This is a genomic window from Flavobacterium galactosi (assembly GCF_048158585.1).
GTDB lineage: Bacteria > Bacteroidota > Bacteroidia > Flavobacteriales > Flavobacteriaceae > Flavobacterium > Flavobacterium galactosi.
The window spans coordinates 1-57671 of the sequence record NZ_JBLNKV010000010.1 but is presented as its reverse complement, the minus strand read 5'-3'; the positions used below and the strand labels follow the sequence as shown (position 1 = coordinate 57671).

The 57671-nt window shown below is 32.6% G+C and carries 57 protein-coding genes, 1 tRNA gene and 1 pseudogene (1 of these 59 running past the window's edge); 13 read left to right on the top strand and 46 right to left on the bottom strand.

Going from position 1 to position 57671, the window contains the following annotated elements; genetic code table 11:
- The 32 genes from ACM55M_RS16980 to ACM55M_RS16825 all read right to left on the bottom strand — a co-directional run.
- On the bottom strand, window positions 1-1647 hold the 5' portion of the coding sequence (locus ACM55M_RS16980) for a chemotaxis protein CheB (RefSeq protein WP_416858864.1). It extends 1536 nt beyond the left edge of the window; only the first 1647 of its 3183 coding nucleotides appear in the window; it begins with the start codon at window positions 1645-1647; the stop codon falls past the left edge of the window.
- Between the two features lie 29 nt (window positions 1648-1676).
- Complete coding sequence (gene galE, locus ACM55M_RS16975) at window positions 1677-2690, bottom strand: UDP-glucose 4-epimerase GalE (RefSeq protein ID WP_416858863.1); 1014 nt, start codon at window positions 2688-2690, stop codon at window positions 1677-1679.
- A gap of 161 nt (window positions 2691-2851) precedes the next feature.
- A complete protein-coding gene (locus ACM55M_RS16970) occupies window positions 2852-3055 on the bottom strand; it encodes a hypothetical protein (RefSeq protein WP_416858862.1) in 204 nt (67 codons plus the stop codon).
- 19 nt (window positions 3056-3074) lie between these two features.
- The gene (locus ACM55M_RS16965) at window positions 3075-4478 is read right to left on the bottom strand and encodes an exopolysaccharide biosynthesis polyprenyl glycosylphosphotransferase (protein WP_416858861.1); all 1404 of its coding nucleotides are present in this window, start codon (window positions 4476-4478) and stop codon (window positions 3075-3077) included.
- Window positions 4468-4896 (bottom strand): hypothetical protein, encoded by a 429-nt coding sequence (locus ACM55M_RS16960; protein ID WP_416858860.1) that lies wholly within the window; start codon window positions 4894-4896, stop codon window positions 4468-4470. The genes ACM55M_RS16965 and ACM55M_RS16960 overlap by 11 nt, the downstream gene beginning before the upstream one ends.
- 69 nt (window positions 4897-4965) lie before the next feature.
- On the bottom strand, window positions 4966-7287 hold the full coding sequence (locus ACM55M_RS16955; RefSeq protein ID WP_416858859.1) for a GumC family protein: 2322 nt from the start codon (window positions 7285-7287) through the stop codon (window positions 4966-4968).
- Window positions 7288-7298: 11 nt separating this feature from the next.
- Window positions 7299-8060, bottom strand: coding sequence for a polysaccharide biosynthesis/export family protein (locus ACM55M_RS16950; protein WP_416858858.1), 762 nt, complete (start codon window positions 8058-8060; stop codon window positions 7299-7301).
- Between the two features lie 54 nt (window positions 8061-8114).
- Window positions 8115-8861, bottom strand: a complete 747-nt coding sequence (locus tag ACM55M_RS16945) for a glycosyltransferase family 2 protein (RefSeq protein WP_416858857.1) — start codon at window positions 8859-8861, stop codon at window positions 8115-8117.
- Window positions 8862-8987: 126 nt separating this feature from the next.
- Window positions 8988-9932 (bottom strand): UDP-glucuronic acid decarboxylase family protein, encoded by a 945-nt coding sequence (locus ACM55M_RS16940; RefSeq protein ID WP_416858856.1) that lies wholly within the window; start codon window positions 9930-9932, stop codon window positions 8988-8990.
- A 134-nt stretch (window positions 9933-10066) separates the two neighbouring features.
- Window positions 10067-10945: a glycosyltransferase family 8 protein gene (locus tag ACM55M_RS16935; RefSeq protein WP_416858855.1), complete on the bottom strand. Its 879-nt coding sequence runs from the start codon at window positions 10943-10945 to the stop codon at window positions 10067-10069.
- 199 nt (window positions 10946-11144) lie between these two features.
- Window positions 11145-11963, bottom strand: coding sequence for a glycosyltransferase family 2 protein (locus tag ACM55M_RS16930; RefSeq protein ID WP_416858854.1), 819 nt, complete (start codon window positions 11961-11963; stop codon window positions 11145-11147).
- Window positions 11956-12495 carry an LbetaH domain-containing protein gene (locus ACM55M_RS16925; protein ID WP_416858853.1) on the bottom strand — a complete coding sequence of 180 codons (540 nt, stop codon included), beginning with the start codon at window positions 12493-12495 and terminating at the stop codon, window positions 11956-11958. Before ACM55M_RS16925 ends, ACM55M_RS16930 begins: the two co-directional genes overlap by 8 nt.
- A gap of 11 nt (window positions 12496-12506) precedes the next feature.
- Window positions 12507-13586 (bottom strand): glycosyltransferase, encoded by a 1080-nt coding sequence (locus ACM55M_RS16920; RefSeq protein WP_416858852.1) that lies wholly within the window; start codon window positions 13584-13586, stop codon window positions 12507-12509.
- A gap of 91 nt (window positions 13587-13677) precedes the next feature.
- Window positions 13678-14844: a glycosyltransferase gene (locus ACM55M_RS16915; RefSeq protein WP_416858851.1), complete on the bottom strand. Its 1167-nt coding sequence runs from the start codon at window positions 14842-14844 to the stop codon at window positions 13678-13680.
- An 11-nt stretch (window positions 14845-14855) separates the two neighbouring features.
- Window positions 14856-16040, bottom strand: a complete 1185-nt coding sequence (locus tag ACM55M_RS16910; RefSeq protein ID WP_416858850.1) for a glycosyltransferase family 4 protein — start codon at window positions 16038-16040, stop codon at window positions 14856-14858.
- Window positions 16037-17359, bottom strand: coding sequence for a hypothetical protein (locus ACM55M_RS16905; RefSeq protein WP_416858849.1), 1323 nt, complete (start codon window positions 17357-17359; stop codon window positions 16037-16039). The genes ACM55M_RS16910 and ACM55M_RS16905 overlap by 4 nt, the downstream gene beginning before the upstream one ends.
- Window positions 17356-18522, bottom strand: coding sequence for a glycosyltransferase family 4 protein (locus ACM55M_RS16900; protein WP_416858848.1), 1167 nt, complete (start codon window positions 18520-18522; stop codon window positions 17356-17358). Before ACM55M_RS16900 ends, ACM55M_RS16905 begins: the two co-directional genes overlap by 4 nt.
- A complete protein-coding gene (locus tag ACM55M_RS16895) occupies window positions 18522-19538 on the bottom strand; it encodes a glycosyltransferase family 4 protein (protein WP_416858847.1) in 1017 nt (338 codons plus the stop codon). The genes ACM55M_RS16900 and ACM55M_RS16895 overlap by 1 nt, the downstream gene beginning before the upstream one ends.
- Window positions 19539-19544: 6 nt before the next feature.
- On the bottom strand, window positions 19545-20615 hold the full coding sequence (locus ACM55M_RS16890) for an acyltransferase family protein (protein WP_416858846.1): 1071 nt from the start codon (window positions 20613-20615) through the stop codon (window positions 19545-19547).
- Window positions 20616-20621: 6 nt separating this feature from the next.
- On the bottom strand, window positions 20622-21707 hold the full coding sequence (locus ACM55M_RS16885) for a glycosyltransferase family protein (protein ID WP_416858845.1): 1086 nt from the start codon (window positions 21705-21707) through the stop codon (window positions 20622-20624).
- Window positions 21704-22279, bottom strand: a complete 576-nt coding sequence (locus tag ACM55M_RS16880) for an acyltransferase (RefSeq protein WP_416858844.1) — start codon at window positions 22277-22279, stop codon at window positions 21704-21706. Before ACM55M_RS16880 ends, ACM55M_RS16885 begins: the two co-directional genes overlap by 4 nt.
- Window positions 22280-22285: 6 nt before the next feature.
- Window positions 22286-23257, bottom strand: a complete 972-nt coding sequence (locus tag ACM55M_RS16875) for a hypothetical protein (protein ID WP_416858843.1) — start codon at window positions 23255-23257, stop codon at window positions 22286-22288.
- Between the two features lie 5 nt (window positions 23258-23262).
- Window positions 23263-24210, bottom strand: coding sequence for an alpha-mannosyltransferase (locus ACM55M_RS16870; protein WP_416858842.1), 948 nt, complete (start codon window positions 24208-24210; stop codon window positions 23263-23265).
- Between the two features lie 61 nt (window positions 24211-24271).
- The gene (locus ACM55M_RS16865; RefSeq protein WP_416858841.1) at window positions 24272-24838 is read right to left on the bottom strand and encodes an acyltransferase; all 567 of its coding nucleotides are present in this window, start codon (window positions 24836-24838) and stop codon (window positions 24272-24274) included.
- Between the two features lie 55 nt (window positions 24839-24893).
- Window positions 24894-25955 (bottom strand): glycosyltransferase family 4 protein, encoded by a 1062-nt coding sequence (locus ACM55M_RS16860; RefSeq protein ID WP_416858840.1) that lies wholly within the window; start codon window positions 25953-25955, stop codon window positions 24894-24896.
- Window positions 25956-26005: 50 nt separating this feature from the next.
- Window positions 26006-27304, bottom strand: coding sequence for a lipopolysaccharide biosynthesis protein (locus ACM55M_RS16855; RefSeq protein ID WP_416858839.1), 1299 nt, complete (start codon window positions 27302-27304; stop codon window positions 26006-26008).
- Between the two features lie 50 nt (window positions 27305-27354).
- Window positions 27355-28767 (bottom strand): UDP-glucose 6-dehydrogenase, encoded by a 1413-nt coding sequence (locus ACM55M_RS16850; RefSeq protein ID WP_416858838.1) that lies wholly within the window; start codon window positions 28765-28767, stop codon window positions 27355-27357.
- Between the two features lie 69 nt (window positions 28768-28836).
- The gene (gene gmd / locus ACM55M_RS16845) at window positions 28837-29961 is read right to left on the bottom strand and encodes a GDP-mannose 4,6-dehydratase (protein WP_416858837.1); all 1125 of its coding nucleotides are present in this window, start codon (window positions 29959-29961) and stop codon (window positions 28837-28839) included.
- A 98-nt stretch (window positions 29962-30059) separates the two neighbouring features.
- Entirely contained in the window at window positions 30060-31010 is a 951-nt protein-coding gene (locus ACM55M_RS16840; RefSeq protein WP_416858884.1) for a GDP-L-fucose synthase family protein, read from the bottom strand.
- Window positions 31011-31036: 26 nt separating this feature from the next.
- Window positions 31037-31378 carry a phosphomannose isomerase type II C-terminal cupin domain gene (locus ACM55M_RS16835; RefSeq protein ID WP_416850894.1) on the bottom strand — a complete coding sequence of 114 codons (342 nt, stop codon included), beginning with the start codon at window positions 31376-31378 and terminating at the stop codon, window positions 31037-31039.
- Window positions 31379-31476: 98 nt separating this feature from the next.
- Window positions 31477-32481, bottom strand: a complete 1005-nt coding sequence (locus ACM55M_RS16830; protein WP_416858836.1) for a mannose-1-phosphate guanylyltransferase — start codon at window positions 32479-32481, stop codon at window positions 31477-31479.
- A complete protein-coding gene (locus tag ACM55M_RS16825) occupies window positions 32481-32906 on the bottom strand; it encodes an adenylyltransferase/cytidyltransferase family protein (RefSeq protein WP_416858835.1) in 426 nt (141 codons plus the stop codon). Before ACM55M_RS16825 ends, ACM55M_RS16830 begins: the two co-directional genes overlap by 1 nt.
- Before the next feature lie 589 nt (window positions 32907-33495).
- On the opposite strand from ACM55M_RS16825, the gene ACM55M_RS16820 reads away from it, so the two are divergent.
- Complete coding sequence (locus tag ACM55M_RS16820; protein ID WP_416858834.1) at window positions 33496-33960, top strand: UpxY family transcription antiterminator; 465 nt, start codon at window positions 33496-33498, stop codon at window positions 33958-33960.
- 109 nt (window positions 33961-34069) lie between these two features.
- On the opposite strand, the gene ACM55M_RS16815 is transcribed toward ACM55M_RS16820, so the two are convergent.
- Entirely contained in the window at window positions 34070-34279 is a 210-nt protein-coding gene (locus ACM55M_RS16815) for a helix-turn-helix transcriptional regulator (RefSeq protein ID WP_416858833.1), read from the bottom strand.
- A gap of 160 nt (window positions 34280-34439) precedes the next feature.
- Window positions 34440-34679, bottom strand: a complete 240-nt coding sequence (locus ACM55M_RS16810; RefSeq protein ID WP_416850846.1) for a helix-turn-helix domain-containing protein — start codon at window positions 34677-34679, stop codon at window positions 34440-34442.
- Between the two features lie 1550 nt (window positions 34680-36229).
- On the opposite strand from ACM55M_RS16810, the gene ACM55M_RS16805 reads away from it, so the two are divergent.
- Window positions 36230-36511 (top strand): AraC family transcriptional regulator, encoded by a 282-nt coding sequence (locus ACM55M_RS16805; protein WP_416858832.1) that lies wholly within the window; start codon window positions 36230-36232, stop codon window positions 36509-36511.
- Window positions 36512-36634: 123 nt separating this feature from the next.
- Here ACM55M_RS16805 and ACM55M_RS16800 read toward each other — a convergent pair whose 3' ends face one another.
- Window positions 36635-38644 carry a tetratricopeptide repeat-containing sensor histidine kinase gene (locus ACM55M_RS16800; protein WP_416858831.1) on the bottom strand — a complete coding sequence of 670 codons (2010 nt, stop codon included), beginning with the start codon at window positions 38642-38644 and terminating at the stop codon, window positions 36635-36637.
- A 137-nt stretch (window positions 38645-38781) separates the two neighbouring features.
- Window positions 38782-39024, bottom strand: coding sequence for a hypothetical protein (locus ACM55M_RS16795; protein ID WP_416858830.1), 243 nt, complete (start codon window positions 39022-39024; stop codon window positions 38782-38784).
- A 102-nt stretch (window positions 39025-39126) separates the two neighbouring features.
- Between ACM55M_RS16795 and ACM55M_RS16790 the strand changes: the two genes are divergently transcribed.
- A complete protein-coding gene (locus ACM55M_RS16790) occupies window positions 39127-39801 on the top strand; it encodes a response regulator (protein WP_416858829.1) in 675 nt (224 codons plus the stop codon).
- 1017 nt (window positions 39802-40818) lie between these two features.
- Entirely contained in the window at window positions 40819-41961 is a 1143-nt protein-coding gene (locus ACM55M_RS16780) for a saccharopine dehydrogenase family protein (RefSeq protein WP_416858828.1), read from the top strand.
- Window positions 41962-42033: 72 nt separating this feature from the next.
- Here the strand turns inward: ACM55M_RS16780 and ACM55M_RS16775 are convergent, their stop codons facing one another.
- The gene (locus ACM55M_RS16775; protein ID WP_416858827.1) at window positions 42034-42888 is read right to left on the bottom strand and encodes an EamA family transporter; all 855 of its coding nucleotides are present in this window, start codon (window positions 42886-42888) and stop codon (window positions 42034-42036) included.
- A 206-nt stretch (window positions 42889-43094) separates the two neighbouring features.
- Here ACM55M_RS16775 and ACM55M_RS16770 point away from each other — a divergent pair, with 206 nt between their 5' ends.
- Window positions 43095-43655, top strand: a complete 561-nt coding sequence (locus ACM55M_RS16770; RefSeq protein ID WP_416858826.1) for a 2'-5' RNA ligase family protein — start codon at window positions 43095-43097, stop codon at window positions 43653-43655.
- A gap of 3 nt (window positions 43656-43658) precedes the next feature.
- Here ACM55M_RS16770 and ACM55M_RS16765 read toward each other — a convergent pair whose 3' ends face one another.
- The 6 genes from ACM55M_RS16765 to ACM55M_RS16740 form a co-directional block, all read right to left on the bottom strand.
- On the bottom strand, window positions 43659-44252 hold the full coding sequence (locus ACM55M_RS16765) for a 2OG-Fe(II) oxygenase (RefSeq protein WP_416858825.1): 594 nt from the start codon (window positions 44250-44252) through the stop codon (window positions 43659-43661).
- A gap of 291 nt (window positions 44253-44543) precedes the next feature.
- On the bottom strand, window positions 44544-46007 hold the full coding sequence (locus tag ACM55M_RS16760) for a MoxR family ATPase (protein WP_416858824.1): 1464 nt from the start codon (window positions 46005-46007) through the stop codon (window positions 44544-44546).
- 43 nt (window positions 46008-46050) lie between these two features.
- Window positions 46051-47169: a vWA domain-containing protein gene (locus ACM55M_RS16755; RefSeq protein ID WP_416858823.1), complete on the bottom strand. Its 1119-nt coding sequence runs from the start codon at window positions 47167-47169 to the stop codon at window positions 46051-46053.
- Between the two features lie 106 nt (window positions 47170-47275).
- Window positions 47276-47659, bottom strand: a complete 384-nt coding sequence (locus ACM55M_RS16750) for a YchJ family protein (protein ID WP_416858822.1) — start codon at window positions 47657-47659, stop codon at window positions 47276-47278.
- A 4-nt stretch (window positions 47660-47663) separates the two neighbouring features.
- Entirely contained in the window at window positions 47664-47906 is a 243-nt protein-coding gene (locus ACM55M_RS16745; protein WP_416858821.1) for a hypothetical protein, read from the bottom strand.
- A 6-nt stretch (window positions 47907-47912) separates the two neighbouring features.
- Complete coding sequence (locus ACM55M_RS16740; protein ID WP_416843416.1) at window positions 47913-48062, bottom strand: hypothetical protein; 150 nt, start codon at window positions 48060-48062, stop codon at window positions 47913-47915.
- Between the two features lie 352 nt (window positions 48063-48414).
- Here ACM55M_RS16740 and ACM55M_RS16735 point away from each other — a divergent pair, with 352 nt between their 5' ends.
- Both ACM55M_RS16735 and ACM55M_RS16730 read left to right on the top strand, forming a co-directional pair.
- Window positions 48415-51252 (top strand): PAS domain S-box protein, encoded by a 2838-nt coding sequence (locus ACM55M_RS16735; protein ID WP_416858820.1) that lies wholly within the window; start codon window positions 48415-48417, stop codon window positions 51250-51252.
- Entirely contained in the window at window positions 51249-51644 is a 396-nt protein-coding gene (locus ACM55M_RS16730; protein ID WP_416858819.1) for a response regulator transcription factor, read from the top strand. The genes ACM55M_RS16735 and ACM55M_RS16730 overlap by 4 nt, the downstream gene beginning before the upstream one ends.
- On the opposite strand, the gene ACM55M_RS16725 is transcribed toward ACM55M_RS16730, so the two are convergent.
- Window positions 51641-52186, bottom strand: a complete 546-nt coding sequence (locus ACM55M_RS16725; protein WP_416858818.1) for a hypothetical protein — start codon at window positions 52184-52186, stop codon at window positions 51641-51643. The two genes, ACM55M_RS16730 and ACM55M_RS16725, sit on opposite strands and share 4 nt — an antisense overlap.
- Before the next feature lie 91 nt (window positions 52187-52277).
- Here ACM55M_RS16725 and ACM55M_RS16720 point away from each other — a divergent pair, with 91 nt between their 5' ends.
- From ACM55M_RS16720 to ACM55M_RS16695, 6 genes and pseudogenes are all read left to right on the top strand, one after another.
- Window positions 52278-52523, top strand: a complete 246-nt coding sequence (locus ACM55M_RS16720) for a hypothetical protein (protein WP_416850863.1) — start codon at window positions 52278-52280, stop codon at window positions 52521-52523.
- Window positions 52524-52696: 173 nt separating this feature from the next.
- Complete coding sequence (locus ACM55M_RS16715; protein WP_416858817.1) at window positions 52697-53137, top strand: KTSC domain-containing protein; 441 nt, start codon at window positions 52697-52699, stop codon at window positions 53135-53137.
- Window positions 53138-53521: 384 nt separating this feature from the next.
- Window positions 53522-54283 carry a DUF4369 domain-containing protein gene (locus ACM55M_RS16710; protein ID WP_416858816.1) on the top strand — a complete coding sequence of 254 codons (762 nt, stop codon included), beginning with the start codon at window positions 53522-53524 and terminating at the stop codon, window positions 54281-54283.
- An 18-nt stretch (window positions 54284-54301) separates the two neighbouring features.
- Window positions 54302-54688, top strand: a pseudogene (locus tag ACM55M_RS16705) (TlpA family protein disulfide reductase); the annotation flags it as partial.
- 173 nt (window positions 54689-54861) lie between these two features.
- A tRNA-Tyr gene (locus ACM55M_RS16700) sits at window positions 54862-54942 on the top strand.
- Between the two features lie 292 nt (window positions 54943-55234).
- Window positions 55235-56545 carry a site-specific integrase gene (locus ACM55M_RS16695; protein ID WP_416858815.1) on the top strand — a complete coding sequence of 437 codons (1311 nt, stop codon included), beginning with the start codon at window positions 55235-55237 and terminating at the stop codon, window positions 56543-56545.
- Window positions 56546-56896: 351 nt separating this feature from the next.
- Here the strand turns inward: ACM55M_RS16695 and ACM55M_RS16690 are convergent, their stop codons facing one another.
- Together ACM55M_RS16690 and ACM55M_RS16685 are read right to left on the bottom strand one after the other, a co-directional pair.
- Window positions 56897-57175, bottom strand: coding sequence for a DNA-binding protein (locus ACM55M_RS16690; protein WP_416858814.1), 279 nt, complete (start codon window positions 57173-57175; stop codon window positions 56897-56899).
- Window positions 57176-57479: 304 nt separating this feature from the next.
- A partial coding sequence (locus tag ACM55M_RS16685; RefSeq protein WP_416858813.1) for a hypothetical protein occupies window positions 57480-57671 on the bottom strand: 192 nt, incomplete at its 5' end.

Sequence of the window (57671 nt, the reverse complement as noted above, 5' to 3'; positions counted from 1 at the left end):
TTCAGGGAGATTTGTATTAAAATTTTTCGCCAGTAGATATTTTGAGGTGTTTCCATACGATTTGATTACCGTGTTTTCCTGATCCACGCAAATAGCAAGATATCCTATCTGATTTGCAAGAGTTGTGTTTATTGTTTCCGTTAAAGAATTATTCATGTTTTTAGAAATCTCATTCTTGATTGTTGTAATTTGTCGTAAATTAATGAGTTCAGGCAATACAAACATATCAGTTTTAGGAGAGCGGTTATCTTTAAGGCTTTTATAAATACGCCACTTTTTATTGATTATTTGCAAATTGTCAATAATTATTAATGGATTCTCACTTGAGCCCAAAAATAGGAAGCCATTTGTTTTAAGTCCGAATAAAAGCATAGTATATACTTTTTTTTGAAGAACGGGTGTCATATATATCAACAAATTACGACAACTAATGAAATGCATGTTGGAATATGGTGGGTTTTTTACCAGGTCATGTTGTGCAAATATCAGCATCTCGCGAATTTCAGCCTTAATTACATAATTGTTTCCGTCAAAATTAAAATGCTGTTTAAGTCGTTTCTGACTAATGCCTTTTACCCTATCAGAAGCATACATCCCTTTACCCGCATAGAGTAATGCAGCCGAATCAATGTCGGTTGCGAAAATTTTGACAATAGTGTCCTTAAATTTCCCTGTTAAGAGTTCTTTTAGCAAAATGGCCATAGAATATGCTTCTTCACCTGTGGCACAACCAGCTATCCACAACTTAATTTCGTCATTAGGCGAGAGATTTTCCAGTATTCGTGGCAAAACAGTATTTTGTACGAATTCAAAAGCTTCAGTATCCCGAAAGAATGAAGTGACACTGATTAGAAAATCTTTAGACAGAACCTTGACTTCTTCGGGAGTATCCTTCAAAAAGAGCAAATAATCTTTGAGATTATAAATATTAACCGATGCAGCCCTTCTTTTAGTCCGTCGGAGTATGGTTGTCATTTTATAATCTGAAAAATCAAAAGGCAATTTTTGGTGTATATAGTCAATAATTGCACTGATGTTTTTTTCATCCGATTTATTGCTTTCAGATATTTCATCATTTTGTTTCACATATGACTCTATAGCAGTTGGCATAAATTGAGGCTCCAAAATAAAATCAATCATATCGGTAGCTATAGCATGGCTAGGCATACTGCTAAATTTGGTTGATTCCGGATTTCGTGCAATAGTCATTCCGCCAGCTTCTTTTATAGATTTGATGCCTTCACTGCCATCCGAACCCAATCCTGAAAGTATGATACCAATCGCTTTTTTGCCACTGTCGGCCGCAAGAGAATTAAAGAATGTGTTTATTGTGAGATGTGGACCACGTATTTTGTCTTTATCCGTCAAATAGAGTCTATCGTCTTTTATAGTCATAAACTTATCATTTGGAATAAGATAGACTATGTTGGTGCAAACAATCATTCCTTGCATAGCCTCCTTAACTAACAGACGGCTATGCTTTGACAATAATTCGACCATACGACTTTTAAAATCTGATGATAAATGCTGTACAATGACATAAGCCACCCCATCAAGAGGTGTATACTCGAAAAAAGTATTTATCTCTTCCAAGCCTCCAGCTGAAGCACCGATAGCGATAATATAGTTGGGTTCTTTGTCATTCATAAAACATTGTATTACAGTGATTTGAATTACTATTTTCGAATTTTTTTTTCCCAATTCCAGGCACTTGCAATAGCATCTTCTAGAGTTAATTTTGTTTTCCATCCTAAAATGGCATTGGCCTTTTCTGTATTGGCATAGGCCATGACTACATCTCCTTTCCTTCGATTTACAATATTGTAGGGTAATTTTTGTTCACTAATTTTTTCGAAAGTTTGAATTACTTCTAATATAGAACTTCCCCTACCTGTCCCTAGATTAAATATTTCAACCTGTTCTAAATTCTTTCCATTTATCAATCGTTGTATGGCAACAACATGTGCTTTTGCTACATCGACAACATGAATATAATCGCGAACACAAGTACCATCAATAGTAGGATAATCATCTCCATAAACGGATAATTCCTTACGCAAGCCCATACCTGTTTGCATAATATAAGGCACTAGATTCTGAGGGATTCCAATAGGTAATTCTCCTATTTCTAAGGAAGAATGTGAACCTATTGGATTAAAGTAACGCAACAAAACAGCATTTAAGCTACTTACTTTTGCAACGTCTTTGATGATTTCTTCTCCAATTTGTTTGGTATTCCCGTAAGGCGAAACCGCTGGTTGAATGGAAGCCATTTCAGTTATTGGCATGGACTCTGCCTGACCATAAACGGTACAAGAGGAACTAAAAATAAAATTAGCCACAAGTTTTTCTTGTAATTCTTGTAAAATATAAATTAAGGGAGCTAGATTGTTTTCGTAATACAACAACGGTTTTTGGACGCTTTCTCCAACCGCTTTTGAAGCAGCAAAGTGAATGAATCCTGCCACATCATAGTGCTTTTTAAAGAATTGCTGCACTTTGTTTTTCTCTCTTAAATCAAAATTTTCGAATATTGGAATCTTTTTTGTGATCCGTATAATTCCGTCTAAAACTTCAACGGATGAATTAGAAAGATCATCAATAATGACAACTACGAAACCTTCATTCAGTAATTCGACAACAGTATGAGAACCAATATATCCTAAACCTCCTGACACTACTATTTTCATAATTCATTTTATTAATTACATTCAAATAAATATTATCAAGAGTATTCCCTAAACAATAGATTGATTTATATAAACAATCTATCTATTGCTGACTTAATGTGCATTCTGGATTCTTTTCAATCCACGAGGATCCGTGGAAAAATACACACAAGAAAACAAAACTACATGCTAGCATTAAAATTTGGCGTTTTAACTGACTTCAAATTTTTGAATTTTTGAATTTTATCATTCAATTTCAAAATTCTATTCAACTGTTTTTGTTGAATCGTGTATTTTGTATAATATTTATACAATTCTTTACCTATAAAGAAGGCAGTTATGGAAACTCCTGTGAGTAATCCAATAAAATAATTAGTAAAGTCCATAAGTTCTATTTTTTAAAATTTAAAAAGCATTTTTATCCCCTTTCAAGGTTACTATAACTGTTAGAAAACATATTTTAACGTCAGTGATGAGACTCCAACGCTGTACATATTCGATGTCTGTAGTCACGCGGCGTTTCATGTCAGAAACTTTTTTAGTTTCTCCCCTAAGACCCGAAACCTGGGCCAGACCAGTAATTCCAGGTTTGACAAAATGACGCACCATAAAATTATTAATATGGCCATTGTAGTCTGTAGTGTGTTTAATCATGTGAGGTCGTGGTCCAACAACACTCATATTCCCTATCAAAACATTGAAAAATTGAGGCATCTCATCCAAACTGGTACGACGAATGAATTTACCAATTGGAGTGATTCGGGCATCGACTTTTTTAGCTTGTTGACTTTCATCACCCACATTGATGAACATGCTTCGGAATTTATAACAGTAGAAGGGTTCATTTTTTTTACCGGTTCGCATTTGTTTGAATAATACAGGACCCTTGCTTTGTTTTTTAATAAGAAATGCTAATAAAGGATACAGCCATGACAAGACGAAACAAATGACCAGTATACTAAAAACAATATCGAACGCTCTTTTGGTTAACCGATTGTAAGCATTTTGTAGTGGTTCATTACGGGGTAATATAACATGGAAATTATTAAAATTGCTTACACTAAAATGATGTTTTGAAATGGATGAAAAATCAGGAACGAATTTTAAACGCATACAAAGCTTATCTCCAAGTTCAAAGAAATAATTCAAATCTGAAATAAAATCAGGCTTTGCCACAATGTATAACTCACTGATATTCTCTTCAGATGCGTAATTAATAGCATTAGAAAGTGCAGTGGTAAAATCATCTTGCGTCTCATGGTCCAATGACGAACTTTCGTTGAGAATACCCACAAAGTGGATAAAATAGGAATTGGTTTCCAAATGAGACGCTAATTCAATACTCGTTTTATTAAATCCCCATATTGCAACTGTATAACGTTTAGCAACCCATCTTTTAATTTTTACTATTACTAGGGTAAACAGAATTCTGGATAACAAAAAATAGAACAGCAAAAAGCTCAATTGCAATAAATTGGCATTACCTTCAAAGACGTATAGTTTATAATCATAAAAAAAATAAATGTAACTATACCAAAGGATTCTTTGTATCAAAAACGCACGCCAACTATTGCGGAAAAAATCTTCTAAACTAAAATAAAGGGTATCCATTCGATACAATCGGAAATAGGAAACTGAAAATAACCAGCTCAATATCGTAATTGGAATCATTTTATTAACAAACAAAGCATTCCAAGTAACATCCGCTTCAGTGGCAAACTTCAAAAATATCATAGTACCCAATACCATAGCAGCCATGTCTGCAACAGCACAGCTAATTATGAAGGTGAATTTATGTCTATTTCGCATTTCTTAATCTTTTAAAGTTCATTACCGTATTAACCAAATAATATCCTAGTCCTCCTATGAAACTTCCTAGTATTCCAAAAAAAACATCCATTAAATCTGGATTTCTTTTTTGAACTAAAAATTGTCCTCCTTCGGCTATGCAAACGATAATTGTTGCAATACCTATGTTTTGCATGAAATTTGAATTTTTATTATGATTTATTCGATTTGAACTCATGTGTTCCGTATAGGCTTCTAATAGGAAGCCTACAAATACAAAAGGAATAGCAGTACGTAAATTATAATAATCATTACTCCAGTTCAAAAGCCATTTAGGTAAATAGGTTTCACTCTCCAAACTAGGATTTGACAACCAGGAAAAATAAAAAACGGTAGCAATTACAAAAAATAATAGGAATAGGACTATTTTTTTAGACATTTTGTAATGTTTAATTTTAGTAAATAAGTGCTTTTATTGCTTAAGATAAATTTGCAGAAAGAAAAATTATTAACTTAAACTTTTTTTAAACCAAGGCTTCTTTATCTCTTTTTCTTGATACTGATAACTGTAGTTTGCGCCATAATTATATTCATTTTTCATAATTACTCCGTTAATAACAATACCAACATTTTTCAATTGCTCTTTTTTAATAAAATTGTTTAGCTGAAATAAAGCACTCTTATCCGTAAAATCGTATCTCATAACAAACACCGTCACATCAGCCAAATAACTAAAATTGAGTGTGTCAGACACCATTTGAACAGGAGCAGAATCTATAATTATAAAATCATAAAGATCTTTTGCCTCCTCAATCAATAATTCAAAATTGGTATTGGTTAATAATTGAGTCGGATTAGGAGGGATTTCTCCCGAGAAGAGCGTATCTAGATTTTCAGAAAAATTAGTGTTTTTCACCAAGAATTCTTTCCAGTCATCACTTTTATTGGACAGGAAATTAGAGAGGCCAAAATTGCTTTTTTCAATATTAAAATAATCATGCAATTGGGGATTTCTTAAATCCGCACCAATAAGTAATACTTTTTTATTAAGATTACTAATGGTTACAGCGCTATGAAAGGCAGAAAAAGATTTTCCTTCTCCCTGAATAGAAGAGCAAAACAATAATACATTTCCTTTCTGCTCCTTTTTTTTGGGTAGTAAATAGGATATGTTAGAAAATAAAGTACGTGTTGCCTCTGCTATCATAGAACGTGAAGTAGCCGTATTATCTAACTTTTCAGAATCATCTACTTTAGGAATAATTCCTAGAAAAGGAATATGAGAAAATAGTTTCTGGATATCTTCCTCGTTGTGTATTTTGGTATCCAACTGTAAATTAAGATATTTGATTCCAAGAGGAAGAAGTAAACCAAACATAAAAGCACCTATCATAAAGGATTTGGGCTGCGGGAAAATAGCCGAATAATTGGTTTGAGATGGATTTATGGTTTTTAAATTAGATTCTAAAACGGCACCATTCAAGATGGCTTCTTCTCTTTTTTGTAATAAAGCCAAATAAGTTACCTCTTTCAAGTCAATATTGTTATTAATATTACCTAATACCCTATCTTTTGTAGGAATGCTTTTAGCTTCTGAATTGGCGATATTTTGTTCCGATCTGTTTGCAGCATTGTTTTGATTTAGAAAGTTTAAATATCCATCCAAAGTATTCAAAATAGCTTGTTTTTGCATCTTTAATTGCACTACTAAATTAAGATAGGTCGGATTATTCTTTTGCGCTCGCTGTAAGATAAGCTCACTTTCCAATATGCTAGCGTTATAATTTAAAAGTAATTGATTGACAGTAGGTGCTTCTAAGTTGTAACCCGTACCCAAAGCAGAAGTACTACTTGTCCTTCTTATATCATTAATTGCAAATTTTGTTAATGCAATTTGTCTTTCATTGAGCATGGAACTCTCTTTTTTAAGATTCTTAACATTAGTTTTATCTACAATATATTTATCCAAAACCAATATGTCATTATTTTGCAAATAATTCTCTTTCACACTTTCAATAGAGTCTTTTTCTTTTGAAAAAACTGCTATCCGTTGGTTTAAGTATAAAACTGTATTGTTAAACAACTTTTGTTTGTTGTAAACAATATTTTTATCCAGCAATACAATAAGTTCATCTAAAATTTTTCGGGAACGTTCAGGATTTGTTCCTTCATGAGTCAAAAGTAAGTTTGTGTTTTGACTTTCAGATGTATTAACACTAAGTCCAGATTTTAAATTTTTTATTGCTGATGCAGTAGGTTCAATATTGACAACATACTCTTTACTTAGATAATAAGAAAGATTCTGCTTAGCCTTAGAAGTCAATTGAATCGTGAAAGGCAAACCTTCAAAGGCTTGACTAGTACTATGACCGCGAATTAAATAACTCTTTTCAGCAACAGGATTACTTATAAGGAATCCTTCTTTTACTATTTTAACATCATATCCTATTTCAGGTAACAAATCATTTGATACAGTCGTATTAATAACAAAAGGAACGTCATTTATACTTTTATTTTGGATATATCCCTTTTCAAAATAGTTAATATTCAGTTGCAAACTGTTAACCACTTTTGATAAGAAATCATTAGAAGTGACAAGTATTATTTCGTCATTCAAGTCAACCTCTTTTTTCTCAACACTCTCCTTGCTAAAAGTGTTTATTTTTGCATTTTCCTCCTGCTTTTTATCAATATTGATTAGTGCTGATGTTTGATAAGTAGGTGATGCTGTTTTGATATAATAAAAGGCAGCACCCACACACAAAATTAAACTAACCATTATCCAAGGCCAAAACTGGAAATACTTGAAAAATTCTTTTTTAAAATCCATATAATTTTTATTTAATTTGTAATTAGTAAAACAACTGCTAAAAGAGAGGCTACTAAACCCATCACTTGTATCGGATCTTTGATTAAACCTCCACTATTTGCTTTTAGCTTATTAGGTTTTACCATAATAACATCATTTTGTCTAATTCGATAATCTGGATCAGACATCCATGAAGCTGTCGTTAAATCAACATGATAAACCAAACGTTTACCGTCAATCTCTCTAATTAACATAACATCTTTTCGAATTCCCGAATAAGTAAGATCCCCTGCCAATCCTATTGCATCGAGTATACTAATGGATTCTTCGGTAAAAGGTATTACACCCGGAGATTTAACCTCTCCCAAAATGGTAAATTTATTATTGAGGACTCGAACCAATACTGTAGGACTAACTAAATATCCCTCTTTTATTAGACGATCTTTTATTTTAGTCTCCACTTTAGAAGGTGTTAAACCACCAACATTAATTTCATTTAAAATAGGCATGGTAATATTCCCTGAAGGATTAACTAAGTAACCTGTTAACTTCATCATTTCTACAGATGATTGTGCACTAGATCCCACATTAATGTTAAATGGTGCAGCCACTACAGGATTGAGATCACTCACATCAATTTTTAAGATATCATTAGGTTGTATTTTAGCGGTTGCATAAGTCAGAGTCGAATTAGAATACTGATCTAAATCTTGTAAATACAACATCTGCTTCTTTGTGGTGCAAGACTGCAGAAATAAAAGCAATAGAATTATCGTTAGGAGGATTTTTTTCATGGTAATTATTGTTTATGTGAGTAATTTAAATTAATGTTAATTTTACCGAAATGATTAATGAACTAAGTACTGCCTTAAAGCAATAGATTTTTTAAGAAAGACAACCAGAAATGCAGTTAAGCCGTGGTATCTATATATTTTGTAATCTTCATATAAAACTTCAAAAGCGCGTTTTGTATTGGTGCTCATGCCACCCATTCGCATTTTAACGATATAAGCATTGATATAGTCCATCTTAATTTTGTATTTATACAAATAGCGCAGTAAAAATTCGGTATCGGAGGCTATTTTAAAATCAAGGTTATATAAACCATATTTATCGATTATAGTTTTCTTCAAATAGACGGTAGGATGCAAAGGCAGCCAACCCGACTTGACTTTTTGTAGGCTGAAAGCGCCTCCAATACGGTTCCGAATCAAGCGCTCTTCAGTATCATTCGATACATAAACACCATCGCCATAAACGCCTTCTGTACTTGGGTCATAATTAAAACGAGCTACAATTTTAGTAATGGCATTTTTATCATAAAACTCATCATCAGAATGCATCAAACCAATAACATCACCTGTTGCCAATTTGAGTCCTTTGTTTATGGCATCATACATACCTTCATCAGGTTCTGAGATATATTGGCTTATTTTATCCCGATAAGACTCAATAATTTCTTTTGTCCCGTCTGTAGAATTGCCATCAATAATAATGTATTCTATATTGTGATAATTTTGTTCCAACACACTTTTGATGGCTTTTTCAATAGTAGCTTTTCGATTGTAACATACCGTTATTACAGTAATTCGCATAAAATTTATTTTTAGGATTAAAATACTGTCTTGAACTTTTTAGAGCATAAAAGGCTGATTCCTCAATAAGAAATTGAGAAAAAAACAGTAGAAATAAATCGTGATATTTTGTAAAAAAGAAGTCTTTTATTGATTTAACAATAGCTTGTCAAAATAGCTGATAGTAGTAATCAAGCCTTCACGCAATTGTATTTTGGGTTCCCAGCCCTCTAGTTTTTCATTAGCCAGAGAAATATCGGGTTGTCTTTGTTTGGGATCATCTTGTGGCAAATCCAGATGGATGATTTTTGATTTGGAAACCGTCAATTCAATAATTGCCTGAGCCAATTCGAGCATCGTAAATTCATTTGGATTTCCTAAATTTACCGGCCCCAAAAAGGCTGGATCTGACCCCATCATTCGAATCATGCCTTCTACCAAATCATCTACATATTGAAACGAACGCGTTTGTAAACCATCCCCAAAAATAGTAATATCTTTTCCCTGTAAAGCTTGTACAATAAAATTAGAAACTACTCTCCCATCTACAGGATTCATATTGGGTCCATAGGTATTAAAAATTCGAATGATTTTAATGGCTACCTTATTTTGATTGTGATAATCCATAAATAAAGTCTCGGCACAGCGCTTGCCTTCATCATAGCAGGAACGAATACCTATTGGGTTCACATGCCCCCAATAGCTTTCGGTTTGGGGATGTACAAGAGGATCTCCATACACTTCACTCGTACTGGCTTGCAACACTTTGGCCTTGACGCGTTTTGCTAATCCCAACACGTTAATAGCTCCCATCACAGATGTTTTAATCGTTTTAATTGGATTATATTGGTAATGCACTGGAGATGCTGGACAAGCCAGATTGTAAATCTCATCAACTTCAGCATAATAAGGCTCTGTAATGTCGTGTCTCACCATTTCAAAATAAGGATGATCTAGTAGATCAATAATATTGGATTTGGCTCCTGTAAAGTAATTGTCTAAACAAATCACTTCATTACCTTCATTCAATAATCTTTTGCATAAATGGGAACCAACAAATCCAGCTCCTCCAGTTATTAATATCTTTTTCATTTTAATCTATTTAAGGTTTTTATATTCTGGGATAAAAGAAAAATTCTCCTCCCGAAATCAAACTGTAACTTTTAAATAAGTCCCGATTTAAACAGGAAATAATTCTAATTTATTTATGAAATCTCCTGAAAATTTTATTTTATTTTGTTTTTTAAAATGAATGATCTAGCATATGATTTCCTTATATGCCATACTCTTAAAAAATCATTATAATTGTAGTTATAATATGCTTTTTCCCAATCTGCATCCAAGTAACTTTTCCAAACTGAAAATCCCCTGTGAAAATATCTTCCAAATAAATCCCAAGGTTTTGGAGAGCCTACAAAATGTAAAGTTGCTTTTTTACTCAGTGGTCTATTAATATGAGCATACCAAGCGAGATTGAATTCATCAGGTAAATAAGCAAAATTTCCAGCGAACAAACCATTAAGTATCGTTTGATCAGCAGATTTTAATTTATTTGGATAACTTCTTCCGAAAGTTAAACACTGATTTTTAATATCATTTTCGCGCCAAACTTTTAAATTCATTAAAAGTATTCCTGAATTAAATGAGGCCAATTCTGGATTTATTCCAATCTCATCGCAAAAAAACAGATTTTCTAATGAATATCGAATAGGTCCTCCATTCACGGCAGCAATTGCTTTACCCTGAAAATCAAACCCCTCTAGTGATAAGACATCTAATTCAACAACAAGATCAGCGTCTAAATACAATACCGTATCTTCCAGAATATAATCCTGTAATAATAATCTACCATAAGGTGTCCAATCTCCTTGTAAAGATTTAAAATTCCCAAAATGTTTTTTAGCATTAAAATCGATTAATTCTACATTGGTTAAACCGTATTTAAATAATAACTTATAAATATTTTCTTTATCATCTTGATTTAGATCAGCACATAAAATATAAATATTTATTTTTTTGGGATTAGAACAGTTTTCTAATAGAGAATTTAAGGTCACTCCAAGACCTATCATTGCTAACCTATTAATGTTAAATGCTATGTTCATGTTTTTTTTATTAATTTAATTACCCACTAAATTATTTTTATGTTCAGTTCCAAATATTTAGTATTAAACCTCTAAATGCAATTGTATATTCCTAATTTGGTTTTTTGTTTGCTATAAATATTGGCACAATTCATAGCCTCTTTTAAATTCAACCACAGTGTTTTTAACACCTAAAAACACTATAACCAACTGATTAACATCATTTCACTTTCAATGATTCAACCTTCGTCTGTATTTGAAAAAAGTAATGTGCTTTAAAACGAGCTAAATAAAAACCTTCCTTACCATCTAAAAAGCCGAATTTTAAAAAGTAGGCTCCTATAAAATAGACAGCAGGAAGTAATCCTGTATTGAGAAGACTGTATTTAATTTTTTGATTTAAGGATAAATCACTGTTTTTAGATTGCTGAAGTTGCAGATATCTTTGGGCTTCCCAAGTGGAATAAGCATTGTGTTTGGCAATATAATGATCCAAGTTTTTAAAATCTTTATGAACAACCTTGGCATTAATCACTCCAACCTTGCCTTCTATAATAGGATGTTCGTGTACTTCCATATCCAAATGGCTCCACAAATCTTCTTCAATTTTTTCATAGGCTCCTTTGGATTTTTTAAAAAGAGCCGACTTTTGAAACCCATAGCCATACCTCAGTTTCTTTCCCATAAAATAGTTTTCAAACTGTATGGTGTAGCCATTGTAAAGAGGATCTTGGATTTTAATTGCTACTTCATTGACAAATTCATCTGTAACAAATTCATCGGCATCAAGAAACAAAATCCATTCGTAGAGAAGGTTTGCATTTTGCAGCGCCCAATTGCGTTTTTTAGGAAATTTACCATCCCATTGAAATTGTACTACTTCGGCTCCCATAGCGGTTGCAATGTTCATTGTATCATCAGTACTACCTGAATCCACCACAACTATTTGAGCAAATCGCATTAATTTTTCCAAACAAGATGGTAAATTTAATTCTTCGTTTTTGACTGAAACGATTACGGTAATAGGAATTTTATTCAAAACTTCTCGATTTTATAATTTTGGCAGGATTCCCTCCTACTATGGCATTTTCCTCCACATCTTTGATAACTACAGCACGCGCAGCAATTACAGCATTATTTCCTATGATTACTCCAGGCCCTACAAAGACATCTGCCGCGACCCAAACCCCATTTCTTATTACAATTGGCTTTAATATTAAAGGGAAACCTTTTTTAGTATAGTCGTGAGAAGAAGCGCATAGATATGTTTTTTGTGAAACTATCGTATTGGTACCAATGCTTATTTTTCCTTGATTATAGCAATCTACATTAGGTCCAAGAGTAGAATTAGTACCCATTTCTAAATTCCAGGGAGCCCATATTTTTACCGAGGCATAGATATGCGAGGACCATTCTATCTTTGCACCAAAACATTTCAGTACTAAAACTCTCCATTTTTTAAATAATCTGGAGGCAAATGGGCGAAATAAAATTAAACGAACAACATTCCAAACCAATCTCGAAATTTTGTTTTTTAAACTAAAGGAGTGACTATATGTAGATAAATCCAATATGTTGCTTTTTAATTAAGTACTTTTTGATATAAATCAATTATTTTATTTGCTACCGCTTTTATCTCGTATTTTTCTGAAACAAGACTACGTCCATGATTTCCCATTGTTTTCAAAACTTCTGGAGAGGTATGTGTTACTTTTACTATGGTTTTTTCTAAATTTGAAACCGATAAATTAATCCACCAACCACATTGGTGTATTTCTAAATCTTCCCAAGGTGTGCCTTGAGTTGTTATTACCGGAACCCCTACTGCTAGAGCCTCGGCCACTACAATGCCAAAATTCTCGCTATGAGTGGGCAGCACCATAACATCTGCAGATCGTAAAAAATTCCATTTGGCTTCACCGTATTTTGCACCTACAAAATGAACATTTTGTAAATCCTGGGCACTTTGATTTAAGTGTACGATATAATTTTCATCACCATTACCCGCAATTTCCAGTATCCAACCATTTGTATTACTATTGCGCCAAGCTTCTAATAATAATTCTATCCCTTTCTTAGGATGAATTCTAGATAAAAACACCATTTTTCTGGTTCCATAATCTTTTTTAATCTCTTTTACATCAGTTAAATCAATACCGTTGGGAATAATACAAATAGGTTTTGTAAAACCTAAAGCTTGGATATTTTTGGCTTCCATTTGTGCAGTTGCATGTAGGTATACAGACCGTTGTATGGCTTTTTTTTGGTATAAAAACAAGGCGATTTTTTTTTTCAATGGATTATGTGCCATGATCCAAGGTTCCAGCATACCATGAGGAGAAACAATCACTTTAATTCCTAGTTTTTGAGCCGCTTTTTGAAAGCCCCAGTTTTGGGGACTCCAAATCCCATTAATATGAACAAGGTTGGGTTTTTCTTTTTCTAAAAAAACAGAAAATTCTTTTATCATGGAAAACCATCGTAAAACACTTGTTTTAAAAAATTTGATATTTACCCCGTAAATAACTATCGGATGTGCTGAAATTCCAGTAACAACAATAAGTTCCACATGATTTTTTAACGTAGAACTTAATAATCGCATGTACTCTGTAGTTCCTCCTTCTGTTTTATCAATTCCGGCAATAAAGTGAATTACTTTCATATATGTAAAATTTATTTGTCAGTGTTCAAACATGGTATCGCCTTTTTATTTATCGGTGTTTGCATGCGCAAACTTGTTGTTAATGGCGATTTCATACAATTAGCTTGATTTCTTTATACATGGCTTCAATGGCATTTAAGGAATACTCCGTAGTAAATTTTTGAGATTGGTTTAAAGATCTTTCAATCACCTCGTTTCGTTGAAATGTGTTTAATGATAATACCTTTTCTAACATATTCGCTCCATCCTCTTTCCATTGTTGCCAATGAGCAGTATTTGTTGGTTTTTTGTCAATATAATAAGCTGCCATTCCGCCTACTTCGTTCATGGGAGCTTTATTCGTAGTTATGACAGGACATCCTGAAGCCATTGCTTCAATAATGGGCCAGCCAAAACCTTCATCTAAGGATGGAAACAACAAACAATTCGCTCCCGAATAAGCACTGTTGATATAGTCATCGGATAAGTCCGTAATAAAATGAATGTCTTCTTTGAAAAGTGATTTCTGACTAAACGTTATCAATTCATCCGAGGGTTTTTCACCGATCAAGACTAAAGGTATTTTTCCATTATAATTGCTACGCCAAGTGTCATAGATTTCTATTACTCCTATTCTGTTTTTATAGTACTGATTCCCTCCGATGTGCATGATATATCCACTAGATAATACTATATTTAACTTAGCTTCCAATAAATCCCGAGAAGCTACTGACGATAAAGAATGGAAAGGACGATTCAAACCGTTGTAACAGACTACAGAACTTACAATCTTACCTAGATGCAATTCATGCAAATCTTGTTGTGTTTTTTTAGAAATGGAAATAAAACACTTCCCTATTGAAAAACCGTTCCTGATATAATTTTGATATTGCCTACCTGTAAACGATGTTGGATTTTCCGGGATTGTTCCCAAGGCCGATTTCAAAGCCAAAAAATCATGACAATGTACAATATGGTTTCTATTCTTCACTAGAGGCACCCAGGGACCCAAGGCTTGATCGACAAATACAAAAAGAGTACCATTGGAACAATTGCGCAGTTTTAATTTTACCTCTATTGGAAATACAAAATATTGATCGATATAACCAAGCCATTTTTTCAAGGATTTCATCAAAGGCAGTTTGTAAAATCGAGCTTTAGGAGTCCAAACAACTACCTCGTGTCCTCTTTCTTGCATTCCCTTCAACAACATACTCGCATAACGTGGCATACTTTGGGAACCTAAAAAATCAGGATGGGTAAATAGAACTATATGCATTGCTATTTATTTTATTTAATTCTTTCAATCAAATCTGCAAGACAATCCTCATGCGCTCTTTTTTGAAAAGTTCTGGAAATTTTCACGGAATAATCACTAAATGTTTTATGCAACACTTTGTCTTCCATCAACTTTATGACCTTGTTGGACATTTTTTCAATATTACCAAATTCATATACATACCCATTTTTTCCTTCTTGCACATCATCATTTTCTCCATAACTCCCGCATCTGTCACTTAAAACAGCAGGCAATCCCATAAAAATGGCTTCGCTAATGGCCAAGGAATGGGGTTCTATTCTCGCTGGATGCAAATACAAATCACTTGCCGCATAATATTTGGGTAAATCTATTGGATCCACAAAACCAGCAAAATGCACCACATTTGATTTTAGTTTAGCCGCTTTGGTTTTTAATTCTTCTAATGTAGTACCTGTACCTAAAATAATTACATGCGCTTTTTTACCCTTACTTTCCAAGTTTTCTAATAAATCAATCAAATGCGATTGGTTTTTCCATTCTACCAATTTACCAACGACATTGATTACAAAAGTGTCCTGAGAAATACCAAATTTTTCCCGAATGGTTTTTCTGTGAAATTCTTTTTCATCAAATATCTTACTGTACACCTCGATATCAATTGGATAATGCATCCTGATGAATGATTTTGGATTTACTCCATACAGTTTATAATAATCCTCATTGGCATTACCAACCGTAAAAAAGTAATCGATCTTTTTGAAATACCATCTTAAAGCAAAAAGCTTAACGAAATTCTTGTACCATTTGCGATGTTGTCTGTTTTCAGCATCTGTTATATAAACAAGCGGAATATCATTACTATTGGCCCATTTGTGACATGCTCTTTGAAACTTTTGAAAGTAGCCATAACTTATAATCGCATCAGGTTGAAAAGCTTCTAATTCATATTCAAGAGTTGGGGCTTCCAGGTTTTTATCAGAGGGTAAAACTTGATCCTTATTCATGAATATATGCTTAAACTCATCCATTCGTAAATTATTCCATACAATCTCATTTCCGAAATTCTCGTCAAAATAGCGTTTGTAACCCAACATAGAGGCAAAAAACACCTTGACATTGGCATTTGGAAACTTACTCAAACTTATGTATTGCGGGCAAAAGTGTTGTATAGGATGTGACACTACAATAGCAATATTTAAATTATTGTTTTTCATTCTTTAGATATTTTATTATTATAGTTCGAATCATACTCATCAAATTTTTGAATACAAATTAATGCTCCAAAACAAAACCAAAAATAAATCGCTATTGGAGGCTGGATGGTCAATGTTCCTATTAATCCTTGGACCAGTATATAAGCAAATAGAAAAGCCCCAGCACTGTAAAAATCTTTGTTTTTTATGGAAAGTAAAATTCTAAATGCGGTAAAAATCACGAACAATCGAAATCCATACCAAACAACAGTTAAATACAGTCCACCTTCCCAAACAATGGTGCTAAAATCCGTTTCTGTCCAAAAACCGGAATTCCGAATTGATGCTGCATAAGAACTAATTTTATCCGAACCGTTAGTCATTACCCCCATACCATGTCCAAGAAATGAACTGCTCGAAAGCTGGACAAATGGCTCTAAGATTCTATCCAAGATTGCATCATTATTATCCCCACTGCTTCTTTCTGCATACGCTGCAAAATATTCTGGTTTCCAAATTTTAATAACAGGAAAAACAAACAAAAAAAGTAGAACGGGTACAATTAATTTTTTTAAAGCAAAAAAGGGATTATTCAATCCAATACAAACAAACCCAATTACTATTATTGTAACTATTCCCAATACTGCAGATCTTCCTCCAGTACTAAACCCCCCAATTATTAACATCAAAAGCGTTCCTGCTTGAATCAAAAAGAACAACACGGAATTTTTTTTGTTTTTAATGTTTATAAAGAAAAAAGCAAGAAAAACAGCAGCAGCAAAAACCAAAAAAAAGGAATATTGAGCTGTAAATGAAAATGTTGAACTTATCCTTAATTGACCCGCTGCACTAAAGTTTTCTAATGAATCCCCTCCCACAGATCTATTTAACCAATGAGTTGAAGGCAAATTTAATTGCAAAATTCCCGTGAGGACAGTAGTTACAATTAATATTGCAAAAAGATTTGAAAAAAAAACAAATCTATTTTTATAATCTGCTGGAAATGCTATTGTCATTAAAATGGCAATTACAAAATAAAGTAGATATAATTTCCCCCCCCATACAATCAAAATAGGATCTATAAATAAATTATAAAGCAGCAATGGGTAAATCAAAATAATCACTGCTTTGAAAAACTTAGCTGTCTTTTTTGAAGTCTCTGAAAGTTTTGTTTGTACAAAAAAATACAATCCAACTACACACAATAAATCCTTTAAAAAAAAGATTCCAACACCGATTGCAGGGAGGGCTTTTCTCAAAACCCCTTCAAAAACGAGTACTACCAATAAGGCATATATCAATTTTCTAGCCTTTGCTTCCTGATTTGTTATACTATTCAATTCTTTCTATTTTTTAAAAAGACCGTTTCTAATTTTTCACAGAGAATAGATCCACTTGCCTCCCATCCGTTCATGCCGGCAGCTTTCCCTAGAGCCGCCAATTTCATTTTATCCAACAATTCACTATCGGATGAAAGCAGTTTCAATTTTTCATAGATTGCCAATGAATCTCTTATGGGCACAATGAAACCTTCTATTCCTTCAGTAATCAAATCCAGACCTCCAGAATTTGTGGTAGTAATTAGAGGCAATCCATAGGACAATGCCTCTCCTAAAACTAAACCATAACCATCTTCAATTGTAGGCAAACAAAAAACATCAGCCGATTGGTAAGCCTTTTCTAAATCAGCTCCTTTTAATACTCCAACAAATTCGATATCATCCGTTATCTCTAAGCCTTCGATACCGGAAATTTGCTCCACAGGTCCTACTATAGTCAATTTTTTATTAAGTATTTCTAGCCTTTTAAACGCTTCTATCAAATAACGAATTCCTTTTCGTACTGATATTGAACCGACATAAAGCACATTAAAAGTAGCATGCGCTTTTACATCGTTATTGGCTTTTTGAACCGGGATTGTAAAGCCATAAGGAACTTTTAACAACTTTTCTTCTGGAAAACCTTTGGCCAAAAAGCTTTGTTTAACAAATTCCGAAGGGAGAAGAATATAATCCGCAGCATCATATTCCTTTAATCGTCGCTCCTTATCCTTTTTATGAAAAGGCTCCCAAGGAAGATTTAGACTTTTATGTTCTTCTCTTAATAAATCTTCTTGATATTCAACATGGGAATTAACAACTTCCACGACCGTTATTTTTCCCATTTTATTGGCATAATTACAACTTGACAATCCATTTCCGTTGTAGAAAACAAAAACATCTGCCTCTTTTAGAAACTTTTTACAGGCAAAATCTTGTTCGATTTTGGCCAAATAAGCCAAATAATTGCTCATTTTTTTTGACGCACGCATTTTTAGGCTTAGTAAATAAATAGTTTGAAGAATGTCGGCACGATATAATTTTTGTTTTAGTTCAACTATTTTAGCTCTTGGACTCAACCTTGGAAAACCGCTAACAAATACCGATAATAAGTTGGCTTTATTCAAACTAGAAGCATATCGATAATGGTGGGCTCTATTAGGCGCTGTATAAATAACCTTCATTATTTTAAGGTGTTTAAAATAACATCAAAGTAGCGCTCACTGACTATTTTTTCTGTGTGTAAACTTAAATGGGCAGCTGCTAATTGTCTCAAATTTTCTTGTTTTTCCTTGTTCCCTAAAAGCTGAATCGTTGACTGAACTAAGGAAGATACAGAATTGCGTTCAAATACTACTCCTGCTTTTCCTACCGCATCAGGCAAGCCTCCACCGTCTGATACAATGGGAATGCAACCACAAGCCATGCCTTCTAACGCAACAATTCCAAAGGGTTCTTCCCAACGAGAAGGCACTAATAAATAACGATGCTTATTTAATTCCTTGGCAATAGCCTCTGCTGGCAAAAATCCAAGGAAACGAATCTCATTCGTTAGATTGTATGTTGTGGCTAATTCCCTAAGCTTTTTCATTTCAAGACCATCACCAATAATTGTCAAGGAATACTTTTTTTCGTTAAGGTTATTCAACTCATTCAATAATTCAACACACATATCAGCACCTTTGTCGGATACCAATCGTCCCACAAATACAAAATCATGCTTTTTAATTACAGCATGTTGTTGAAAATTATTGGAATCGTAGGGATTTCCAATTACTAGGGCATTGTTAAAAGTGAAGTTTTTAATTTTATTGCTGCAAGCCGTAACTACATTGTAATCATTTAATATTCTTTTTTTCAATCGTTGCTGAAACGTTACCTTTTCGTTTGGAGCAACTATCCATGTTTGCAAACCTACTATTTTAGGCTTTCGGATTAAAAGATTAGGCCAAGACATCCCAAAACAAGGATTATTTTCGAATACCGCATCACACCAATTTAACAAACTAGTGATTTCATTTAACGACGGATCTCTAACAACCTGAAACGGAAATAACTTACTCCCTTTTTCTTTGGTCCGCGTAACTACAATTACAGAAACATCTTGTCGCTTGTCAAAATTATTGGCCAACATCAATGAGATGCTTTCGATACCACCAATATTAGGGTAAAACGAATGACTGAATAAGAGTATCTTCATATTGAATTAGAGTTGTATTTTTTTTGTAAAAGCAAGTGAAGTTGGTCTAACCTCTTTTGGTCTTTTATTGGTTAAAGGAGTTTCGAAATAAACAAACAACCATTTCGAAACGAGAATGGTGAGTATAAAACCCAAAACTTTAACTGATAATTTCATGAACAAACTACTTGTCAACCCATCTGTCAAGTAATACAAAGTAAATAATATGGGAATGTGACTTAGATAAATGGAATAAGACCACAAACTTAAATTAGCAACGGCATTTCTTATAAAAGCAAACTTGTTTTCCGGGAATTTTAGCCGCTCTATTTTTGGAAGCACGAATGAAAAGGACAATGGAATCAGGAAAAGGAGTAAAATACTTTCACTGGAATCCTTTTTGGAAAACATCATTAAACCTAAACTTGACACGAACAATAATGCACCCAATAAGGCTAAAGCATTTGTTTTTTTTTCGTTGAAATTTAATTTGATAACTGCCACCAATACTCCAGATGTTATTGAATCTAGTCTTCCCAATGCTACCATTCTTAAATTATGTATTCCAGTTGCTAAAAGATAATTTTTAACTATAAAACACGACACATAAAATAATAGAATGGTAAAGCAAAATGAATTTATATTTTTGAAACCTAATTTTCTGAATAAAAAGATTGGAATTGGAAACAACAAATAAAACCACTCCTCCACACACAAACTCCAGGATATACCATAAAAACCGCTTGATACTTTTAATAAATTTTGACCAAAATAGAAATACTCACTAATTACGGACCAATCTATAGTATCCTTTTTTATATAAATATGAAAAGGTATCATTAACAATAAAAACAAAAAATAATTGGGTATTGTTCGAAACCATCTTCTTTGCCAAAAATTAAACACGATCTCAGGAGAATTACCTTTATCAAAAATTCTCCACATTATTTGACCTAGAAGATACCCACTTAGAGCAAAAAACAATTCTACTCCAAAAAAGCCTAAAGCATCAAAAAATTTAAAAAAATGAGATACTAAAACGAGAATTATAGCCAATGCTCTGGCAAAATCTAAACCAAAAACTCTTTTCTGTATCATTTAAAATTAATTGCGAATAGATTTCAAGAAAACATCACACACACTACTTAAACTATTCATCCCCGTTTCGGACGGTTTAATCAAACTCAGGTTTTCCTTTTGATACTGAATAATATCATCGAATGAAACCGGAATATCCTCTTGGTCAATCCAAGGTTTAGCCACACTTATGATGGCCAATTGATGTTCGCGCATTGCAGCCAAAACGCCACTCTTGTCTGAAATCTTGTAAGGGGTGGAAGAAATCCCGTAATCACTATTTGTCAATACTTCTGATATTTTTTCTTCACTGGACGCCCCTAATAATTCATATTCAATTGCATACAGTTCCAAGATATTGGTCCAAGTACCCAACATGGCACCATGACGGCCAATAAAAACAAATTTTGATTCTTTGTGCAGATGCTCCAGCTCTTTTTTTAAGTCTATTATGAAATCTTCAAAAGGAGCCTTGTCGTGAATTGTTGCAAAAACTACTATTCTGACTAATTCTGGACCCTCGCTCTTGGAAGCAGTCACGGAAACATTTCCAAAAAGCGGTAAATAATGAGAAATTATCGCTACTTTAGATAAATAATGCTGATAAATTTTAGATTGGGTATGCACCACTTTGGGGGCAATACTTTTTTCAAGTTTTTGAATTATTTTTTTTTGCAAAAAACCGACACATTTTTTTTTGAATGTCGCTTCTCGCTCAATTCCTATCCATAACTCATGAAACATAAAATGCCATTGGTGTTTTCCTTTGAGTTTATTTAAAAATCCAGACAACCAAAACGGCAATCCTTTGGAATCAAAACTATAAGGTACAAATTGCAGGCTAATCCAATCGACATTTGCTGCATTCAAAATTTCTTGAGACCAAGCCATCTGTTGGTTATAAGAACTGCCCATAGGAATGCGACTCACAATAACGGAACTCCCTTCGACAAATTGAGTTTCTGTAAAAAAAAGGTCGGCGTGTTTATCGCACAGGGAAAGAATCTGGGCTTGATGGCCTATTCTTGACAATTCTCCACACAAACGTCGGATATAATCGCCCACACCATCTTTACCAGGTTCTGCTGAGCCGCAAATGAAGAGTATATTCATGTTGTCTTTCGTTTTCCTATTTTTTTGGCAGGTACACCGCCCCAAATTTCATATGATGGAATGTTTTTGTTTACTATCGAGCCAGCAGCTATAACCGCACCTTTGCCGATTTTTACACCAATCAAAACAACTACATTACATCCTAACCAAACGTCCTCTTCTAAAACAATTTCATTTTTAGGTGCTAGTTGGTTTCTGATTAGCATACTTTTTTCGAGCCCATGGTTGTGGTCTACAAAACGACAGCCTGCCGCTATCAAACAATTGCTCCCAATTGTAATTCTATCGGTTATATTAAACTCTGTATTGTTGCCAATAAATACATCATTACCAATACAAATGGAGGGGCCTTGTGAATAGATGCCATCATAATGAAAATAGATACCATGCTCTAATCTGCAATTATTCCCTAGTTCAACTTGATGAGGCCAAGTAACTTTTGTGTTTTTACCAATGTAAGTGTCTTGACCTATTTTTAGTCCCAAGAATTTCCAAAAACTCGTGTTGATTCTTTTAGAAACTCCTATTTTATGAAAAACATGGAAGATGATTCTTGCCCTTAAACTTTTCATTTTTTATTAAACTTTATAAAACCGTCCAAGAAACTTGCTTATCTTAATAGCATTCAATTTATTGCTTTTTTCTCCTTTAGAATGGGATAAAATGGGATAAACTGCATATTGCCAATACCATTCATCAACAGGTCTAGGAGATCTTCCTTGCAATGCTCTTTGCAAAAAATTTACGTTCCACGGTTTGTTGTTTCCCAATGCATGAAACATCGTTGCTTTACCGGGGCCAAATCCCATCCCTTCTTTACCAATGTAACTAATGGTGCCGTTGTATGCTTCAATGGTTACATTTAAGGCATCTTGATCTGATTTGTCAAAAATCTGGAAACCTTCCACTTTCAATATAGTTGAATTGTAAGTTTGTTTTGAAAAAATGGATTTATCAAGACCTCCTATTGCATCCCCCATATGCTCTTGCAGCTTAATCCACAAACTCAAAAAAGAAATGTCTTTTTTAAGAAGTCCGACGAAACCGCCATTCACATAAATTTGGTTTTTAAACTGCAAATCAATATTGTACTTTTTATAATAGGTCTTCCAACCTTGTCTGCGGGGATGAAATTCTTGAAAAGGAGAATTAAGATCTTCACAAAGTGCCACGCCACAATTTGCCCATTGTTCAAAACAAGTCCAAGAATCATGAACTACTATATCGGGGTCAAAATAAAACAACGCTGCTGCTTCCTTTGCGGGACCTTCCCATAATTCCAACATAAAGTCGGGCTTGTAATTAGTTAAACTATAATTGGTAATTAAAGGCAAAAAAACAAGCTGCATTCCTTCAACCGGATTTAAAACAACTGCTTCTTTCCATTTACCAATAGCCTCTTTTTTTCCTTTTAATGCCCAATTGGGTAATTCTTCGCGATAACCAACATAAATGGTTCCTCGAAATCCTTGCTTATAAAGTGAGTTAGAAAGTGTAGCAACACCATGATGGTAATTGCCCTCAAAAAGAGTACAAATTGCTGAAATCATTAATTTTATTTATTGGTTGCCATTTTACGATTTATGTATCTTTTGACTCGCTTAATTTGTTCCTTTATATAAGTTATATGGAATAAATCAGCACAGTGTATTTTAAAAAGAAGCCACTTTCTATTGCTATTCGTTTGATTTGAAAATATTAATTCATCAATTGGTTCGCAACCTAATCTTCCTCTGCCTGAATAATGTAAATGGCTTATGGTTACTTTCTCGGTAGGTGCTGAAGTTCGTTCTTCACATCCTTGAAGAGCCTGAATTAAATCCAAACTATTTTTATAATCTCCTGACCAAGTGCTCAACCAATTGTGTGGGGGCTTGCATAAATTAAGCTGCTTCCAGTCTCCCAGCAAAGCTGCAATATGTATTAAGGCTTGGTCATGTTTTATTGGGATTTCAGGATTTTGATTAAACCAATTTACGGCGGCATTCATATCGTTAATCATTTTTGATTTTTTTTTCACCAGCATGTGTCCCGCTGTAATTGCTGATTTTAAACTATCCTTCCCAAAAATTTCTTCTACTTTTTGAGGTTGTAAATAATTATAAATTCCAATAGTGGTGTACTCTTTATCGGCATGAACCAAGTCAAATCCTTCTGTAAACTCAAACAAACGTTCCCAATTCATCAAAGCAACAATATCGTTATCTGAATAAATAAATTCATCCCAATCTGAAAACCAAGCTAAAAAACGGTATAAATACCCCATTGGACAATCCGTTAAAACACTTTTTAAATTATTTACAAAAGCTTTTGCTTCTTCAGAAAAATCGTCTACAGTTAAAAATTCAACCTCATCTAGGATGTATTTAGAATTTACTGGTTCTCCCCCAAAGTGAATCAATCGAATAGGTAAACTACAAGCACTTTTCCGAATGGAATAAATTAAATTTTCACTGTGCAATTGGCTTTTTAAATTGGCCACTAAAACAATGCCTTTTTTCATTTTATTACTTTTGTAAACCGTGGTGGTAATGACCTTCTTATTAAAGTCCAAATTGCTGAATTCATGTTTTATATTCTTTTTTTATAAAACGTGCGGGTACCCCTGCCCAAATCTCATATTCTGGTATTGATTTATTTATTACTGATCCAGCTCCGATTATAGAACCCTTACCTATTGTAATTCCTTGTAATATAACCGAAGATGTTCCAATCCAAACATCATCTTCAATGGTTATTTTTGCAGTTGTTATTGGCTGATTTTTTATTTTTATATGTTTTGCATACTCATGGCCTGTATCAATAATAGTGATGTTACTGGCTATAAAGCAGTCATTACCTATTTTTATTTTTGTACTACATACAAACTCACAACAACGACCAATAAATACTCTATCTCCAATAGTTATATTACACTCTTTATTAAAAGGAGAACCAATCCGAAAATCAATATTATTTTGAATATCACAATCACTTCCAACGAATAAATTATTTGGCCATTCACATGAAATCTTTCCTATACGAGTTCCTTTTTTAACTTGAAGCCCCTTAATTTTAAAAAATATAATTCTAAATTTATTTGAAAAATAATTTAATTTATTGAAGAACAATCCTATTGTAGTTGGATTCATAAGTTGGTATATGTTTAATGATACAATTCTAAAAAACGGCAAACATCGTTATCGTTTAAGAAACTGTATTAGCTTTCAACTCTCCTATAATTATTTTATAAACAGTTAAATGCTGTTTTGCAACGACATTCCAATCCAACTGTTCCAATGCGAAATTCCGCTGTTTTAGGGCAACATTATTTCTAAAATCGGAATCATTATAATATTTTGTAAAAAGGGCTGTCATGGCTTCAAAGTCATCTCTTTTAACCACCTCAAATACTTCTCCTCCTCCATAAGATCTTATTCCTCCTATGTCTGTGGTTATAATGGGCAATCCTGTCGCAATGGCTTGTACAATTGCAGTATTAGCGCCAGAATCAATCATTGGCATCAACATTAAATAACTGGTTTGGTAAAATTCCAGTAGTTCTTCATCACTTAAGCCTCCGTGAAAAAATACCGTTTTTGAGTTAACAATAGGAGCCAGTGCAGCGATTTTTCTAAAAGCTACTGGTATGATAAAATGAAACTCTAGTTTTTTTCCAAAATCACTATCTAAAAGCAAATAATAGACTTTCATAAACATTTCAAAATCACGTAGAAAATGGCCAACAAACAAAACTTTATTCTTTTTAACCAAAGTTTGATCACCCGGTTTAAAAAAATCAATATCTATCCCATGTTTTATAATATGGATTTTTTCTGGAGATATATATTTACCAAATTCGTCTGTCTCTTCTTCATATAAAAGGATGGCATTATCTAAATAAGTTAATTTCTGAAGCTTTTCTTCGCTCCATTGACTGATCGGTAAATGAATAGTAGCTACTAATTTTTTCTTCTTTTTTTGTATTAAAGACAGAATATGAAGGTGACTTTCCAAGTAAAGGATATGGGACATACTCCTATAAGACATCTTGTTGATAAAACTAAATTCCGCAAAAATTTCTGAAGTACTTATTCCATTCCATTTCCTATATTTTTGAATTAATTTGCCAAAAGCCTTACTGAAAAAATGTTTTTTTGAACTTGTAATCTGCAAACTTACTCCCTTGGGAAAATATTCTGTTAGACATTCATAACCGGAGAATTTCCCAAACCAACCTATTTTATTGCTCAGTATATTTAATTTCATCTTTTTTTACTTAACTTTTTATTTATCCAATTTGAAACAGGGAAAACATTTTAATTATTTTTTTTCAAGTTATGCAGACTATAAAAAGCAAATCCAACATTAACCAGGAATGAATAAGCTGCTAAAAAAAGGTTATAATACAATGCGCCTAAAAGAGTAGTTAATTTAAAAAATAATGCTCCTAAAACAATCCCTAATACACCAAGTGGTATTCCAATAATAGGATTAAATGCCCAACCTCTGCAATTGTATAATGAAAAAACTATTCCGGTCATTAATCCTATGCAACTTCCCATAACACTCAAAAACAACTCGAAGGGCAATCCTTTATAAGCATCGCCAAGGAGCCAGAGGATTGGTGTTGGAAATAAATAAACTATCACAACAACTGCACTTAATAGAACAACTAATATTCCCATTATTTGCATAAAGCGTTGTAATAAAAGATATTTATCAGATGTCAGTTTAGCAAAACGAGGAATAATTAAAGTCGTGATTATAACACTAAACAGTGAAAGCAACATGTTTAATCTCCCCAAAGCTCCCAATTGAGCAATAGAATTAGTATTGCCAAAAACAGAAATTAACCAAATGGTAATTTGTCCCGATACGCAATAATAAATAGACGTTGGCATGATCCGCTTTACCAAAGTTAAAATCTCGGCACGGATTTCCTTATCGGGTTGCTGATTCTCGTCGGCAAAGTCATAACCTATTTTGCTCAATTGAACATTACCCCAAATACGGGGCAAACCTGCCGCCAAAATGGCTATAAATGCCCAGGGAAATACAAACATTGTCAATCCCGTTAATAATAAGCGGCCTAAACCAACGCTTACTTGATTTTTCTGTAAGGGAAGTATTGTCTGATGCAATTTGGGCACTATTTCCAACAATGAATCTGACAAGGCAGCATAAAAAGCAGGAATCAAGGCTAATGCTATAAGCAGAGTCGTTACAATACTTGCTCCATTGTGGATTAAAAGATAACACAAAATAGGCACAGAAACCACCAAACTCACAAAGCCGAATTTTTTCCTTAAATCTATACCTGTCGCTAAAACGGCACCCAATTTTTCTTTGTCCTGCCATACCTTTCCCCCTTGCGCCATGACTCCAGTAGAGATTCCGCTATCAGCTAATACGGTCATTGTACCTAACATCGTATTGGCCAGAGTATAGAAAGCATATTCCTGAACGGGTAATAAGCGAATGATGAGAATCCCGCAAGCAAATCCAACAGCCTGTACAATAATTTGGGCACTTCCTGTAATAGAAATTAATTTACCCCAACTAACGACCGTATCATACTTGGGATGTTGTTTGAGTTTTATCAAAGTATCTTTCAAAAAATAGAATTAATACAGTTAAAAAATAGATTTTTTTGCGATTGATAGGCTTAGCCTTTACCAATTCCTTTAACCTCAAAACCAATTGCATTTAATTTTCCTGCATCCAGAATATTACGACCATCGAATACAAAAGCAGGTTTGTACATATTGATATAAATAGCATTCCAATCGTAAGTTTTAAATTCGTCCCATTCGGTCAAAACAGCAATTGCATGCGCTTGATCGAGAGCTTCTATTGGGGATTGATATACAAAAATTTGTTTCATTTTGGATGCAATTTTCTGCTCTGTAAGTCCGTTCAATTCCCATAAATAGCACATATCGGCTATAATTTTTGCCTCAGAAACTTTGGGATCATATACATGGATTTCCGCACCATCTTCAATTAGGTGTTCCGCTACATAAATAGCTGCCGATTCCCGAGTATCGTTGGTGTCTTTTTTAAAAGCCCAACCTAAAAAGGTTATTTTTTTTTCGCTAACGGTATTAAAAAGAGAACTAATAATATTCTTTGCAAAACGATATTTTTGGTAATCGTTCAGGATAATTACCTGCTCCCAATAATTAGCCACTTCAGGCAAATTAAAATAACGACACAAATACACTAAGTTTAAAATATCTTTTTGAAAACAAGATCCTCCAAAACCTACAGAGGCTTTAAGAAACTTGGGGCCTATTCGACTGTCGGTTCCAATGGCATTGGCAACTTCATCAACATCGGCTTCAGTGACTTCACACAAAGCAGATAATGCATTAATCGAAGAGATTCTCTGTGCTAAAAAGGCGTTGGCCGTTAATTTTGACAATTCAGAAGACCATACATTCGTGGTTAAAATCTGTTTCGGTGACAACCAATGCGCATAAATATCAACCAAGGATTGAATCGCTTTTTGACCACTTTCGGTTTGCTTTCCTCCAATTAAAACACGGTCTGCATTAAATAAATCATTGATGGCTGTTCCTTCGGCCAAAAACTCGGGGTTGGAAAGCACTTCAAATTTGACCCCGTTCCCTGTTCGGTCTAAAATAGTCTGTAAAGTTTCGGCTGTTCGTACTGGAAGTGTTGATTTTTCGACTATAATTTTATCGTTTTTGGCTATTCTGGCTATTTGTCTGGCACATAACTCAACAAATTTTAGGTCTGCGGCCATTCCTTTCCCTTCACCATAGGTTTTAGTAGGAGTATTTACTGCTATAAAAATCATGTCCGCAGCGTCAATTGCACTTTCCACTTCAGTCGAAAAAAACAAATTACGTCCTCTTGCCTCATGAACCACTTCAGCAAGCCCAGGCTCATAAACGGGTAGTTTATCTAAATTTTCTTCGTTCCACGCCGCAATGCGTGCTTCATTTAAATCGACTACAGTCACTTTAATTTCTGGACATTTCAAGGCGATAACAGACATTGTTGGACCACCTACGTAGCCAGCACCTAAACAGCAAATATTTTTGATTTTCATTTTAATAATTTTTTTATGAGGCAGAAAATTGTATGTTTCAGTTATTTTTTAACTATTTCCTTTCATCAGCTACTCGAAATAATTCAAGGTAGTATAACCTCCCTCTTTCAAATATTGGTCTTTCCTCATGAGGTTTAAATCAGATTGCATCATGTCTTTAACCAATGTTGCTAAATCGTATCGACATTCCCAACCCAGTTTAGTTTTGGCTTTTGTAGGATCACCAATTAGCAAATCTACTTCTGTAGGTCTAAAATATTTTGGATCCACTGCTAATACTTCTTGACCTATTTGAACTTGATAATCTGGGTTACTGCAAGATTTCACAAAGCCTTTCTCGTCTACACTTTCACCTTTAAATTCTAATTCAATACCCACTTCGGCAAAACTCATGCGTACAAATTCACGAACTGGAGTTGTTATTCCTGTGGCAATTACCCAATCTTCGGGTTCATCAGCTTGCAAAATCATCCACATCATACGCACATAATCTTTGGCATGGCCCCAGTCTCGTTTCGCATCCAGATTTCCTAAGTACAATTTGTCTTGCAATCCCAAGGCAATCCTTGAAGTCGCTCTAGTAATTTTGCGAGTTACAAAAGTTTCTCCACGAATGGGTGATTCATGATTGAATAAAATTCCGTTACAAGCATACATGCCATAGGCTTCCCTGTAATTTACGGTAATCCAAAAGGCGTACATCTTGGCTACTGCATAAGGCGAGCGTGGATAAAAAGGAGTTGTTTCTGATTGGGGTACTTCTTGCACTTTACCATACAACTCTGAAGTTGATGCTTGATAAATACGAGTCTTTTTTTCTAATCCCAAGAAACGAACAGCTTCCAAAAGTCGTAAGGTTCCTAATCCATCCGCATTTCCTGTATATTCTGGAGTTTCAAATGAAACTGCTACATGACTCATAGCTGCTAAATTATAAATTTCATCAGGTTGAATTTCTTGAATTAAACGAGTCAAATTAGTACTATCAGTCATATCACCATAATGTAAAATGAAGTTCCTATTTTCTACGTGAGGGTCTTGATACAAATGATCAATTCGATCCGTATTAAATGAAGAAGAACGTCTTTTTAATCCGTGTACGATATAGCCTTTTTTTAATAAAAATTCACTTAGATAGGCTCCGTCTTGTCCTGTTACTCCCGTGATGAAGGCAGTTTTTTTTAATGGGTTCATGTTGTAATTATAAGGCACAAAGGCATTGTGGCGCAAAGTCGCAAAAGTTATGAAGTCTTACTGTAAAGAACTTTGGAGGGTACTGCAAGTGCAGACTATTAATAACTAATTTGTTTAAAATTTTTGATATTTTCCAAAAACCAATTGTAGGTTTTTTGAATTCCTTCTTCTAAATTTACCTGATGCTTCCATCCGATGTTGTTCATTTTGGAAACATCCATTAATTTTCGTGGAGTTCCATCAGGTTTGGTGTCGTCCCAGATAATCTCCCCAGAATGCCCAACAATTTTTTGGACTGTAGCAGCTAATTCCTTGATGGTTAAATCTTCCCCTGTTCCTACATTATACAAATAATCAGGAAGTTGGTTTTCTAAAGCAAAAACTACTGCCGCCGCCATATCATCTACAAATAGAAATTCTCTCATGGGGGTACCTGTTCCCCAAAGAACTACTACGGCATTATTATTTTGTTTGGCTTCATGAAATTTACGAATCATAGCGGGCAAAACATGAGAACTGTTCAAATCAAAATTATCATGTGTACCGTACAAATTGGTTGGCATTAAACTCACAAAATCTTTTTCGAATTGCTTACGTATGGCTTCACATGCTTTTACACCAGTGATTTTTGCCAAAGCATACCATTCGTTAGTGGGTTCTAAAGCAGCTGTTAACAAATACTCTTCCTTTAATGGCTGTGGCGCTAATTTGGGATAAATACAAGAGCTTCCTAAAAAAATAAACTTCTCAACACCCGAACGATGGGCTACATCAATAAGGCTATTTTGTATTTGCATATTTTCCATCAAGAATTGATACGGAAAATTTTTGTTAGCCAAGATACCTCCCACTTTAGCAGCAGCATCAATAATGACGTCGGGTTTTGTTTTTTGGATAAAATCACTCACTTCTTTTTGTTTTCTCAAATCCAACTCTTTGCTAGATGCGCCAGTTAGATTAGTATAGCCTTTTGTAGTCAAGGTTCGCCAAATGGCACTTCCTACCATTCCATTATGACCTGCTATGTATATTTTTGAGTTTTTATCTATCATGAGATTCGTATAATAAATAGCTATTATGCTCTTTGGTAATCGTCTTCTATTCTAACAATATCATCTTCACCAAAATAGGTTCCGTGTTGCACTTCAATAAATAGTAATGGTTCGTCAAAAGGATTTTCAACTCTATGATGCATGCCTTGTGGGATTATTGCCGTTTCACCAACCGAATAATCTTTTATTGTTCCATCCAGTGTAATACGAGCAATACCAGATACAACAGTCCAAACTTCTGATCTATGGAAGTGGTATTGGTAGGACAATCTGCCTCCTGAATTTACTTGAATTCTTTTAACTTTATGGGTTTTAGCATCTTCTAACACCCAATATTCTCCCCAAGGTCTGTTATCATGTTCTATTTGAATCATATTAAAGGTTTTTATCTGTTATTTTTATTGTAACGTTTATAGAATTAAATAACTCTTTTATATATTATTATCGTTCAGAAAAACCTTGATTATAATAAAGGGGATTCTAATAACTCTAATTGCTGATATACCTGTTTTACCTCTTGTGAATTTTCTTTTTGCAAGACCAATAAGGCATCATCAGTATGAATCAACAAACAATTTTCGAGCCCTACAAAAGAGGTGTGAATAGCGGTACCTATTACAATATTCCCAGAGACATCAGTGGGATGTCCTTTATGGACCAAGTAATCATAAACCGATTCAAACGAACCTAAATCAGACCAATCAAAATGAGTCGGAACAACTTTAATATTAGTACTTCGTTCCATTACCGCAAAATCGACACTGATGGAAGGAATTTTTAGTGACAATTCGTAGTCTAGAAAACCCTTTTTATTGGCTTCCCAAGCCAATTTTGAAGTGGTATAAACTTCTGGCTCTTGTTTTTCTAATTCTGTTAAAAAAGCACCTGATTTAAAACAAAAAAGTCCGCTGTTCCAAAAATAATTTCCGTTTTCCAGGTACGTTGTTGCCGTTTCTAAATTCGGTTTTTCATGAAAAGCAATTACATTTTCATCATCAAATTCAATATAGCCATATCCTGTTTCTGGTTTAGTGGGTTTTATTCCAAAAGTCACCAAATAATCTTGATTAGCTAATGCGATCGCTTGTTTTAAAGCAGAATCGTACAAATCGCTCCCTTCTATAATATGGTCGGATGGCGTAATCAATAAAACATCTTCCGGTTTTGATGCAAATGCGGCAAAAGCAATTGCAGCAGCAGTATTACGCGGAATAGCTTCTACAATATGAGTAAATGGTTTATTGAATTTTAACATAATGGTATTACTCATTTTGTAATTTTCAATATTTCCAACCACTATCGTTTTATTGGAAACATTTTCATTACGAGCCACTGTTTTTTCAAAAAGTGACTGCCCATCAAAAAGCTCAAGATATTGTTTAGGTTGACTTTTTCTTGAAAGAGGCCACAATCTACTACCAATTCCGCCTGTTAAAACTACATGAGTTATATCGTTACTAATTACCATTAGTGTGTGTTTAAAAGTTCTTTTTGATACACTTCCTGACGCAGGCTAGTACTCGAAAAACGATGGTCTCTGGTATTAAAATAGAGCTCGATTCCCTTTTCCTCACAATAAGTTCGCCCAGTAAAATCTCTTTCTTTATATTCATCACCTACGATTCGCAAATCAATGGTAAAAGACTTCAAAATATCTTCTAAATCTTGCTCAGTTGCATAAGGGACTATTTCATCAACAAACTTACAGGCCTTTAATTGTATATAGCGTTCTACAACAGTTTGGGTAGGTTTATTTTTTGTTGGGCGGTCTAGAGTAGGATCCGTCTGTAAACCAACAATTAAATAATCACAATTTAGTTTAGCTTCTTCAAGCATTTTAACGTGCCCTGCATGTAACAAATCAAAAGCACTAAAGGTTATTCCAATTTTCATCTGTTTAATGTTTTAAAATTAAAAAATCGTTTTTTGGTAATCTAAATTGATTTTTGAAAAATATTGTGAACCGTTTTCTTGGTTTCAATGTTTTTTTTAAGAATTGAATAAGGGTTCCCCGTGAATAGTTACATTATAACTACTCAAAAAAGAAAAAAATTAATGTTGTATCAATTAAAAATCAGCATTTTTAACTTCTACCAATTGAGTTAAATCTCGGAAACAAAAACTCCAAAAAATAAAATCAATATTACCATTGAATTAACTACTGATAACAAGAACAAAATTAACTTAGGAATGAAGTTTAAAAACGAGATTCTAGTCGCTAAAAATCCTTAATCAGGATAAAAAAACATATTAACAATAAGTAAACGGAAAGGATAGAAGTTAAATTTATCATCCTAAAACTTAGTTAGTAAATAATAGAAAACCTTGATTTTTAATACACAATTAACTGATAATCAAAAATCTGAATACAATCTAACGATAATAGAAATTTTAGTTTTACAATTACAAAAACTAAAAACTAGTCTAGCATTATTTCTAACATCTAAAAGTAGATAATTCTAAATTTTAAAAAATAAAGACTATGAAATGGTACGTAGTATACACAAAACCCAAATGGGAAAAAAGAGCCGCTGAACAATTAACGCGGCTTGGGGTAAACTGTTATTGCCCCATGATTCAAAAAATAGTGCAAAGATCTGACAGGAAAAAAAAGGTAGAAGTACCTTTATTTAACCATTATATCTTTGTGCAAATAGCTGAAAAAGATAGAAACATGGTATTCCTGTCACCTGGTGTTGAGAGGTATTTATTTTGGTTAGGAAAACATGCTATTGTAAAAGACAAAGAAATTGAGACTATTAAAGAATGGCTCACCATTGGAGATACTGCAACGGAGATTTCGGTTATGCAGTACCAAATCGGAGATAAAATAAAGTTACATTCTGGACCTTTTTGTGAACAAAATGCTTTTATAAAAGACATTACAAAAACGCATTATATATTAATTTTAGAATCTTTAGGATATGTTTTAAAAGTAAAAATATAAATACAAGTAAAAAGAGTTTTAATGAAGAAAAAATCCTTTATTAAAACTCTTTTTTTAATAAAAATTAGCAGTAGTACATCAATTTTAGGATTCAAAAAAAGTGAAATAATTAATACTCTAATTTAAATATTTCGCTTTTTTTGACACCCAAAATCTTGACCAACTTATCTAGTTTTGATAATTTTAAGTCTACACTTCCCTTTTCAATTTCTAGATATGTTTTAACAGTCATTTCCATTTGTATAGCCACATAATCTGTGCTATGCTTTTTTTGCTCACGGCATTCTTTAATATTAATATAGATGTTTTTTACAGCCATAATTTTGTTTTTTAAATTAATGTTTAAAATCCATAAAATCATGTAGGCTCATTTGGGGAGTATTCAGTAAAAAAAAAGAACATTTCGTATTATATAATCATTATATAGAGTATCATAATTTAATTAATTGTGCATTTATTTTGTAAAAATTTCTTTAGCTTTATTGTCCTTTAGTATCATTAAAAAAAATAGAAACATCAAATTTGAATATAAATTCTATCGAAACATCTAAAACCTTAGAAATTTCAATCAATTTAGATACAGTTAAATCAACCTCACCTCGTTCAATTTTACCATATCCACTCATACTCATTTTCAATTCTTCAGCTACATATTCTCTAGTTAAATTTTTCAATTCTCTTATCTTTCTAATGTTTATATATACATTGGACTTAATCATAACAAAAGATTTAAACAATTAATATTGAGATTTAATTTTAATATACTAAAACGTCCTAACATTAATTTTAACAAGATAAAAGTAAAACTATAGTAATAAATTTGAAATATTAAAAGTGTTATTTACTCCCGTATAAGGACAATTTGACTTAATTCAGGAATTAGACCCATTTTTTTAAATATCATAATTCATTGATTTACAGTAAAATAGATATTTTTAAACACATATAATATCAAACTCATTTACCATTTATAAAGTTATTAAAAATAAGCAGGAGTAAATTCAAATAATCAAATAAATTCTTTATTACAAGAATTAATTAATAATTTATTATTCTGCTAATTCATCTTAATAAGATTTAGTTTTACTAATTATACCTTTACCCTTATTAAAAACTCTGACAGTTTTTTAATTTCATTTTAGTTAAATTATAATACAAAGTTGCGCTAACTATTTCTTTATTTTGTTGCATTATTTTTATAATTAGTTTCAAAATTTACGTATGCACCAACGGATTTTTTAAAATATAATTGCATAATTTACAGCTATTTACAAAATAAATTGTGGTCTTTCTTTTCTCCATAAAAATAATTTTCAATTTTTTTTCAAACCAACTTTCAGCTTGGATGGATTTTTGGACTCCTGGAAATCAAGATAATAGAACCTTTGCTATAATTTACTAAGATTTTATAGTGTAATTACTATAAAATCTATTAATATCACTATAAAATCTTATCAATTAATAGATAATGAACCTATGCGGCATGGTGTAAAGGATGTTTATTTTAGTCCTGATAAACAATATGTTGTGGCTATTTTTATAAAAATATAACTTATAATTTTATAAATTTGCTTTAACCACTGGGTTTATATGTTCTTAAAAAAGATATTCTACAAATCGACTAAATTCGGCGTTCCACTTGAAATAATGGATCAAAATTTGTGTTATTTCGCGTTATTTTGTTAAAATCAGTACTTTATTTGTACTTCAAGTTTTGTAAACCCCAGTAAATAAGGGCCTTTATTTTCTGCATCGGAAAGCAGATGGAATTTTTGATGCTAAAAGTTACATTCCCCCTGATCTTAGTGAGAACTACGAATTGATAATAAGGTATTATAAGACCCATCATAATCTGAAAGTCCAACGTCACTGCATCAGAAAATTACTTAAAGCGGACAGTATTTTAAATAATAAATACCAATATTTATCCGGTAGAATTCATAAAGAATATGATACTAAAGAACTTCTTTTGGAAAGAAACAATATTAAAAACCCTTCTTGATAGAAGAAAACATAATGATTTCATTTTTATAACTGTAATCGCTTTATTATTTTTCTCTATATTGTTCCTTACCTATAGACATATTAGAAACAAGAATATGTACGGACAAAATTTTGAGGATCTTATGAAAAAAAATGAGGTTACTAAAGTTGAAGTTAAAAATATAAACAAAAGAGTATTAAACATCAATAAAGACACCGTTGCGTCTGTTTTGAAACAATTGGAAAAATTTGAAAAGATAAAAAATTTCTGAAAAAAGATTTATCATTGGCAAAACTTACAGCAGCTTTTGATTCTAATAGTAAATATCTGTCACAGATAATCTACCATTACAGAGGAAAAAAATTCACAAAGTATATTAATGATCTTAAAGTAGACTATATAATTTTGCTATTAAAACAAGATAAAAGAATAAGGAATTATACTAACATGGCATTAGCTGAAGAAGCCGGTTTTAGTAGTACGCAAAGGTTTGCAAATGCTTTTCTTGCGAGAGCTGAAATGTCAACCTCCTTTTTTATTGAGGAGCTCAAAAAAGGAGAATCATAATTGTTACAACTATTTGCAATTAGTACATTTGCTATTGTTAGTAATATAATGGCACTATCTGTTTGCAAATATTTAAAGCTCACGAAGACGTGAACTTTTTACCAGCTTCACTCTTTTGAATATTTAATAAGATAGTGTCTGAAGATTAAAAACAACTTCAATTTTTGTTCCTTCTCCAATTTTTGATTCAATGTTAAATTGACCTTTTAAAGAATTCGCTCTTTCTTTCATATTAGTTAATCCAATACCGCCTTTTTTACTTTTCATATTAAATCCAGCTCCGTCATCAGTAATACTCAGTTGTAAAATATTGTCATCCTTTCTCTGAATTATTACTTCACATTTCTTTGCATTTGCATATTTATTAATATTTAAAATAGCCTCCTGAATGATACGGTATAAATTGATCTTATATATATTTTCAACAGTGGTCCATTCAAACATTCCATCATTTACATATTTAAACTGGGTCTTAGTGAACTCTTTTTGATTTTCTATTAAACTTGACAATAGTACATTAAAATCATTACCATCAAAAAAAGAGCCGCGACTTAAGTCATGTGCTATCATTCTAATCTCACTCTCAATATTCTGTAATTCAGAAATATATACTTTTCTTTTTTCAATTGTTTTCTCGTCTATTAAAGAATTAAAGAAACCTAAATTCATTCGAACACCATAAATTTTATTCATTACACCATCATGTAATTCTTTGGCTATTCTGCGCTTCTCACTCTCTTTTGCAAGATCAATTTTTTTATGTTGCTCTGTCAATAGTTGGTATATTTCATCATTAGCTCTTTGCTGTTTCTTAATAAACTGTAACTCTTTATTTCTATATTTTAAATATCTTAATACAATAATTAATATCAGCACTAAAACTAATCCAAACGAAACAATTAAAATATAAAAGTTCTCTTTTGTCAGAACTTTATTTTCATCCTCTATTCTTGAAGTTTCATATTCAATTCTGGCATACTTATTATGAGTGTTTTTTTGAACTCGATTAATACTGTCACTTACTTTAATGTATTCATTTGCATAAAACAACTTATTTTTTTTATCTAATTCGGATAACAATTTTAACGAAGCTAAAATTTCATTACTGTTCTTAATTTTAACGGCTAATTGATTCGCTTCTTTTAAACTTTGAATTGATTTTACAGTATCCTTCTGAGTTAAAAAATATTCACCTATGTGTATTTTTTTATACAAAATATCCGACTCATCCCCTATACTATCGACAATTCTTAAGGATTCAAAAAACATGGAATCAACATTTCTATAATTCCCACTTTTCATCTTAGAATAAGCCAAATTACTTAAAACATTAGCATATAGACCCGGTGATTTCTTTCTTAAATCTTTTGAAAGTAAGCTTTGTAGTTTTTCTATGGACTTCGAAAACTCCCCTTTTAAATCGTATAAATTGCATATATTAATAACCGAAATTACATTGTAATTATTTATTACATCTTTGTTTTCGCCTTTACTTTTCATTTTTTCTAAATCACGCAAGGCTAATTCATGATATCGCAAGGCTTCGTCATAATTAACCAATTTCTCTAAACAATTTCCCATCAACGTATTACAGGAATAAATTAAGCGGTAATTGGTAGATTTTTTTAAATATTGTAATGCTTTAGAAATTTCAACTTCACACTCTACATAATTTCCATCATAAAATAAAACATAGGCTTTATTAAATAACATTCTCCCCAATTGATCATAATCGTGAATTTTATAATATAATTTTTCTGCTTGTAAATAGTAAAAATAAGCGCTGTCACTTTTTGAGTTTCGATAACAATCACCCACATAAAATAAGGCCTTTGGAATTCTGACACTATCGTTAGCCTGCTTTGATAATTTTAAAGCTCTTAAACTGGAAGATAAAGATTTTTCTAAATTATTGATATAATAATATTCCGTCGCGACATTTAAATACGCCTCTCTGACAATGGAATCATTTTTTTTAGATTTTAATAAATCACCTATTGAATCTAAGTATTTCTCTTTTTTATTTTTTCCTAAACCATCTAAATAAGTTTTGTTAAATAAAGCAGTATCGTTTTTTGCAGAGACATTCGAATCATTCTTTTGACATGAAAAAAAAAAGAATAGGAGAAGCAAACAGATTATTTTAGTAGGGGTACTCAAAATGCAATTATTATTTTATAATTTCAAATATAGTATTTTGAAACAAAAGTACCATATGATTTACAAATAAATCATATGGTACTTTTGTTTCAGTTAAGTATAACTTAATACTATCGTGGGGGTATCGGATTATTTGGATCACCGTCTTCCTCACTTAATCTTGTAGTACTTATTTTCGGACCTGATTTCACTGTAGTGGAATCAATGGTTTTTGCATTCAAAACAGCCTGAGGTGTGATTTGAAAATTCTTAGTTTTAACCTCTTGAACGTCATAACTCTCATCATCACTGGAGCACGAATAAGTTAAAAAAGAAAGGGAAACAATTCCCGCTATGTACAATTTGCTTTTCATAAAAATTAAATTTGGGTTAATCACAAAAAAACAACTTTACTGTCTTTAAATATTACGGTATAACCGTAATATTTAATTAATTTTGCACGAAATCCAACAAAGATGAATAAGCCCCTTAATATTTTGATAGTTGATGACCACCCTATGACAGTTGATAGCTATAGTAACCTTTTATCAGATAACCAATTTCAAAAAAATATTCCCAATTTTATAAAAAGTTATAATTGTCAAGATGCCTACAACCAAATATCTTTTCATCTAAAGCAAAATACAAATATTGATTTGGCATTATTAGATATTAGTCTTCCTCCTTGTAAAGAGCTTAATATTGAAAATGGTGTTAACCTAGCTTCGCTACTAAGAAAAAATTATAAAAATTGTAAAATTATTCTTCTTACAATGCACAGTGAACCCCTTACTGTAGATAAAATCATTAAAGAGATAAACCCGGAAGGTTTTGTTTCTAAAAGTGATATTAATTTTGAATTATTTCCTATTATTTGTAAAAAAATTATGGTTGGGGAAATATTCCGAAGTCCCACTATACTGGAATCTCAGAGAGAATTATTTAAAAAAAATATAAATTGGGATAAACATGACAGTCAGATTCTAATTCTAATTTCACAAGGAGTTAAAACGGTTAATCTTCCTGACTATATTCCTCTTTCTATGAGTGCTATAGAAAAAAGAAAAGCAAATATAAAAGAACAGTTATTAATGGGAAAAGGCAGTGATTGGGATCTAATAGATAAAGCTAAAAAATTAGGATTATTATAATTTAACGCAAACATCCAATACAATTGTTCGTTATAGATTTGCTTGATATTTTTCTTTCAATGCACTGGTCTTATTCAGGGTTCCTTCTTCCCTAGTAATTGCAAAATAAGACCCTTACCTGATTTTAATTTTACAGCAGAAAGTTTTATAAAATAGCCATCTAAACGAGCACCTATTTCTTCCTCAAATTCTCTGATAGCGGCATCAAATGCATTTTCATGTTCATTAAATTCTCCCTTTGGTATAGACTAATGACCCGAATCCTTGCTCTTCCCAAAAGGACCACCGGGATGTATCAGCAAGACAAACAATTGATCATGGGCTCTTTTATATAAAAGTATTCCAGCACTTTTCTTTAACTTCATTTTTAAAATTTATTATTACTTAGAGTATCGCTTGCAACATTATTAAGTCCGGTCCTGAAAATTTTGAATAAATCTAAATACTTAAATAAACAAATATAATTCAATTTTTTACTGTTATGACGGTAATTTTACAATCCATGCTCTATTACCAGTTCTCTTGAATATTGTAAAATTGCTTTAAACAATTCTATCCTATTTTTTTCTGCTTAGCGTTCAAAGCGATCTATTGCTTGCAGCATATCCTTTGGAAATTCAAAATCATAATCGCAAAGTATAATTGTTCTACAGTTTTTATTGACACATTCAAAATTTAATGAATAAAGGCATTATTGCACAGTAAAGAATGGCGGGAGTACGTCTTACAAGCTGGTTACGAAGTAAAAAATAATTTATAACTAGTACTTCTTTATAAAAATGAATACAATAGAATGCCTATTTCCTTTAAAGTGTATAAAAATAATAAATGCTCCCATTTTGACAAGCTTTATTTTAGTATGGGACAAACTAACAAAAAAAGAGGACTACAAATCCTCTTATTCAGTACAAGTCCGCAGGAGGAAGAGGCCTTTTCGTTACTATTCTTGACAGGAATCCGGTTTGCATAATCAACAAATTACTATCCTAAATCAAGAAAAAATAGTACCTTTAATATATGAAAAAACATCACAATATTGTTATAGCTGGAGCCGGTGGAATTGCCGAAGCTGTTGGTTTGTTATTAATGGAATGGAGTGAAGTAACCCCTACTCTCTTTATTGGCGACAGAACCCATTCAAAAGCAAAAAAAGTAGCACATTGGATTCAAGAAGGAACAACAAAATCCGGTTTCATTAAGGATTTCCACCTTGCTGAAAAAGGTATAACGGATGAAATGAAAGCAATCTTGCGTCAAGGAGATATTATTCTGGACTGCTTACCCGGTAGCCAAGCACCTAGGATAGCCCAATTCGCCAAAGATTTTAATCTACATTACGCAAATCTCACAGAATATGTTTCAGAAACCGAAGAAATAATGGCTTTGGCAAAAGATGCAAAAACTGGCTTTATACTTCAAACTGGTCTCGCTCCTGGCTACATCGACTTGCTGGCCAATGGACTTTTTCAACAGTTTTGCATTGACTTTGAAATAGATCAAGTGGATAAATTAGAAATGAAAGTTGGCGCTCTGACCAATCATGCTGTTGCTCCGCATTATTACGGATTTACTTGGAGTCCGGTGGGAGTAGCTACAGAATATCTGAAAGAGACAATCGTCTTAAGGGATTTTAAAAAAACTACACTACCATCATTATCGGAAAGAGCAACTATCATTATTGATGGCATTTCTTACGAAGACGATCTAACCTCTGGTGGTGCAGCGGATTTACCTGACGCATTATTAGGAAAAGTGCGTTCACTTGACTACAAAACCTTGAGACATCCAGGTCATTATGCTTGGGTCCAAGAACAACTTGCTAATTTAGGAAATTCACCTAACGCAATTAAAAGCCTTCAAGAAAAAATGGAAGCTATAATTCCTCATATTGAAGATGACAAAATTGTTTTATATACAGCGGTAGAAGGCAAAGATGCAGCTGGAATGTTGCGTAGAAAAGAGATTGCAAAATGCATCCTTCCGCAAAAAGTAGGGAAACATCAATTGAGAGCCATCCAAACCACTACGGCAGCACCATTAGTACAAGCAGCCCAATTGTTGCTCGAAACCCCTCATAGCGGAGTTGTCTTGCAAAGCCAAATTGATCCAAAACAATTTTTAAACGGAAATTATATCATACGTGTTTACGGCAAGATGTAAAGACAGTTACTAAAAGCAATGAAACATCTTCATTTCTTAATTAGTTAAAGAAGATGTATCGTTTGGGCATCTTTAAATTGTCTGTGAGATTACTATTAAAATTATTGCTATCAAAGCTAAAAAAAGACCTACAAAATTCATTTTGGTCAATTTTTCCTTAAAAATTAAAATACCAACAAGGCTGCCAACAATAATTACGCCCATATTCATCCCTGCAAAAACAGTTGACGGATTTTGAACAAATGCTTGATGTGCTTTCAGATAGAAAAGAATATTTCCAAAGTTGAAAATACCAACAAAACCACCAAAAAGAATGTTTCTAATATTTAATCGCACTTTACTGATTGCTACTTCATAAATAACAACCCCAACCATAATTAGCAGCGCAATCCCAAAAACAACAAATAATGAAGTAGTATACGGCAAACTTGTATAAAGGGCAATTTGTTTAAAAAGAATATCTATAACTCCAAAACCAAGTAAAACTACTGCTGGATATATCCATTTATTTTTGGTGTTTTGAGAACGCTTAGCGAGAATGAGCAATAATGCTGGAAAACCAACAACAAGCGCAGCAACTTTTAACATATTAAAATCTTCTTTGAAGAGTAGCCAAGCTGCCAAAATAGGTATAAACAACGAAAGTCGTTGAGCAGCATCAGTTTTTACGATACCCATATGTTTTATCGATGCAGCTAAAAAAAGAAATATAGAGGGCAGCAAAACACCAATAGTTATATAAATACCCCAAGGTGCCGAAGTTCCTATTGCATTAAGATCTGGACTGAAGAACAAATAACAAAGTATAAGAGCAAATATATAATTTGAGGCTACGATTTGTGTGTTACTTACATTATACTTACGTGAAAATTTAAATAATACACCAACAGTTACACTACATATAATGCTTAGAATTAGAAATAACATAGACAATATTTTTAGCGGTAAAATTACTATTTATGTTTCTATATTACTCTTTCATCAAATTAAAGAAAAGCTTCTTTTAAGGAAATAATCACATTGTTAAAATAAAAAAACTAAATTAAAGAAATACAATACCTAGATTTATATAATGTACAGAAGGTCACAATAGCTATTTCTTTACTTTTGCATAAAGTGTAAATCATTAAAATATGGAAAATAATTATTCTGTTGCCATTTATCCTTCGGAGGCAATTATTTCATTGGTTAAGTCTATGAAAGAACAATTAGCAAAGGAAGTGGGCTGGTTTCACAGTAAAAATTCTGTTGTCCATATTACTATCTGTGAATTCAAAACAACTGATAAACAAATTGAAATTATTAAAAATCGACTGGATCGATTGTGTGATACTTTACATCCGATTGAAGTATGTTTAAATGAACTCAGTTCTTATCCAAATGGCGCCTTTTTTATTTCACTAAATAACGATTCTAAAAGTATTTTGAAACCCATAATGAAACGAATTCAGGAGTCACTTCACATTCAAAACATAAAAAAAAGTAATGATCCACATCTTTCCATTGCGCGAAGATTAACTCCAGAAAATCTCGAAAGAGCTAAAGCTTTATTTACCTCAATAGACATAGATTTTTTGTGTGACAATATTGTTTTGCGAAAATTTGATGACACTATAAAACAGTTTATTGTAATCAATACCTTTAAATTTAACAACAATCCAAAACCAGAACCTATACAGGGAACACTTTTTTAGGAATTAATCACTTTTCAACCATCCTGTAATACTCATTCTGGTATTTTGGGTAACCAAAACTTCATGAACTAATTCGTCACTCTTGAAGAAAACAGTTTTGCCCTGAGTAGGCGAAATTTTCTGATTGTTATCCAATTGATGAATAAGCAATTCGCCACCGTCACTTTCTTGCCAATTGCTGTTCAAATAACTAATCATGGAGTATTTTCGGCTTGGATTATTCTTGAACTGATCCAAATGTTTCAAATAAAAGTCCCCCGATTCATACAGCGAATAATGAAATTCATAACCTGTTATTCCGGCATAACAACTTTGATTCAGATAAAGAATAAATGCTTCAATTTGAGCAAAGAATTCATTTTCGAATGCATTGTTGTGTTTTTTGTCAAGCCAATAAATGGAATCGCTCCGTATCGCACCATCATAAGAAAGTTTCTCAGAATTCCCGATTCCTGCAGCCATCAATAGGCTGTCCTGATTCAAAGTAATTAGGTTTTGTTTTAAGTTATTGGCCAAATCGGTACTTAAAAAATGTTCGGATATACCTACCTTATTTTCAATATAAGTAGCAATCAAAGCTTCAAAGCTATTTTCCATGTCTATTTTTTTATTGACTGTTTAGACTGCCAACGGGACAAGGTAGACTAAATAAAATCGTTAGAGACTGATTATGAAATAAATAAAAAATTATATTACAAACTCACCTCGTTTAAAAACAGAAAATGTCAATTTTAACCATGTAAGACATTATAGTACATTATAGAAACTTTAAACTTATGATTCCTAAATGCCTTAAATCGTTCAATCTATACATATTCAAGGAATAAAATGCTGCTGAATTTTAATAAAAAAAGGGTTTAGAAATTAATCCAAACCCTTTTTGTTATTTTATAATTTACTAATAAAACTTCCGTAAATATCCTTGAACTGATAACCCTCAGAGAAGCGGTCTTTGCTCAATTTTTTGTATTCTACTAATCCCCAAAGAATAAATTCTTTCATAAAAAATTTATCTTCTTTTTCTAGTTGGGGTTGGTATTTTTTGATTAAAACTTCAAGCGGGACAATACTTCCCAGGATTCTTTGATATTCCTCATCGGAACAATCGTCCAATAATTCAAACCCGCTTTCGGCAAAAAACCATTCGATGATATCGGTATAAGGCGTTTTCTCGTCCTGCTTTTCTAGTTTTTCAATTTTTGGAAAATAGGCAGGGAAAAAAGTATGAATCGCATCACCTAATAAATGTTGCGCCACAACGGCTGCTCCCTCCTGCTCTCCTTCATAAACTAATTCGACTTTACCGGTAATAGCAGGAATAATTCCCATGAAATCGGACAGACGTAAAGTTGTTTTATCTTCTCCAGACTTCAATGCTCTTCTTTCTGCTGTACTTAATAAATTCTCTAAAGCCGTAATACTCAATCTGGCACTCACACCACTTTTGTTATCAATATATTCACTTTCTCTTGCTTCAAAACTTATTTGTTCCAATAAATCCCGCGCTAACGAAGGTACATAAACCACGTCACTTTGTACTGGATCCAGTTTTGCTTCCTGTTCTGTAATGGTACGAGCAATTTTAATGGTTTCCGGATAATGTGTCAAAATTTGGGAACCAATCCTGTCTTTTAATGGTGTTACAATACTCCCACGATTCGTGTAATCTTCGGGATTTGCGGTGAAAACAAATTGCATATCGAGAGGCATTCGCAACTTAAAACCCCGAATCTGGATATCGCCTTCTTGTAGAATATTAAACAGCGCTACCTGAATTCGAGCCTGTAAATCAGGCAGTTCATTAATGACAAAAATACAACGGTTCGCTCTTGGAATCATCCCAAAGTGTATCACACGATCATCTGCATAAGAGAGTTTTAAATTGGCTGCTTTTATCGGATCGACATCGCCAATCAAATCCGCAACGGTAACATCTGGTGTGGCTAATTTTTCGTAGAAGCGATCGCTTCGATGCAACCATGAAATTGGAGTTTCATCCCCTTCAATTTCAATTATATTTTTGGCAAATCGCGAAATTGGATTTAAAGGATCATCATTAATTTCTGAACCGGTCACAAATGGAATGTATTCGTCGAGCAATTCAATCATTTTGCGCGCCAATCTTGTTTTGGCTTGACCACGAAGACCTAACAGATTGATGTTGTGACGCGATAAAATGGCTCTTTCTAATTCTGGAATTACGGTATTCTCAAATCCATGAACGCCTTCAAAAGTAGCTATTCCTGATTTTATTTTGTCTCTAAGGTTGGAACGCAATTCATCTTTGATACTTTTGCTTATGTAACCTGAATTTTTTAATTCTCCGAGTGTTTTTATATTTTCTATTTTCATTTGTGTAAAGTGTCTTTCTTCTTGTTTCTTTTCTCTAATCCTTTTATTTTATTCTTTTTTTACGATTCGTTTCGTAATCTTCAAAAATCATTTCGCCGAGTCCTTTCAATCCGGTATAAAATGCTTTTCCTTGATTGGCTTCGGTAAACCGATTTACAAATTGCTGTAAATACGGATCATTGGCAATCATAAAAGTGGTTATTGGAATGTGTAATTTTCGGGCTTGTTGCGCCTGGTTGTAGCATTTATCGACAATATACTCGTCGAGTCCGTTGCTGTTCATATAATAGGAACCGTCTTTCTCGCGAACACAACTTGGTTTTCCATCGGTAATCATAAAAATTTGTTTGTTGGTGTTTCGTTTTCGACGCAGTATATCCATGGCCAGTTGCAAACCGGCGACAGTATTAGTGTGATAGGGCCCGACTTTCAAGTACGGTAAATCCCGGATTGCGATCGTCCAGGCATCATTCCCAAAAACCAGAATATCTAAAGTATCTTTTGGGTAACGTGTCGTAATCAATTCAGCAAGAGCCATCGCTACTTTTTTTGCTGGCGTAATTCGGTCTTCGCCATACAAAATCATGCTGTGACTGATGTCAATCATCAAAACCGTACTCATTTGGGATTTATACTGTGTTTCTTCAACGACCAAATCATTTTCGGTCAACATAAAATCTGCTATTCCATTATTGATTTGGGCGTTACGCAAGCTTTCAGTTAAGGAGATTCGGTCCAATCCATCACCAAAATGAAATTCCCGAAATTCACCGGTATGCTCATCTCCGTTTCCTGAATGCTTAGTTTTATGATTGCCGCTTCCGGATCTTTTTAGATTTCCAAAAATGTTGTCTAAAGCCTGTTGCCGAATGGCGCGTTCCGTTTTGGCAGTAATTCCAATTCCTGAGGTTCCATCATCTTTAAGTTCATCACGGATGTACCCCTTTTTCTTTAAATCTTCTATAAAATCATCAATGGTATAGTGTTCATCAGTGAGTTTATATTCTTTGTCTAATTCTCGCAACCAGTCTATTGCTTCATCAAAATCTCCCGAAGTATGTACGATTAATTCTTTGAAAATACCAAAGAGCTTATCAAACGGAGTCTGGAATGGGGCTTCGTATTGCTTGAAATAAAATCCTTTTTTATTGTCATTTTTCATAGACTTTAAAATTACATTATTTTAAAATGTAGTCCAGACAAACGTTTATTAATTTTAAGTTAAAACATGGAAACCATAAAAAAAGAGCGCTTGAACCCAAAAAAAATTAATTAAAAAATTTCCCATCAACATAAAACCAACTTCCATTTTCGAGTTTAAAAGTAGAAAGTTCGTGATGAATTTGTTTTTGAAATTTACTGTCCAAAAAATAGGCTTTAAATTCTACGGTATTCTCTGTAGTCTTTAAAATTTCCAGTTTTTGCCATTGGTTTGAAATTGCCCAATTTAGAATTTCGACCTTAGAATGATATTCTCTCTCAGATATATCTGTTGTTGCCAATAAATAATCAACTTCATGTGTAGCATATGCTGAATATCTGGAACGCATTAAGACTTCCGCAGTTGAGGCTTTTTGAATCCCTCTAATAATTGGTTCACAACATTCCTGAAAGTTTTTTTGGGAACCGCAATAACATATTTTTTCAATCATTTTTTTATAAAGAACCTGTTACTTGTCCGTCAAGTGCAATTATTTTTTGATGCAATTGATTTAATAATACTTGATATTTACTAATTTCAATTAAATCTTCATCTTCTTCGGCAAAGTCAAGTAATTCATCTAGCTCCTCACTAACTTCCACTAATTTATTGTTAGCCTCTTTAGCATTTTTATTGGCAATCAAATCAATTATTTCCTGAACACCATTTTTCAACTCTGCAAATTTATTGTTTTCCATCTTTTATTATTTTTCTAAAGCCTTATCTTCATTGAACTTTTTAGTAATTTGTTTTAGTTTTTCCTTTCTAAGAATTTCAGCTTGTTTTACTTTATCCTGAGCTTTATGCAACTTATCGTTGTGCTTTTTTATGTTTCGCTCGTTATTTCTACTCATGACACTTTCCTTTAAATTATCAAACCAATTATTTGACTCAAGAACTTCTGCAAAGTTCGGGTTATTTCTTGAAATTCAAATTATTTTTAATTTATAGTTTCTTTTCTTTTAAAGGCTATTTCTCTTGTCTTAAATTTAAAATTCATCACAAGTCAGATACTTTTTTTTACAATTATTAGTTTTAAATTAAAAATGACATTCCAATAAATAAGATTAATCAGAATAAAAAAAAATTAATACGTTAAAAATTAACAATATAACTATACTAAAAAAATATTATACTATTATTCTATTTTTTTATACATTTATTTTCTAAACTATTAAGTTTCATCAATCCGCCCAAATAGCATAAATGAATAACAAAAAACGCCCTAATTTCATCAGCTGGTTCTTAAACAAACCAAAAACTACGGGGTTCTTTACGTTCCTATTTCTAAGTTGTATTACAAGTTTTATTGTCTCGCAACAATATCAACTTATAAAAGAGGATGAGCAACGAGAAATGAATACTATTCTTCATGTTGTTCATCAAAACATAGAGCAATCGCTTAAAAACTGTTATACAACTACCTTGACATTAGCACTAACAATTAATGACAAAGGCGTTCCCGAAAATTTTGATTATGTAGGCAAAAAACTTATGGAATCAAATAATAGTATTAATGCCGTTCAATTAGTTCCTAATGGGGTGATTAAGTATATTTATCCAATGAAGGGGAATGACGCAGCTATGAATTTAAATATTTTAGAGGCTCCTTATAGGAAAGAATCCTTAAAATCTATTGAAAATCAAAAGATGTATTTTGCCGGTCCATTAAAATTAAAACAAGGCGGAATGGGAATTGTGGGTAGATTTCCTGTTTTTAGAAATAATGTTTTTTGGGGATTTTCAGCTGTTATCATTAAACTAGAAACTTTTTTAAAATCTTCAGGAATTAACAATATTGATGAGTCAAAATATTATTTTCAGTTTTCAAAGAAAAATGTTACTGTACAAAAAGAAGTTTTTTATTTACCCAATAAAAGTGATTTTTCTAAAAAATACAATATCTCTACCTATATTACTGATGGAGACTGGAAATTATACCTAATATCTAAACACCAAAATTATTTTTATTACCCAATTTTAATTCCAGCAATTATAGGACTCATTTTAGCGGCACTTTTTGGGATCTTGATATATACTCTTTTAAAAATACCTAAAGAATTACAGTCTTTAGTAAATACGCAAGCAACAAAACTTTTAAATTCTGAGATAAAGTTTGAGGCTATTTTTGATCAGGCTGCCGTGGGAATTGCATACATAGATTCTTTTTCTGGAAATTTCATTGAGATTAATAAGCAGTATTGCATTCTGTTAGGGTATTCACAGCCGGAAATGAAAGATAAAAATTTTCAATCCGTTACACACCCGGATGATTTAGAAGAAGATTTAATCAATTTAGAAAAACTAAGGAAAGGGCAAATCCGAGCGTATTCCATGGAAAAACGGTACGTGACAAAATTAGGTACTATTATTTGGGTAAATCTTACTGTGTCCCCACTCTGGAAAGTAAACGAAAAAGTAACTAGCCATATCGCAATAGTTGAAGACATATCGTTAAAAAAAGAAGCTGAAGAACAAATTAAAAAAACAGAAACACGATTTAAAAGTTTATTTGATGACTCACCCCTACCTTTAAGAGAAGAAGATTTTTCGGAAATTAAAATATACCTTCAAGAATTAAATCTAATCAATGAAAAAACAGAAATCGTTTCTAACTACTTCCATAGCAACCCAGAAATAGTTACTAAATGTAATTCATTAGTTAAATTAATTAATGTAAATAATGCATGTCTTAAACTTCATAAAGTTAAAACCAAAGAAGAATTAATTAATACCAAATCTAATCTATTAGATTTCAGATCTACGGATGATTTCATTAAACATTTAATTGCAATTACTCAAGGTAAAAAACAATTTATTATAGACTCCAGGATAAAAAATGCCGAAGGAGAATATCGAGATGTTAATTTAAGGTGGAATGTAATTCGAGGCTATAGAAAAACATTCGAACGAATTATTGTTTCTACAGAGGACATTACGCAGCGCAGCGCCACCGAAAAAATTATTCTCGATACAAAACAAAGATTGGAATCATTGATTAATACAATTGACGGAATTGTTTGGGAATGTGATATTGAAAGCTTTTCGTTTACTTTTATCAGTAAAAAAGTAGAGCATATATTAGGATATACTCCTGAGGAATGGCTGGCAAGTAAAACTTTTTGGGCAGACCATATTTATGCTGATGACAAAGAATGGGTTCAAAATTATTCTAAATTACAAACTGAAGCCAGTTTAAATCATGATTTTGAATATCGAATGATTGCTAAGAACGGAGCTGCCATTTGGCTAAAAGATATTGTAAATATTGTTTTTGAAAATGGTAAAGCCGTAAGTTTACGTGGAATTATGATTGACATCACTAAAACTAAAGAAGCTGAAAAAGACTTGCATAATTCCTTCAATTTAGTCACTGAACAAAATAAAAGACTGCTCAATTTTTCCTATATTGTTTCACATAATTTAAGATCACATACCAGTAATATTGCATCGATTATGTCTTTAATTGAATCTTCTGAATCAGAAGAAGAAAGAGAGCAAATGATACAATTATTAAAATCTGTTTCCAATTCCCTTAATGAAACCATGTTTCATTTGAATGAAGTAATAAATATTCGTAATAATATTGGTTTAGTTTCTGAACCATTAAATTTGCAACACTATATAGATACAGTACAAAATGTACTTCAGGAACAAATAACATCCAAAGACGTTTCGATTTCTACAATCATGCCAAAAGATGTAATTATAAATTATAATCCAGCCTATCTAGAGAGTATTCTTTACAATATTATTTCGAACTCTATTCGATACAGTCATCCGGAACGTAAACCAACTATAGTAATAAAATGGTTCATGGAAAACGATATGAAAATACTTCAAATTTCTGATAATGGAGTAGGGATTGACCTGGTAAGAAATGCAGATAAAATTTTCGGGATGTACAAAACATTCAGTAACCATATAGATTCAAAAGGAATTGGTCTATTTATAACAAAAAATCAAATTGATGCCATGGGAGGAAATATAACCGTGGAAAGTGAGCCTAATATAGGGACTACATTTAAAATTTATATTCAATGATAAAAAAAGTAATCTGGGTAGTAGACGATGATGCTATTTACCAAATCATAGTTAATAAAATCATTCAAAGATCTGAAATGTTTTCAGCAATTTCCACATTCAAAAATGGAAAAGATGCTATTGACGCCTTACAGAATTCATTAGAAAACGATAAATTGCTTCCTAATATCATTTTATTAGACATTAATATGCCAATAATGGATGGCTGGGAATTCATGGAAGAAATGGAATTGTTGAAATCTCAAATAAGCAAACAAATTATTATTTACATAGTAAGTTCCTCTATTGCTATTGAAGATAAAAATAAATCAAAAACGTATCCCGATATTTTAGGCTATTTATCTAAACCTATCACAACCAATGATTTAATGATGATTGCCTCAAATGATTAAACTATTTGTCTTTTTATTTCTTCTAAAGTTTTATTAGTAAAAATTAGCTCATTTATTATTTGTTGGCGTAAAACGTCTAAATCATCATAGTCGAAATATTTAGCCCAGGAAGTCAAATTAAGTAAATTCCGAATTTGCTTGATTCGCTTAGTGGTTTCAAAACTAGTCCGAAGTATGGCTTTGTTATCATACTTTGGATTGTTTTTATGCTGATAATTGGCCGTTTTTTTTATATAATTTGCTTCTAAATAATACAATTCCTCGACTGCATTATCTGGGTAAAAATTAGTCCAAGGAGCAAAACCCAGTTTTATTTTAGAATCAGTTTCGGGTTCCAAAGGTTCTAAGCGCCATTTACTGTTAGCCAATCGCCCCCAGTGATTAGACAAACGATACATTCCTATTTTAGTATAATAATATTTACTTCCCGATTTACTGTCGTATTGAAGTTCTAATCCATTTATGCAATCTAAAGACGCTTCATGAAAGACACAAAAAGTATTTTTGAAGGAATTCGGGTTGGGACGAAATATTTTTTCCATTAAACAAAGGTAATCAGAAAGTCTAAAATAGAACAAGACAAGTAATATTTGATTAACTTTGCCAACTAGAATTATTTTAAATAAATTGATTATGACCAAAGCTTCAGAAGAAAGAATGTTACAAAAAGGTGTTTACACCGGAATTATGGAAAAAGATGAAAACAACAACTTTTTTTGTGGTGAATATCTTTTAGACTATAAAATGGCCCAAAAACATACTATAGGTGATTGGATTACAATAAAATCAATAATTGAAAACCCAAGCGACATCAGTTATAATAAATATCCAAAAAAGTCTAAAAATTTCGACAAAGCCAATAACAAACCACAACAATAGTACCTTTTCATGTTGCTTTTTCGACAAAAAAATAGAATTTAAGTTCTTTTTTTTGAATATTTTTTTGTCACAAACCAAAAATTAAAAAAAAAGTATACCTTTGCAAAAAATTTGTCGATTTAGAAATCAAATTATATTGGTTTTATATTAAAAGACAAGTAGTTACCTTATTTATGAAAAAAATAGTTGAATACCGCAAACTACTAAATGTAGAAAAAACTGCTGAGCTTAAAGAATTAAAAACGATTTATCGTAATGCGATGAAAGAAGCGCATCCTGACAAATTTCAAGGAAATGACGAAGGATTAAAAGCTGCAGAGGAAAATAGTAAAAAAATTATTGAAGCGTACCACTTTTTGGTAAGCATCAATCCTGAAACTGTTAAACAAAACCTACCTGAATATACTGAAACAATAGCAACTGCTACAATTTCAGATTATAAATTCGTTGAAGGTAGATTGATTATCAATTTTTCAAACGGAAGCGTTTACGAATACATTAGTGTTCCTAAAGCAACTTACGTAAAAATGGTAAATGCCGATTCTCCTAGTAGATTTGCAAAAAGACATATCCTTAATTCTTTTACATGGAGAAAAACAATCAATCAAGATTAATTTTTCAAAAGAATAAAGAAAACATTTAAGCATCCTTCTATAAGGATGCTTTTTTATTTTAACCCGTTTAATAAATGGGTATTTTAAAAAATTAAATAAATCATTATTGCCTAATCAACTTTTAGCAAGTTAAATAAGGCTTAAAAACATCATGTTTAATTCTTGAATTAATTACTTGAATTTAAGCTAAAAAACATACCATTTTCAATAAACCATGACCTTAAAAAAATAATCTGTTTAAATTATGGAATAAAAGGCAACTAAATAAAATATATTCCAGCACCTTAATTAAGAATGAAAAATTATAACAAAAATTTAAGCTGTAAAATTATTAATAATTTATAATTTTAAATACTTTTGCACACTTAACTTAATTAACTAATAATGAAAAAAATAATTTTATTCCTTTCGGCTGTTGTAATGCTGACTTCTTGTACCAAAGATAAATACACCATTTCTGGAACCGCAACTGGATTTGAAAATGGAAAAACAGTAATTCTTGAAACCCCAAATGAAAATGGTAGTGGATTAACTGCAATTGATACCGTAAAAATTGAAAATGGTAAATTTGAAATTAAAGGAAAAGCTATAGAACCATCTTTTCACACAATACAAGTAGAAGGAGCACAAGGAAAAATACCTTTTATATTAGAAAATGGAGATATTAGCATCGTTGTAAACAAAGACAGCATACAAAAATCTAAAGTATCTGGAACTTATAATAATGATGAATATGTTGCTTTCAATGAAGAAATCACAAAAGTTCAAAAGAAATTAATCGATTTCCAGACTAAAAATATGCAAGCGATGAATACTGCTCAACAAACCAAAGATACTGTAGTTATCAATGGATTGATGAAAGAGTTTTCTAAAATTCAAGAAGAAGTAGGTACGGCTTCAAAAGCTAAATATGTAACTTATGCTGAATCACACCCAAAATCATTCATTTCTGCTTTAATTATCCAAGGAATGCTTAATGACCCAAGTACGGATCGTGCAAAATCTGAAAAATTATACAATAGTTTAGAAGAATCATTAAAAAACACAAAACCAGGTAAAGCTATTAAAACTAAACTTGCTGAAATGAAATCACCATCTGTAGGAGCTACACCTACTGCACCAGCTCCTACTGCTGAAGCTAAATGAAGATCAGATTTTTCAGGTCCTAATCCTGAAGGGAAAGTAATTTCTCTGAAAGAATGTTTAGGAAAAGTTACAATAGTTGATTTTTGGGCTTCTTGGTGTGGACCTTGTCGCAAGGAAAATCCAAATGTAGTTGCTATTTACAAAGAGTTACATGCTAAAGGGCTTAACATTGTTGGCGTATCTTTAGACAAAGATGCTAAAGCTTGGAAAGAAGCAATTGCAAAAGACAAATTGACTTGGAACCATGTTTCCAATTTAAAATTTTGGGATGAGCCAATAGCTGCACAATATAAAGTTCAATCTATTCCTGCTACTTTTATTCTTGATGCATCAGGAAATATAGTAGCACAAGATTTAAGAGGAGACGAATTAAGAGCAAAAATTCTAGAGCTTTTAGCAAAATAAGTTACTTAAATCGAATAAAATAAAAAATCTCCCTAGTGGAGATTTTTTTATTTTATTCAATACCAATACTTTAAAAATAATACTGAAATTAAATTTAAATATAGTTTGAAAACTTCAAAACAGTTTCTATATTTGCACCCGGTTAGCACAATAAGCAATGCTTATTGAGTCTTGGGGAGATACTCAAGCGGCCAACGAGGGCAGACTGTAAATCTGCTGTGTAAACTTCGCAGGTTCGAATCCTGCTCTCCCCACGAAAAGGGTAAAAGAAGGAAAAAAGGCAACTTTATCAATCTTTTCAAAAACACCCAAAAAACGTGTAAAACCTGCAAATCCAAGGATTCGCAGGTTTTTTTCATTTAAAGCACTTTTCAATATTTATAAAAACGCTCAAAGTTTCTATGGCAAAATCGTGGCACATTTCCGTGTTCGCAAAATGCGCCACAGAATACCACTTAAACACTTGTAAATACAGAGGTTAACGAGATTAACGACTTGTTTTTTTGATGCTATAATTCTACATTTATTAATCTAAAAAGTTGAATTATGTTAGAGAGCAGCTTTGGGTTGGTTTTCTTTTTGAAAATGCCCCGCAATGAAAGTAAAATTAGAACCGTTTACCTTAGGATAACCGTAGATGGCATTCCAAAGGAAACATCCACCAAGCGAAAATGGGACAGCACCCGCTGGGACCAGAAAACCGAAAGAGCCATCGGCAGTAAAGAAGATGCAAGATCCCTTAACTTTTTTTTGGATTCACTGATTTTAAAGATCAATGAATACAAGACCGAGATTATGTACAGCGGAAAACCGGTAACTTCCCAAAAGGTCATGGATTACTTACTGGGAAAGATTACACCAAGGGTTAAAGTACTGGAAGAATTTCAAAAGCACAATGATGAAATGACTGCCCTGCTAGGAAAGGGATATGCCAAAGGAACTCTTGATCGTTTTACCATTACGATAAATCACTTAAGAGCATTTATTCGATTTAAATTTAATAATGATGACCTTGAATTTTCAGATCTTAATCTCGAATTCATAAAGGACTTTGAGTTTTACCTGAGAACAGTCCGAAATTGCAGTAACAATACCACACTTAAATATATTGCTAACTTCAAAAAAATTGTCATTCGTGCAATTGATAAAGAAGTCATTCTGAAAGACCCTTTTAAGAACTTTAAGGGACGAAAAACCAAAATGGTTAAGAAACCTCTTTCCACACAAGAACTATATGAATTGGAAAGGCATTATTTCACTACAGACAGACTTAATGTAGTCAGAGATGTATTTGTATTCCAATGTTACACGGGATTGGCTTATATCGACGCATATCAGCTGAAAAGAACAGATATAAAAGATGGTATCGATGGGAATTCCTGGATCATGTCTGAAAGACAAAAAACGGGTTCTTCCACCAATGTCCCACTATTGCCGCAAGCACTCAAAATAATTAAAAAATATAAAGAACACCCGCTCTGTTTACAGCGTGGCACCGTTTTACCAGTTTCTTCCAACCAGAAAATGAACGAGTATCTTAAAGAGATTGCGACTCTATGCGGTTTTCCCTTCACATTAAATACACATATGGCACGTCGAACCTTTGGAAGTACAGTTACATTAAACAATAATGTCCCCATTAATGTAGTTAAAGAAATGCTAGGTCATGCGTCTGTTAAACAGACGGAAGCCTATGCCATTACAGAACAGGTAACCATTGGACGCGAAATGTCACTGCTCAATAAAAGACTGAACAAAATTAGCCCTAAGATGTCCGAAACAGATTTGGCTGTACTTAGCAGATTGGAGAAAGAAATAAAAGAAATTAAAAAGAAATACAATATTCCAGCATCTTAAATCATAAGTAGGAAATACAAGTAGATATTAAAAAGAAAGAGGTTATCTCAAAAATATTGAGATAACTTCTTTTCATGGAGCTCAACTTCACTCCTATAGTCTGGATGATAGGATGGGCTGTACTTAATATATCCTAGACATTGAAGCTGTTTAAAATATTTATGGTATGTTGGAATTGTATTTATATGAGACAATGCCATAATTTTGCTACGACTGACTTTGATTCTCTGCCTCTGCCCCTGCTTGTATCCCAAACTTAGAATTGCCATTAAAATTGCCAGATGCCATACGTTAAGCCTTGAATCATCCATATAGTTGGATAAGCAATTCATGATTTGGTCTTCAGTTGGTTTATTTGTTTGGTTCATCATTGAAAAGTTTTTGAAGATCTTCTTTATTGTAATAATACGAGCCCAGAACTTTTTTAAATCGGACTTTCTGTGTCACTCTGAGATTCTGTACTGAACCTGCAGAGATATCCAGCAGCTTTTTGACTGCCTTACTTTTGAGCCATTCTGGCTGTGCTAATTCCGTTTGCGCATGAGTGGTCTCTTGAACTATAATGCGCATTTTATCTAATAATTGCAGACCAAACTGCCTTAAATCTTCTTTTGTTATAATTTCTTCCATATCATTTTTTATAAAATTTGACTGTCACATATTTTCATTTACCAAAAAATAAATTCTGCTTTTTTGATTTCTTTTTTTAATCGGCACAACTACTAAATTATTACAATGATATAGAAATAATAAATCTTCGGCTTTAAAAGGAGATTCTTGGCTATGATTGGCTGTTCATCGACTCTTGGTAAATGATCTATAGTAGAGGCAACGCCAAAAACGCTTTCAAAAACGAGCCTTAAGGGAGACGACTCATCCTCGGGTTGAAGAAAACCTTTATCGATAGTATTTGTAATTTTTGCAGAAAGTTTTTTTACAATTCTCCTTTGTGGTAAATCTCACCCTGATAAGTATTCGTATGATATTCAATACTTTTCCATTCTATAGTGTGCAAATTCCAGTGATATTGACCACCTGATTCCAATTTAAAGTGACCACCTGATTCCAATTCAAAATGACCACCTAATTCCGGAGCAAAATGACCACCTCCATTTTTTATTAAAAA

Excerpts from the sequence above, each read along its gene's own strand:
- galE (WP_416858863.1), bottom strand. The coding sequence starts at position 2,690 with ATGAAAATAGTAGTGTCAGGAGGTTTAGGATATATTGGTTCTCATACT.
- ACM55M_RS16970 (WP_416858862.1), bottom strand. The coding sequence starts at position 3,055 with ATGGACTTTACTAATTATTTTATTGGATTACTCACAGGAGTTTCCATA.
- ACM55M_RS16965 (WP_416858861.1), bottom strand. The coding sequence starts at position 4,478 with ATGCGAAATAGACATAAATTCACCTTCATAATTAGCTGTGCTGTTGCA.
- ACM55M_RS16960 (WP_416858860.1), bottom strand. The coding sequence starts at position 4,896 with ATGTCTAAAAAAATAGTCCTATTCCTATTATTTTTTGTAATTGCTACC.
- ACM55M_RS16955 (WP_416858859.1), bottom strand. The coding sequence starts at position 7,287 with ATGGATTTTAAAAAAGAATTTTTCAAGTATTTCCAGTTTTGGCCTTGG.
- ACM55M_RS16950 (WP_416858858.1), bottom strand. The coding sequence starts at position 8,060 with ATGAAAAAAATCCTCCTAACGATAATTCTATTGCTTTTATTTCTGCAG.
- ACM55M_RS16945 (WP_416858857.1), bottom strand. The coding sequence starts at position 8,861 with ATGCGAATTACTGTAATAACGGTATGTTACAATCGAAAAGCTACTATT.
- ACM55M_RS16940 (WP_416858856.1), bottom strand. The coding sequence starts at position 9,932 with ATGAAAAAGATATTAATAACTGGAGGAGCTGGATTTGTTGGTTCCCAT.
- ACM55M_RS16935 (WP_416858855.1), bottom strand. The coding sequence starts at position 10,945 with ATGAACATAGCATTTAACATTAATAGGTTAGCAATGATAGGTCTTGGA.
- ACM55M_RS16920 (WP_416858852.1), bottom strand. The coding sequence starts at position 13,586 with ATGAAAGTAATTCACTTTATTGCCGGAATTGATAAAACAGAAGGAGGA.
- ACM55M_RS16915 (WP_416858851.1), bottom strand. The coding sequence starts at position 14,844 with ATGCATATAGTTCTATTTACCCATCCTGATTTTTTAGGTTCCCAAAGT.
- ACM55M_RS16910 (WP_416858850.1), bottom strand. The coding sequence starts at position 16,040 with ATGAAAAACAATAATTTAAATATTGCTATTGTAGTGTCACATCCTATA.
- ACM55M_RS16900 (WP_416858848.1), bottom strand. The coding sequence starts at position 18,522 with ATGAAGGTTATTTATACAGCGCCTAATAGAGCCCACCATTATCGATAT.
- ACM55M_RS16895 (WP_416858847.1), bottom strand. The coding sequence starts at position 19,538 with ATGAAGATACTCTTATTCAGTCATTCGTTTTACCCTAATATTGGTGGT.
- ACM55M_RS16890 (WP_416858846.1), bottom strand. The coding sequence starts at position 20,615 with ATGATACAGAAAAGAGTTTTTGGTTTAGATTTTGCCAGAGCATTGGCT.
- ACM55M_RS16885 (WP_416858845.1), bottom strand. The coding sequence starts at position 21,707 with ATGAATATACTCTTCATTTGCGGCTCAGCAGAACCTGGTAAAGATGGT.
- ACM55M_RS16880 (WP_416858844.1), bottom strand. The coding sequence starts at position 22,279 with ATGAAAAGTTTAAGGGCAAGAATCATCTTCCATGTTTTTCATAAAATA.
- ACM55M_RS16875 (WP_416858843.1), bottom strand. The coding sequence starts at position 23,257 with ATGATTTCAGCAATTTGTACTCTTTTTGAGGGCAATTACCATCATGGT.
- ACM55M_RS16870 (WP_416858842.1), bottom strand. The coding sequence starts at position 24,210 with ATGAAAAAAGGCATTGTTTTAGTGGCCAATTTAAAAAGCCAATTGCAC.
- ACM55M_RS16865 (WP_416858841.1), bottom strand. The coding sequence starts at position 24,838 with ATGAATCCAACTACAATAGGATTGTTCTTCAATAAATTAAATTATTTT.
- ACM55M_RS16860 (WP_416858840.1), bottom strand. The coding sequence starts at position 25,955 with ATGAAATTAAATATACTGAGCAATAAAATAGGTTGGTTTGGGAAATTC.
- ACM55M_RS16850 (WP_416858838.1), bottom strand. The coding sequence starts at position 28,767 with ATGAAAATCAAAAATATTTGCTGTTTAGGTGCTGGCTACGTAGGTGGT.
- gmd (WP_416858837.1), bottom strand. The coding sequence starts at position 29,961 with ATGAACCCATTAAAAAAAACTGCCTTCATCACGGGAGTAACAGGACAA.
- ACM55M_RS16830 (WP_416858836.1), bottom strand. The coding sequence starts at position 32,481 with ATGGTAATTAGTAACGATATAACTCATGTAGTTTTAACAGGCGGAATT.
- ACM55M_RS16825 (WP_416858835.1), bottom strand. The coding sequence starts at position 32,906 with ATGAAAATTGGAATAACCTTTAGTGCTTTTGATTTGTTACATGCAGGG.
- ACM55M_RS16820 (WP_416858834.1), top strand. The coding sequence starts at position 33,496 with ATGAAATGGTACGTAGTATACACAAAACCCAAATGGGAAAAAAGAGCC.
- ACM55M_RS16815 (WP_416858833.1), bottom strand. The coding sequence starts at position 34,279 with ATGGCTGTAAAAAACATCTATATTAATATTAAAGAATGCCGTGAGCAA.
- ACM55M_RS16810 (WP_416850846.1), bottom strand. The coding sequence starts at position 34,679 with ATGATTAAGTCCAATGTATATATAAACATTAGAAAGATAAGAGAATTG.
- ACM55M_RS16795 (WP_416858830.1), bottom strand. The coding sequence starts at position 39,024 with ATGAAAAGCAAATTGTACATAGCGGGAATTGTTTCCCTTTCTTTTTTA.
- ACM55M_RS16790 (WP_416858829.1), top strand. The coding sequence starts at position 39,127 with ATGAATAAGCCCCTTAATATTTTGATAGTTGATGACCACCCTATGACA.
- ACM55M_RS16780 (WP_416858828.1), top strand. The coding sequence starts at position 40,819 with ATGAAAAAACATCACAATATTGTTATAGCTGGAGCCGGTGGAATTGCC.
- ACM55M_RS16775 (WP_416858827.1), bottom strand. The coding sequence starts at position 42,888 with ATGTTATTTCTAATTCTAAGCATTATATGTAGTGTAACTGTTGGTGTA.
- ACM55M_RS16770 (WP_416858826.1), top strand. The coding sequence starts at position 43,095 with ATGGAAAATAATTATTCTGTTGCCATTTATCCTTCGGAGGCAATTATT.
- ACM55M_RS16765 (WP_416858825.1), bottom strand. The coding sequence starts at position 44,252 with ATGGAAAATAGCTTTGAAGCTTTGATTGCTACTTATATTGAAAATAAG.
- ACM55M_RS16760 (WP_416858824.1), bottom strand. The coding sequence starts at position 46,007 with ATGAAAATAGAAAATATAAAAACACTCGGAGAATTAAAAAATTCAGGT.
- ACM55M_RS16755 (WP_416858823.1), bottom strand. The coding sequence starts at position 47,169 with ATGAAAAATGACAATAAAAAAGGATTTTATTTCAAGCAATACGAAGCC.
- ACM55M_RS16750 (WP_416858822.1), bottom strand. The coding sequence starts at position 47,659 with ATGATTGAAAAAATATGTTATTGCGGTTCCCAAAAAAACTTTCAGGAA.
- ACM55M_RS16745 (WP_416858821.1), bottom strand. The coding sequence starts at position 47,906 with ATGGAAAACAATAAATTTGCAGAGTTGAAAAATGGTGTTCAGGAAATA.
- ACM55M_RS16740 (WP_416843416.1), bottom strand. The coding sequence starts at position 48,062 with ATGAGTAGAAATAACGAGCGAAACATAAAAAAGCACAACGATAAGTTG.
- ACM55M_RS16735 (WP_416858820.1), top strand. The coding sequence starts at position 48,415 with ATGAATAACAAAAAACGCCCTAATTTCATCAGCTGGTTCTTAAACAAA.
- ACM55M_RS16730 (WP_416858819.1), top strand. The coding sequence starts at position 51,249 with ATGATAAAAAAAGTAATCTGGGTAGTAGACGATGATGCTATTTACCAA.
- ACM55M_RS16725 (WP_416858818.1), bottom strand. The coding sequence starts at position 52,186 with ATGGAAAAAATATTTCGTCCCAACCCGAATTCCTTCAAAAATACTTTT.
- ACM55M_RS16720 (WP_416850863.1), top strand. The coding sequence starts at position 52,278 with ATGACCAAAGCTTCAGAAGAAAGAATGTTACAAAAAGGTGTTTACACC.
- ACM55M_RS16715 (WP_416858817.1), top strand. The coding sequence starts at position 52,697 with ATGAAAAAAATAGTTGAATACCGCAAACTACTAAATGTAGAAAAAACT.
- ACM55M_RS16710 (WP_416858816.1), top strand. The coding sequence starts at position 53,522 with ATGAAAAAAATAATTTTATTCCTTTCGGCTGTTGTAATGCTGACTTCT.
- ACM55M_RS16695 (WP_416858815.1), top strand. The coding sequence starts at position 55,235 with ATGTTAGAGAGCAGCTTTGGGTTGGTTTTCTTTTTGAAAATGCCCCGC.
- ACM55M_RS16690 (WP_416858814.1), bottom strand. The coding sequence starts at position 57,175 with ATGGAAGAAATTATAACAAAAGAAGATTTAAGGCAGTTTGGTCTGCAA.